The organism is Shewanella sp. MF05913, from assembly GCF_059758095.1.
The window spans coordinates 230,050-287,720 of sequence record NZ_JCAYNT010000004.1 but is presented as its reverse complement, the minus strand read 5'-3'; the positions used below and the strand labels follow the sequence as shown (position 1 = coordinate 287,720).

Annotated in this window: 56 protein-coding genes, 2 pseudogenes and 1 riboswitch (2 of these 59 only partly in view); of the genes and pseudogenes, 31 read left to right on the top strand and 27 right to left on the bottom strand. The window is 43.7% G+C overall.

What is annotated here, in order from left to right; translation table 11 throughout:
* A protein-coding gene (locus AC19MV_RS08385; protein WP_498306945.1) for an alpha/beta hydrolase crosses the window boundary here: on the top strand, positions 1–301 show its 3' portion. Its footprint begins 563 nt before the window's first position; the window shows 301 of its 864 coding nt (coding positions 564–864); its start codon lies off the left edge, out of view; the stop codon is at positions 299–301.
* A gap of 79 nt (positions 302–380) precedes the next feature.
* On the opposite strand, the gene ribB is transcribed toward AC19MV_RS08385, so the two are convergent.
* Complete coding sequence (gene ribB, locus AC19MV_RS08380) at positions 381–1,037, bottom strand: 3,4-dihydroxy-2-butanone-4-phosphate synthase (protein ID WP_432402365.1); 657 nt, start codon at positions 1,035–1,037, stop codon at positions 381–383.
* 95 nt (positions 1,038–1,132) lie between these two features.
* A riboswitch (FMN riboswitch) is annotated at positions 1,133–1,301 on the bottom strand.
* 280 nt (positions 1,302–1,581) lie between these two features.
* Between ribB and AC19MV_RS08375 the strand changes: the two genes are divergently transcribed.
* Together AC19MV_RS08375 and AC19MV_RS08370 are read left to right on the top strand one after the other, a co-directional pair.
* Positions 1,582–2,112, top strand: coding sequence for a thioesterase family protein (locus tag AC19MV_RS08375; RefSeq protein ID WP_498306943.1), 531 nt, complete (start codon positions 1,582–1,584; stop codon positions 2,110–2,112).
* A gap of 89 nt (positions 2,113–2,201) precedes the next feature.
* Positions 2,202–2,888: a DNA-3-methyladenine glycosylase I gene (locus AC19MV_RS08370; RefSeq protein WP_498306941.1), complete on the top strand. Its 687-nt coding sequence runs from the start codon at positions 2,202–2,204 to the stop codon at positions 2,886–2,888.
* Between the two features lie 16 nt (positions 2,889–2,904).
* On the opposite strand, the gene AC19MV_RS08365 is transcribed toward AC19MV_RS08370, so the two are convergent.
* A complete protein-coding gene (locus AC19MV_RS08365; protein ID WP_498306939.1) occupies positions 2,905–3,513 on the bottom strand; it encodes a TetR/AcrR family transcriptional regulator in 609 nt (202 codons plus the stop codon).
* Positions 3,514–3,620: 107 nt separating this feature from the next.
* Between AC19MV_RS08365 and AC19MV_RS08360 the strand changes: the two genes are divergently transcribed.
* From AC19MV_RS08360 to AC19MV_RS08335, 6 genes and pseudogenes are all read left to right on the top strand, one after another.
* The gene (locus AC19MV_RS08360) at positions 3,621–4,757 is read left to right on the top strand and encodes an MBL fold metallo-hydrolase (RefSeq protein WP_498306937.1); all 1,137 of its coding nucleotides are present in this window, start codon (positions 3,621–3,623) and stop codon (positions 4,755–4,757) included.
* A 323-nt stretch (positions 4,758–5,080) separates the two neighbouring features.
* On the top strand, positions 5,081–6,229 hold the full coding sequence (locus AC19MV_RS08355) for an efflux RND transporter periplasmic adaptor subunit (RefSeq protein WP_498306935.1): 1,149 nt from the start codon (positions 5,081–5,083) through the stop codon (positions 6,227–6,229).
* Positions 6,230–6,238: 9 nt separating this feature from the next.
* Positions 6,239–9,394: an efflux RND transporter permease subunit gene (locus tag AC19MV_RS08350; protein WP_432402377.1), complete on the top strand. Its 3,156-nt coding sequence runs from the start codon at positions 6,239–6,241 to the stop codon at positions 9,392–9,394.
* Between the two features lie 438 nt (positions 9,395–9,832).
* Positions 9,833–10,372, top strand: coding sequence for a hypothetical protein (locus tag AC19MV_RS08345; RefSeq protein WP_432402379.1), 540 nt, complete (start codon positions 9,833–9,835; stop codon positions 10,370–10,372).
* A gap of 340 nt (positions 10,373–10,712) precedes the next feature.
* A pseudogene (locus AC19MV_RS08340) lies at positions 10,713–11,345 on the top strand (lytic transglycosylase domain-containing protein); the annotation flags it as partial.
* 90 nt (positions 11,346–11,435) lie between these two features.
* Entirely contained in the window at positions 11,436–12,803 is a 1,368-nt protein-coding gene (locus tag AC19MV_RS08335) for a M28 family peptidase (RefSeq protein ID WP_498306968.1), read from the top strand.
* Between the two features lie 381 nt (positions 12,804–13,184).
* Here the strand turns inward: AC19MV_RS08335 and AC19MV_RS08330 are convergent, their stop codons facing one another.
* Positions 13,185–14,030: a 23S rRNA (adenine(2030)-N(6))-methyltransferase RlmJ gene (locus AC19MV_RS08330; protein WP_432402381.1), complete on the bottom strand. Its 846-nt coding sequence runs from the start codon at positions 14,028–14,030 to the stop codon at positions 13,185–13,187.
* Positions 14,031–14,160: 130 nt separating this feature from the next.
* On the opposite strand from AC19MV_RS08330, the gene AC19MV_RS08325 reads away from it, so the two are divergent.
* Both AC19MV_RS08325 and AC19MV_RS08320 read left to right on the top strand, forming a co-directional pair.
* Positions 14,161–14,937: a class I SAM-dependent methyltransferase gene (locus tag AC19MV_RS08325; protein ID WP_432402383.1), complete on the top strand. Its 777-nt coding sequence runs from the start codon at positions 14,161–14,163 to the stop codon at positions 14,935–14,937.
* Positions 14,938–15,002: 65 nt separating this feature from the next.
* Complete coding sequence (locus AC19MV_RS08320; protein WP_498306933.1) at positions 15,003–16,472, top strand: ATP-binding protein; 1,470 nt, start codon at positions 15,003–15,005, stop codon at positions 16,470–16,472.
* Between the two features lie 283 nt (positions 16,473–16,755).
* Here AC19MV_RS08320 and AC19MV_RS08315 read toward each other — a convergent pair.
* Positions 16,756–17,449: pseudogene (locus AC19MV_RS08315) on the bottom strand (ISAs1 family transposase); the annotation flags it as partial.
* A 772-nt stretch (positions 17,450–18,221) separates the two neighbouring features.
* Here AC19MV_RS08315 and AC19MV_RS08310 point away from each other — a divergent pair.
* Entirely contained in the window at positions 18,222–18,809 is a 588-nt protein-coding gene (locus AC19MV_RS08310; protein ID WP_124729340.1) for a DsbA family protein, read from the top strand.
* Positions 18,810–19,241: 432 nt separating this feature from the next.
* Here the strand turns inward: AC19MV_RS08310 and AC19MV_RS08305 are convergent, their stop codons facing one another.
* Together AC19MV_RS08305 and AC19MV_RS08300 are read right to left on the bottom strand one after the other, a co-directional pair.
* Positions 19,242–19,490: a hypothetical protein gene (locus AC19MV_RS08305; protein ID WP_498306932.1), complete on the bottom strand. Its 249-nt coding sequence runs from the start codon at positions 19,488–19,490 to the stop codon at positions 19,242–19,244.
* 191 nt (positions 19,491–19,681) lie between these two features.
* Positions 19,682–20,287, bottom strand: a complete 606-nt coding sequence (locus AC19MV_RS08300) for a short chain dehydrogenase (protein WP_498306930.1) — start codon at positions 20,285–20,287, stop codon at positions 19,682–19,684.
* A gap of 148 nt (positions 20,288–20,435) precedes the next feature.
* On the opposite strand from AC19MV_RS08300, the gene AC19MV_RS08295 reads away from it, so the two are divergent.
* Entirely contained in the window at positions 20,436–21,323 is an 888-nt protein-coding gene (locus tag AC19MV_RS08295; RefSeq protein WP_498306928.1) for a LysR family transcriptional regulator, read from the top strand.
* A 149-nt stretch (positions 21,324–21,472) separates the two neighbouring features.
* Here the strand turns inward: AC19MV_RS08295 and AC19MV_RS08290 are convergent, their stop codons facing one another.
* Positions 21,473–21,880 (bottom strand): MarR family winged helix-turn-helix transcriptional regulator, encoded by a 408-nt coding sequence (locus tag AC19MV_RS08290; protein ID WP_432400751.1) that lies wholly within the window; start codon positions 21,878–21,880, stop codon positions 21,473–21,475.
* Positions 21,881–21,888: 8 nt separating this feature from the next.
* The gene (locus AC19MV_RS08285; protein WP_498306926.1) at positions 21,889–22,923 is read right to left on the bottom strand and encodes a cation diffusion facilitator family transporter; all 1,035 of its coding nucleotides are present in this window, start codon (positions 22,921–22,923) and stop codon (positions 21,889–21,891) included.
* 252 nt (positions 22,924–23,175) lie between these two features.
* Here AC19MV_RS08285 and sigZ point away from each other — a divergent pair, with 252 nt between their 5' ends.
* Positions 23,176–23,712 (top strand): RNA polymerase sigma factor SigZ, encoded by a 537-nt coding sequence (gene sigZ / locus AC19MV_RS08280; RefSeq protein ID WP_498298387.1) that lies wholly within the window; start codon positions 23,176–23,178, stop codon positions 23,710–23,712.
* A gap of 114 nt (positions 23,713–23,826) precedes the next feature.
* Here the strand turns inward: sigZ and AC19MV_RS08275 are convergent, their stop codons facing one another.
* Positions 23,827–25,266 carry a glutathione synthase gene (locus AC19MV_RS08275; protein WP_498306924.1) on the bottom strand — a complete coding sequence of 480 codons (1,440 nt, stop codon included), beginning with the start codon at positions 25,264–25,266 and terminating at the stop codon, positions 23,827–23,829.
* Positions 25,267–25,545: 279 nt separating this feature from the next.
* Between AC19MV_RS08275 and AC19MV_RS08270 the strand changes: the two genes are divergently transcribed.
* Complete coding sequence (locus tag AC19MV_RS08270; RefSeq protein ID WP_188957730.1) at positions 25,546–25,767, top strand: penicillin-binding protein; 222 nt, start codon at positions 25,546–25,548, stop codon at positions 25,765–25,767.
* A 155-nt stretch (positions 25,768–25,922) separates the two neighbouring features.
* Here AC19MV_RS08270 and AC19MV_RS08265 read toward each other — a convergent pair whose 3' ends face one another.
* Both AC19MV_RS08265 and AC19MV_RS08260 read right to left on the bottom strand, forming a co-directional pair.
* Positions 25,923–26,831 (bottom strand): haloalkane dehalogenase, encoded by a 909-nt coding sequence (locus AC19MV_RS08265; protein WP_498306922.1) that lies wholly within the window; start codon positions 26,829–26,831, stop codon positions 25,923–25,925.
* An 88-nt stretch (positions 26,832–26,919) separates the two neighbouring features.
* Positions 26,920–27,195: a hypothetical protein gene (locus AC19MV_RS08260; protein ID WP_498306920.1), complete on the bottom strand. Its 276-nt coding sequence runs from the start codon at positions 27,193–27,195 to the stop codon at positions 26,920–26,922.
* Positions 27,196–27,376: 181 nt separating this feature from the next.
* Here AC19MV_RS08260 and AC19MV_RS08255 point away from each other — a divergent pair, with 181 nt between their 5' ends.
* From AC19MV_RS08255 to AC19MV_RS08245, 3 genes are all read left to right on the top strand, one after another.
* On the top strand, positions 27,377–27,982 hold the full coding sequence (locus AC19MV_RS08255) for a TetR/AcrR family transcriptional regulator (protein WP_498306918.1): 606 nt from the start codon (positions 27,377–27,379) through the stop codon (positions 27,980–27,982).
* A gap of 202 nt (positions 27,983–28,184) precedes the next feature.
* Positions 28,185–28,616, top strand: coding sequence for a hypothetical protein (locus tag AC19MV_RS08250; RefSeq protein WP_498306916.1), 432 nt, complete (start codon positions 28,185–28,187; stop codon positions 28,614–28,616).
* Positions 28,617–28,658: 42 nt separating this feature from the next.
* Positions 28,659–29,024 carry an MmcQ/YjbR family DNA-binding protein gene (locus tag AC19MV_RS08245; RefSeq protein WP_498306915.1) on the top strand — a complete coding sequence of 122 codons (366 nt, stop codon included), beginning with the start codon at positions 28,659–28,661 and terminating at the stop codon, positions 29,022–29,024.
* A 108-nt stretch (positions 29,025–29,132) separates the two neighbouring features.
* Here AC19MV_RS08245 and AC19MV_RS08240 read toward each other — a convergent pair whose 3' ends face one another.
* Positions 29,133–30,344: an MFS transporter gene (locus tag AC19MV_RS08240; RefSeq protein WP_498306913.1), complete on the bottom strand. Its 1,212-nt coding sequence runs from the start codon at positions 30,342–30,344 to the stop codon at positions 29,133–29,135.
* Positions 30,345–30,447: 103 nt separating this feature from the next.
* Here AC19MV_RS08240 and AC19MV_RS08235 point away from each other — a divergent pair, with 103 nt between their 5' ends.
* Both AC19MV_RS08235 and AC19MV_RS08230 read left to right on the top strand, forming a co-directional pair.
* Positions 30,448–31,236 (top strand): AraC family transcriptional regulator, encoded by a 789-nt coding sequence (locus AC19MV_RS08235; RefSeq protein ID WP_498306911.1) that lies wholly within the window; start codon positions 30,448–30,450, stop codon positions 31,234–31,236.
* A 196-nt stretch (positions 31,237–31,432) separates the two neighbouring features.
* Positions 31,433–31,753, top strand: coding sequence for a hypothetical protein (locus tag AC19MV_RS08230; protein WP_498306909.1), 321 nt, complete (start codon positions 31,433–31,435; stop codon positions 31,751–31,753).
* An 80-nt stretch (positions 31,754–31,833) separates the two neighbouring features.
* Here the strand turns inward: AC19MV_RS08230 and AC19MV_RS08225 are convergent, their stop codons facing one another.
* Complete coding sequence (locus tag AC19MV_RS08225) at positions 31,834–32,589, bottom strand: substrate-binding periplasmic protein (protein WP_498306907.1); 756 nt, start codon at positions 32,587–32,589, stop codon at positions 31,834–31,836.
* Between the two features lie 461 nt (positions 32,590–33,050).
* Here AC19MV_RS08225 and AC19MV_RS08220 point away from each other — a divergent pair, with 461 nt between their 5' ends.
* The 4 genes from AC19MV_RS08220 (at position 33,051) to AC19MV_RS08205 (ending at position 36,920) form a co-directional block, all read left to right on the top strand.
* Entirely contained in the window at positions 33,051–34,100 is a 1,050-nt protein-coding gene (locus AC19MV_RS08220) for a hypothetical protein (RefSeq protein WP_498306905.1), read from the top strand.
* 24 nt (positions 34,101–34,124) lie between these two features.
* Positions 34,125–35,180 (top strand): hypothetical protein, encoded by a 1,056-nt coding sequence (locus AC19MV_RS08215; RefSeq protein WP_498306903.1) that lies wholly within the window; start codon positions 34,125–34,127, stop codon positions 35,178–35,180.
* Between the two features lie 208 nt (positions 35,181–35,388).
* Complete coding sequence (locus AC19MV_RS08210; RefSeq protein ID WP_498306901.1) at positions 35,389–35,772, top strand: DUF3302 domain-containing protein; 384 nt, start codon at positions 35,389–35,391, stop codon at positions 35,770–35,772.
* Positions 35,773–35,774: 2 nt separating this feature from the next.
* Positions 35,775–36,920 carry an HlyD family secretion protein gene (locus AC19MV_RS08205; RefSeq protein ID WP_498306899.1) on the top strand — a complete coding sequence of 382 codons (1,146 nt, stop codon included), beginning with the start codon at positions 35,775–35,777 and terminating at the stop codon, positions 36,918–36,920.
* 57 nt (positions 36,921–36,977) lie between these two features.
* Here AC19MV_RS08205 and AC19MV_RS08200 read toward each other — a convergent pair whose 3' ends face one another.
* From AC19MV_RS08200 to AC19MV_RS08185, 4 genes are all read right to left on the bottom strand, one after another.
* A complete protein-coding gene (locus AC19MV_RS08200; RefSeq protein WP_498306897.1) occupies positions 36,978–37,901 on the bottom strand; it encodes a sensor domain-containing diguanylate cyclase in 924 nt (307 codons plus the stop codon).
* A gap of 493 nt (positions 37,902–38,394) precedes the next feature.
* On the bottom strand, positions 38,395–40,698 hold the full coding sequence (locus tag AC19MV_RS08195) for a xanthine dehydrogenase family protein molybdopterin-binding subunit (protein WP_498306895.1): 2,304 nt from the start codon (positions 40,696–40,698) through the stop codon (positions 38,395–38,397).
* Positions 40,682–41,161 (bottom strand): (2Fe-2S)-binding protein, encoded by a 480-nt coding sequence (locus AC19MV_RS08190; RefSeq protein ID WP_432400729.1) that lies wholly within the window; start codon positions 41,159–41,161, stop codon positions 40,682–40,684. Before AC19MV_RS08190 ends, AC19MV_RS08195 begins: the two co-directional genes overlap by 17 nt.
* A 19-nt stretch (positions 41,162–41,180) precedes the next feature.
* Positions 41,181–42,482, bottom strand: coding sequence for a cytochrome c (locus tag AC19MV_RS08185; protein WP_498306893.1), 1,302 nt, complete (start codon positions 42,480–42,482; stop codon positions 41,181–41,183).
* Positions 42,483–42,951: 469 nt separating this feature from the next.
* Here AC19MV_RS08185 and AC19MV_RS08180 point away from each other — a divergent pair, with 469 nt between their 5' ends.
* The 3 genes from AC19MV_RS08180 to AC19MV_RS08170 are packed head-to-tail and all read left to right on the top strand — an operon-like array spanning position 42,952 to position 45,161.
* Positions 42,952–43,269 (top strand): hypothetical protein, encoded by a 318-nt coding sequence (locus AC19MV_RS08180; RefSeq protein ID WP_160052058.1) that lies wholly within the window; start codon positions 42,952–42,954, stop codon positions 43,267–43,269.
* A 33-nt stretch (positions 43,270–43,302) separates the two neighbouring features.
* Entirely contained in the window at positions 43,303–43,563 is a 261-nt protein-coding gene (locus AC19MV_RS08175; protein ID WP_498306891.1) for a hypothetical protein, read from the top strand.
* 11 nt (positions 43,564–43,574) lie between these two features.
* Positions 43,575–45,161, top strand: coding sequence for a PepSY-associated TM helix domain-containing protein (locus AC19MV_RS08170; protein WP_498306889.1), 1,587 nt, complete (start codon positions 43,575–43,577; stop codon positions 45,159–45,161).
* A gap of 59 nt (positions 45,162–45,220) precedes the next feature.
* On the opposite strand, the gene AC19MV_RS08165 is transcribed toward AC19MV_RS08170, so the two are convergent.
* Both AC19MV_RS08165 and AC19MV_RS08160 read right to left on the bottom strand, forming a co-directional pair.
* The gene (locus AC19MV_RS08165) at positions 45,221–45,916 is read right to left on the bottom strand and encodes a pirin family protein (protein ID WP_498306887.1); all 696 of its coding nucleotides are present in this window, start codon (positions 45,914–45,916) and stop codon (positions 45,221–45,223) included.
* 44 nt (positions 45,917–45,960) lie between these two features.
* Complete coding sequence (locus AC19MV_RS08160; RefSeq protein ID WP_498306886.1) at positions 45,961–46,407, bottom strand: DoxX family protein; 447 nt, start codon at positions 46,405–46,407, stop codon at positions 45,961–45,963.
* 158 nt (positions 46,408–46,565) lie between these two features.
* On the opposite strand from AC19MV_RS08160, the gene AC19MV_RS08155 reads away from it, so the two are divergent.
* A complete protein-coding gene (locus AC19MV_RS08155) occupies positions 46,566–47,462 on the top strand; it encodes a LysR family transcriptional regulator (protein ID WP_498298360.1) in 897 nt (298 codons plus the stop codon).
* A 94-nt stretch (positions 47,463–47,556) separates the two neighbouring features.
* On the opposite strand, the gene AC19MV_RS08150 is transcribed toward AC19MV_RS08155, so the two are convergent.
* Positions 47,557–48,747, bottom strand: a complete 1,191-nt coding sequence (locus AC19MV_RS08150; RefSeq protein WP_498306884.1) for an MFS transporter — start codon at positions 48,745–48,747, stop codon at positions 47,557–47,559.
* A 146-nt stretch (positions 48,748–48,893) separates the two neighbouring features.
* On the opposite strand from AC19MV_RS08150, the gene AC19MV_RS08145 reads away from it, so the two are divergent.
* The 3 genes from AC19MV_RS08145 (at position 48,894) to AC19MV_RS08135 (ending at position 50,903) form a co-directional block, all read left to right on the top strand.
* Entirely contained in the window at positions 48,894–49,775 is an 882-nt protein-coding gene (locus tag AC19MV_RS08145; RefSeq protein ID WP_498306882.1) for a LysR family transcriptional regulator, read from the top strand.
* Positions 49,776–49,885: 110 nt separating this feature from the next.
* On the top strand, positions 49,886–50,398 hold the full coding sequence (locus AC19MV_RS08140) for a DUF2937 family protein (RefSeq protein WP_160052050.1): 513 nt from the start codon (positions 49,886–49,888) through the stop codon (positions 50,396–50,398).
* A gap of 31 nt (positions 50,399–50,429) precedes the next feature.
* Positions 50,430–50,903, top strand: a complete 474-nt coding sequence (locus tag AC19MV_RS08135; protein WP_498306881.1) for a peroxiredoxin — start codon at positions 50,430–50,432, stop codon at positions 50,901–50,903.
* Positions 50,904–50,991: 88 nt separating this feature from the next.
* On the opposite strand, the gene envZ is transcribed toward AC19MV_RS08135, so the two are convergent.
* The 7 genes from envZ to cyoB all read right to left on the bottom strand — a co-directional run.
* A complete protein-coding gene (envZ, locus tag AC19MV_RS08130) occupies positions 50,992–52,326 on the bottom strand; it encodes a two-component system sensor histidine kinase EnvZ (protein ID WP_498306879.1) in 1,335 nt (444 codons plus the stop codon).
* Between the two features lie 3 nt (positions 52,327–52,329).
* On the bottom strand, positions 52,330–53,055 hold the full coding sequence (ompR, locus tag AC19MV_RS08125; RefSeq protein ID WP_432400709.1) for an osmolarity response regulator transcription factor OmpR: 726 nt from the start codon (positions 53,053–53,055) through the stop codon (positions 52,330–52,332).
* A 117-nt stretch (positions 53,056–53,172) separates the two neighbouring features.
* Positions 53,173–53,970: a hypothetical protein gene (locus AC19MV_RS08120; RefSeq protein ID WP_498306877.1), complete on the bottom strand. Its 798-nt coding sequence runs from the start codon at positions 53,968–53,970 to the stop codon at positions 53,173–53,175.
* A gap of 430 nt (positions 53,971–54,400) precedes the next feature.
* Complete coding sequence (cyoE, locus tag AC19MV_RS08115; RefSeq protein WP_432400705.1) at positions 54,401–55,333, bottom strand: heme o synthase; 933 nt, start codon at positions 55,331–55,333, stop codon at positions 54,401–54,403.
* 13 nt (positions 55,334–55,346) lie between these two features.
* Positions 55,347–55,676, bottom strand: a complete 330-nt coding sequence (gene cyoD, locus AC19MV_RS08110; protein ID WP_498298345.1) for a cytochrome o ubiquinol oxidase subunit IV — start codon at positions 55,674–55,676, stop codon at positions 55,347–55,349.
* Complete coding sequence (cyoC, locus tag AC19MV_RS08105) at positions 55,676–56,311, bottom strand: cytochrome o ubiquinol oxidase subunit III (protein WP_498306876.1); 636 nt, start codon at positions 56,309–56,311, stop codon at positions 55,676–55,678. The genes cyoD and cyoC overlap by 1 nt, the downstream gene beginning before the upstream one ends.
* On the bottom strand, positions 56,311–57,671 hold the 3' portion of the coding sequence (gene cyoB, locus AC19MV_RS08100) for a cytochrome o ubiquinol oxidase subunit I (RefSeq protein WP_498306874.1). It continues 622 nt past the right edge of the window; the window shows 1,361 of its 1,983 coding nt (coding positions 623–1,983); its start codon lies beyond the right edge, outside the window; the stop codon is at positions 56,311–56,313. The genes cyoC and cyoB overlap by 1 nt, the downstream gene beginning before the upstream one ends.

Below are 57,671 nucleotides of genomic sequence, written 5' to 3'. Positions count from 1 at the left end.
CGACGATTGGGTCGATGAGAAAACGCCCTGGTACATGGCACCGTTTATGAGCCTGGAAATGCCCCAAGACTTTCGTAATATCGATAATCAAAAAGTGGTTACCAATGATTACCAAGGCCCATTATTGGTGATCGCAGGAGAGGATGATGAAGAAGTGCCGCCAGCACTTGCTGAAAAACTGTTTGCTGCGAGCAAGTCTGCTAATAAGCAGTTCATTATGGTGCCTAATATCGGCCATCAAGGCATGCTAGAAGAGGCAACTACAATGCAGCAGTATCAGGCCTTTATTACCGAGCTTTGATTGAGCGGAAAATCGATACAAAAAGAGGCGCAATGCGCCTCTTGTTTTGGATAGTCGTTGTTACGCTTTGAGTAATAACTTACGCTAACTTTAAATCATACTGGTTGCGGTACATCACCATGTCTTCGATGGTGAGAACAGGCATATTGTGCTTTAAACCAAAGGCGACGATTTCTGGCGTTTTCGCCATGCTGCCATCTTCGTTGGTAAGTTCACATAACACGCCTGCTGGCATTAAACCGGCCATTTGCATTAAATCAACCGTACCTTCAGTGTGACCGCGACGAGACATCACCCCGCCAGCGCGAGCGCGTAGCGGAAATACGTGTCCAGGATGGGCTAAGTCAGATGCTTTAGCATTACGGTTTGCCGCCGTTTTTATGGTGGTAACACGGTCTTGTGCTGAAACGCCTGTAGTCACACCCACTTTCGCTTCAATGGAGATGGTAAAAGCGGTTTGATTGGCGCTATTGTTATTAACAACCATCGGTGGCAATTCAAGCTTATTAGCATGCTCGTCGGTTAAACATAAACACACAATGCCGCTGCATTCACGGATCATCAATGCCATTTGGGCTGTGGTTAAATGCTCAACTGAATAAATAATATCGCCTTCGTTTTCGCGATCTTCATCATCGAGTAGTAATACTCCGCGGCCTTCTCTAAGCGCAGCAAGTGCATTTTCGACACGTGTAATAGGTTCGCCAAATTCGGCAAGTAGTGATAACTGATTCATGGTTGTACTCCTAAAATGACCAGAATCAGGGCTTGTAAAGAGGGATATAAATCCAAAACAAATTGCATCAAAAAGCCGTGGGCTGATTGATGTATCTCTATTCTCTCTCATCCGGACTATAACCGTCGGCTCTGGACTGTTAGACATTACCTTTAAGCAATACTAAGTCACCAGATCTGCTGACCTCGACGAATCGAGCGCTCGCGGGCTTACTTTTTCAAGTTTACCGCCGGTGGGGAATTGCGCCCCGCCCTGAGAATTATAAACAATGTTGTTTGCGTTGAGCATTTGTCGATAACGATAAATGCTGTTGTTCATCTTGTCAGTGTCTTAACAACACCATCAAGTTAACACCGCATTGCTATGGTAATCAGTTAAGCCTGAGATGAAAAGGGGGATGAGTCGCAAAAAGAGTAACAAATTACGGTACGCTGTTGAGTTTGTGTTGATGATTGAGTGTTAAATAAGTCAAAGACAGCAAAGCTCCTTGCTCGCTGGTATGACCTTTGTTAGCCTGTCGCGCTAACAATAGGAGTAGTGGTAAATGAATCTGTATTTTCGTTTTGCGTTATTGTTTTTATGGCGAATTGGCCATTGCAAACGTATTGATTTTTTAGGCACCAGTAAAATTAACTATCGGGTTTTGCCGTTAGATTGCGACATCAATATGCATTTAACCAACTCTCGCTATCCTGCTTTTATGGATTTAGCGCGTACTTATTTGATTGCTGAAATTGGTTTAATGAAGCAATTTTTAAAGAATAAATGGCTACCCATAGTCAATGCTGCAGAGTTTACTTATATTCGCGATATTAAACCGTTTGAAATGTTTACCATTGAAACCAAAATTGTCGGTTGGGATGAAAAATACTTTTATATTGAGCATCGTATCGTTACAGCGCGCGGTTTACATTGTATTGCGCATGTTCGTGGGGTGTTTGTATGCCGTGGTAAGCAAGTGCCTATCGAAACCTTAATTACGGCAGCGGGTTATACCGGTGGTACGCCTGAATTGCCGGCCGAAGTGGTAAAATGGAAACAGTTTTTACAACTCAAAAAAGAGTGTAATACATAACTATCATTGATTTTTAGTATATTTAGATCAATCAATCTGACTCTGCCGTATTAGCAGTTTTAGGTTGATAAGGTTAAAGGGGTGACACGGTGGCATTAGAGAAATTCAGTGATATTTGGGCGCGAGCTTGTGAGCGTAAAGGCGGACCTGCTGTCATTAAGTCATTGCTACCCAATACACTCGACGCTGATGAGATCAGTGAATATACCGATGCGCAGTTACTTTCAGTGATGAGTAAACGTGTTTTTCAAAGTGGTTTTGTATGGCGAGTGGTCGACAATAAATGGCCAGCTTACGAAAAAGCCTTCTTTGACTTTGAACCAATGAAAGTATTGATGTTATCGCCAGATCAAATTCAGCAGCGTGCCAGCGATCCTGCGCTTATTCGCCATCAAAAGAAAACCCAGGCCATTGTTGATAATGCCTACATGATCCAGCAGATCAATGCTGAACACAGCAGCTTTGCTGAATTTATTGCACATTGGCCAAGTGATGACATAACGGGTTTATGGCAAGTGCTTAAAAAACGTGGTACTCGTTTAGGTGGTAATACCGGCCCTTATTTTTTACGCGCAATAGGTAAAGACACCTTTTTGATGAGCCAAGATGTGCAAGCGTATTTAACCGGCCATAAGGTAGTGGATGCGGGCTTTACCTCGCAAACTGCATTGCGCCAAACCCAAGCGGCATTTAATCATTGGCAGCAAGAGTCTGGCATGAGCTTAGCTGAAATAAGCCGTGTTATTTCTTTGGGTGTGGGCGATAACCGTGTTTAGACAGACTTAATAAGTATTACGCCTGATAGCGGCACAAAAACACGTTGACGATTTCTGCCGCGTGCTGGTCTTTTTCTTCGTCAGTTAACGGCTCAATAATTTGAAAAATTAACGGCCAAAAACATTGGCCTTTAATTAAGCTTTGGACTTGGTCTTGAGCCTGTTCAATATCATCTACATTGATGCGGCCATCTTTGTTGGCCGCTTTAATCCAACGTAAAATCGCGGTTTCTTCTTTAATTATTTTTTTGATTTCTTGTTGCATTTCAGATGCATAAAACAAGTGGCCAATCACCATTCTCGACACTTCAATGTGTTCTTCTGACTGAATATGATCAATATCACAGCGTACTAACTGTTGTAATTGCGGTGCTAGCGGCTTGCCTGGATTATAAGGCTCAGAAGGTTGCGATAATGCCTGTTGCCATAACTCGGTCATTAAGATCATCACTAAGGCTTCTTTGGTGGCAAAGTGATTGTAAACCGTGCGTTTAGACACTCCAGCCACTTCTGCTAATTTGTCCATACTCGTCGCCGCAACCCCTAATGCTTTAAAGGTCGTTCTGGCGGCTTCAATAATGGCCGCACGTTTAATTTGGCTACGAGTTTGTTTTTCTTGAGTCATGATCAGCACTGTATTCAATTTTATGGAAGATATTTTACACTGAGCAGTTTACTTTTCAATGAGAGATTATTAAACTACACCGTGTAGTTTACTTTATTGGTGTTGAAATGAAAATATTAACCGGTGTTATTGTCGGGTTTGTGGTGTTAGCTGCGATTATATGGCTCACTAAAACATGGTCAGCTGCCAATAAAAGCCAGCCTTTCATTAATAGTGAAAAAGCTTATCAAGCGGGGTTAAGCAGTTTATGGCCTATCGCCAAAGCTTATTGGAATACCCAGCGTCAGGCGCCAGCGCCTCAAAATGCCGTGCCGTTAGAGGCGCTAACGCCAACTCTCCTAGCTCAATCGACAGAAGATGCTGTTTATCGCTTAGGCCACTCAACGTTACTGATGCGTATTGATGGTGAATACGTGTTAATCGACCCGGTCTTTAGCGAACGAGCATCACCTGTACAATGGGCTGGGCCGAAGCGTTTTCATCAATCGCCAATTAGTATTGCTGATTTACCGGCCATCAAAACGGTTATTATTAGCCACGATCATTATGATCATCTCGATAAAGCCGCGATTGAACAATTAATCGGCAAAGTACAACATTTTGTGACGCCGCTTAACGTCGGAAAATACTTAACATCATGGGGTGTCGACCCTATTCAAGTGACCGAGCTTGAGTGGTGGCAGTCTGTTGAGTTAAATGGTTTACATATCACCGCTACGCCAGCGCAGCATTTTTCTGGCCGTGGTTTGCTAGACCGCAATCAAACATTATGGGCCAGTTGGGTTATCCAGGGGTTACAGCACAAGGTGTTTTTTAGCGGCGACAGTGGCTATTTTAAAGGTTTTAAAGAAATTGGTGAGCGTTTGGGGCCGTTTGATCTGAGCATGATTGAAACGGGTGCCTATAATGACTTATGGAGTGATATCCATATGTTGCCAGAGCAAAGTCTACAGGCGCATATCGATGTTAACGCTAAGGCTATGATGCCAGTACATAATGGCACTTTCGATTTGGCATTACATGACTGGTTTGAACCTTTCGAGCGTATTAACACATTAGCCAAACAACATAACGTCACCTTGTTAACCCCTAAATTTGGCCAGGCAGTGATGTTGGCTAATCCACAGGCTAACCAATTATGGTGGCGCGACATTATGATAAATCCAGCGATGGATGGTACAGAACAACAGGTTAATTCAACCAAGATGGATGAATTAAATGAGGTTGTCACGGATCATAATTAATCTATGTTGATAGTAGTGCTATCTAACCCGAATGCAATTAAGTTGATATTGTCAACATGTTGCCGTAAGGTGCGCTAAAATAAGTGATTGGATCTAATTTGTTTGATTGCTCATGTGCAAGCAACAATCTATTAACAAATTAGCTATATATAACCTAAACTTATTATTTATTTACAATTTATTGTATTAGGTTGAGTTGTTTGAATTTTGTACCTATGCGATAAAGAACACAGAAAATTTAACAGTTTAATTTTAGCTATTTTCAGATGGAATACCTCAAGACTGAGGAACCATATTGAACGTAAATCGGAGTAGGAGCACACATGCATAAAGCATTGAAAATCGCCGCGGTTATATCAGCCGCATTATGGATTACCGCTTGTGGCAAGGCTGAGGATGGCCAGGCACAGCAACAGCAGCAACCTCCTTCTCCCGTAGGCGTAATGACAGTTGAAGCCGTATCTCAAACTCTTATGGTTGAGCTACCTGGTCGTAGTCGTGCATTTTTAGAAGCAGAAGTGCGTCCACAGGTTTCTGGTATTGTTACCAAGCGTGCCTTTACCGAAGGCAGCGAAGTGACTCAAGGTCAGTCACTTTATCAAATCGATTCAGCAACCTATAAAGCGGCATTAATCAGTGCCGAAGCAGACTTAGCCAGTGCCAATGCCGCATTAGGTTCTGCTAAAGCCAAAGCCGCTCGTTACGCTAAATTGGTGAAAACCAATGCAGTGAGTCAACAAGATTTTGATGAAACAGAAGCTGCATACAAAGAAGCGCAAGCCGCGGTCACAGTGGCAAAAGCGGCCATTAATACTGCTAACATTAACCTTGAGTACACCGAGGTTAAAGCGCCGATAGCTGGCCGAATTGGTAAATCATCGGTGACGGCAGGGGCATTGGTTACGGCTAATCAGGCCACAACGCTCGCGACCATTCAGCAACTTGATCCCATTAATATCGACATCGTTCAATCAAGTGTTCAACTATTACGCTTAAAAGCCAACCTACGTTCAGGCCAGTTACTGAAAAGCGACAACGCTGAAGTGACATTAATGCTTGAAGATGGCAGCATTTACGACCATCAAGGTACTCTACAATTTGCTGAGGTAAATGTAGACGAAACCACCGGTTCGGTGACATTGCGTGCAGAGTTCCCTAACCCTGAAGGTACGTTATTGCCCGGTATGTATGTGCGCGCCCAGTTAAATGCTGGTCAGGACCCTAATGCGATTTTAGTGCCGCAACGCGCTATAACTCGTAACAATAAAGGCCAAGCGGTTGCAATGGTCGTCGACAAAGATAACCACGCAGAAATGCGCGTAGTGACAACAGCTGAAGTGATTGGCAACCAATGGCGTATTGTTGAAGGTTTAGCGGTGGGCGACAAATTAATTGTCGAAGGTCTGCAAAAAATCCGCCCAGGCGCACCGGTTTCACCACAAGTATTAACGGCTGACGAATCACAAAAGTAGGGATAAATTATGGCTCGCTTTTTTATTGATCGCCCTATTTTTGCTTGGGTAATCGCAATTTTAATTATGCTTGCAGGTGTGTTGGCCATTAGAGGTTTACCGATTGCACAGTATCCGAGTATTGCACCGCCAACAGTGGTGATCAGTGCTTTTTATCCTGGTGCGTCTGCCAAAACCATGGAAGACACGGTAACACAGGTTATTGAGCAACAAATGACCGGCTTGGATCATTTACGCTATATCTCATCGACCAGTGACAGTTTTGGTAACACCAAAATCACCTTAACCTTTAATGCTGAAGCCGATCCTGATATTGCACAGGTTCAGGTGCAAAACAAATTACAGGCTGCCACACCTTTACTGCCTTCTGAAGTTCAGCAGCAGGGTGTAAAAGTGAATAAGTCGACATCAGGCTTTTTGATGGTGATGGGTTTTGTGTCACAAGATGGCTCAATGGGAAAAAGTGACATTTCAGATTATGTCGCAGCCAATGTTCAAGACCCAATGAGCCGTGTACCTGGCGTGGGTGAACTGACGCTTTTTGGTGCGCAATATGCGATGCGTATTTGGCTCGACCCACTAAAATTAACTCAATACAACTTAACCAGTATTGATGTTACTGCTGCGATTAGTGAACAAAACGCACAGATTTCTGCAGGCCAATTAGGGGGAGCCCCATCGGTAGCTGGGCAAGAGTTAAATGCGACAATATCAGCCCAAAGCCGTCTGCAAACACCAGAAGAGTTTAGACGGATTATTCTGAAGTCTGACTCATCAGGCGCAAATGTGTATCTTGAAGACGTGGCTAGAGTTGAGCTGGGGGCAGAAAGTTATGCCGTTGACTCTTATTTCAATGGCAAGCCAGCGTCTGGTTTAGCGGTTAAATTGGCTACAGGTGCCAACGCGCTCGACACCGCAGAAGGTGTTAAAGCCAAAATTAATGAGATGAAAGCGTTTTTCCCGCAAGGACTTGAAGTTGTTTACCCTTACGATACTACGCCATTTGTTGAGCAATCGATTGAAGGCGTAGTGCATACATTGATAGAGGCCATTGTATTGGTGTTCTTGATTATGTATCTGTTCCTGCAAAACTTTAGAGCCACGTTAATTCCAACGATTGCCGTACCGGTTGTATTGCTTGGTACGTTTGCCGTGCTATCGGCAGCAGGCTTTACCATCAATACCTTAACCATGTTTGCCATGGTATTGGCTATTGGTTTGCTGGTGGACGATGCAATTGTTGTGGTCGAGAACGTTGAGCGTGTGATGTCAGAAGAGGGCTTAAGTCCACTTGAGGCCACCCGTAAGTCAATGGATCAAATCACCAGTGCGTTAGTCGGTATTGGTTTGACCTTGTCTGCGGTATTTGTGCCTATGGCATTTATGTCTGGCTCTACTGGGGTTATTTATCGTCAGTTCTCGATTACGATTGTATCGGCAATGGCGTTGTCTGTGTTTGTCGCAATCGTATTAACACCGGCATTATGTGCCACCATGCTAAAACCGATTAAAAAAGGCCATACCCAAGCGGACACGGGCTTCTTTGGTTGGTTTAATCGCAAGTTTGATGCCATGACCTCGCGTTATGAGTCTAGTGTTGGCAGTATTTTAAAGCGCTCATTTAGAGTGATGCTGATTTACATTGGTTTAGTGATTGCGGTGGGTTGGATTTTCTTACGTATGCCAACCGCATTCTTGCCAGATGAAGACCAAGGTATCTTATTTACCCAAGCAATTTTGCCAACAAACTCAACCCAAGAAAGCACCGTAAAAGTGCTTAAACAGGTTAACGACTATTACCTCAATGACGAAAAAGACATTGTTCGATCTGTATTTACCGTCGCAGGCTTTAGTTTTGCCGGTTCAGGTCAAAATATGGGTATTGCGTTTGTAGGCTTAAAAGATTGGTCAACTCGCGAAGCGCCAGGTGAAGATGTTCAGTCACTTGCTGGCAGGGCAATGGGGCGCTTTATGCAAATCAAAGAAGCCTTAGTGTTCGCCTTTGTACCGCCGTCGGTCATTGAGCTGGGTACCGCCAATGGTTTTGATATGTACTTAAAAGATTTGAATGGTCAAGGCCATACCAAGTTAATTGAAGCGCGTAATCAAATGCTCGGCATGGCGGCGCAAAACCCCAACCTAGTGGGCGTCAGACCTAACGGTCAAGAAGACGCGCCTATGTATCAAATTCACGTCGATCACGCTAAATTGCGTGCATTAGATATTGATATCAATAACGTTAACAGCGTAATGGCGACGGCATTAGGTGGCTCATACGTAAATGACTTTATTGACCGCGGCCGCGTGAAAAAGGTGTATGTGCAAGGTGAGGCGAAATATCGTATGCAGCCAAGCGACTTAGACACCTGGTATGTGCGTAATAGCAATGGCGAAATGGTACCGTTCTCGGCATTTTCGACTGGGTCGTGGGAGTTTGGTTCACCTCAGTTACAGCGTTTTAACGGTGTACCCGCGGTTAACATTCAAGGTGCGACAGTACCTGGTTACAGTACTGGTGCAGCGATGGATGCACTAGAAGAAATGGCCAAACAGCTTCCACCTGGTTACGGCATAGAATGGAATGGTTTGTCATACGAAGAACGGCTGTCGGGCAACCAGGCACCAGCGTTATATGCATTATCTATCTTAATTGTGTTCTTAGTGCTTGCGGCACTATACGAGAGCTGGTCGGTGCCGTTATCGGTTATTCTTGTGGTGCCATTAGGGATTATTGGTGCATTGATAGCCATGAATGGTCGCGGTTTACCTAACGACGTATTCTTCCAGGTAGGCCTATTAACCACAGTCGGGCTGGCGACCAAAAATGCCATTTTGATTGTTGAGTTTGCCAAAGAATACTACGAAAAAGGCTCAGGCTTAATTGAGGCAACACTGCATGCAGTGAGAGTCCGTTTACGCCCAATTTTAATGACATCATTAGCCTTCGGTTTAGGCGTTGTACCATTAGCCATTAGCTCTGGCGTAGGTTCTGGTAGTCAAAACGCCATTGGTACGGCAGTACTGGGCGGGATGATGTCATCGACATTCTTAGGTATTTTCTTTGTGCCGTTATTCTTTGTGGTGGTTGAGCGCATCTTTAGTAAGCGTGAAAAACCCAGCGAAGAGGACGACGAAAAAGTCGATAACGATAGAAAATCGATTTAATCGGTAACCCTGCTGTAAAAAAGCCCAGTTTAACTGGGCTTTTTTGTGCCTGTAGCAATATGCATTTATATTTGGATTTAGCTAAAAATCGCATAGCGAGTAAAAAGAAGATTAACAGTGATTAAATGATACTTAAAATCCACTAATGGGTTTGTTTAAATAGAGTAAACTTAAAAAGTGTTTAAAAAACACCCTGGCAAATTAGGCTTTAGGTGATTGAAAAAAATGGTGATTAAAAAATTAACTGTGTAAATATCATCCAGATGTTATTCGATAATTGTGTTATGATTAAGATCGTAATCAAAACAGTTTTTTAACATCTATTTGTACAGATAAACACTTTTGTGGTTATTTTTTAGCGAAGATATCGCCGATAAAGATGAACTTTTGATTAAATAATGATTATGATAGTGAATAACAATAATAAAGGATGTCACCATGCAGGCGCTATTTATTAGCCTCACTTTAGCCGCGATTCTGGCCTATCTTTGGTATGCCAGTTTACTTAAAAAACGCACTTCAGCCATTGAAGCGCTAAAAGTCATCGACTCAAAAATTGATAGAAGACTGACACTCTTTACTGAGCTGTGTCAGGAAAAACCCTCTTACCCACGCCCGTTAACCGATGACCAGCAAGCTCAGTTGGAGCAACTAAAACAGCTACAACCCGAACATGATTGGCAGCAACCGATTGAAGAATCAAATGTAGCAGGTGGGTCGTTGTCGGTATCGATTGCAGCATGGCAGCAAATCGATCAAGGTCTAGAGTCACTATTGTCTACGGTAAATAAAGACAAACTGTGTACCGAGCAACTGGCTGAGTATTTGCAACTCGAACTCGACTTTATACATGCCGAAGATTTTTACCGTAAAGCGGTCGATGAGCTTAACAGTGGGGTTAAGATTTTCCCTGGTTCTGCCGTTGCTAAATTTGCCCGTATCGCGCCAATGCCGATATTTGATCAAGTGCAGGAGTAACTCGATGTTGTGGCGTAATGAGCTGGCGCTATTGATTATCGTATTACTCTTTTGTGCTGCGCAAGTACACGCTAAACAAGTGGTTTATCCTCAAGTAGAAGAAACCACAAAACCACAAATAAAAGCGAAATACCGTGTTGAAGAGCCTACCGAAAAAAAGCAGCTCCAGCTAAAACCGACACAGAACAATGCGCAGGGGAATAGCAGTAAACCCACTCTTGAAGCATTTAACGTGTTGACGCCAAACAGCCCTAAATCCATTAACGATCAATTATCGCTTAATGGCGGGTATGTTGGCGATAAGCCACAACCGCGAACGTTAACCAATGATTATCCGCTGAGCCAATCATCCTCTGCAACACGCAAACCCAATGTAAAAGCCCAATATTCTGAAAACGGTATTGTCAGTGATTTAGGCGTCGAAAAACGTAAAGTGTATCAATACAAGCAAGCCAACGGAATTATGGTGTTTAGCGATCAACAACCGTTAGATGCCGATTATCAAGTGCTGTTGTACGAATGTTTTGCCTGTCGCCCAGATTCAACTATCGACTGGTACAAAATTCCACTCTTTACCTCGCACTTTGCCACCGATGTAGCATTAGCGGCACACAAATATCAGTTAGATCCGGCATTAATCAGAGCCGTAATCCATGCCGAATCGGCGTTTAAACCTGGGGCAGTTTCAAAAGCCGGTGCAAAAGGGCTAATGCAATTAATGCCTGGTACCGCCAGTGACATGGGCGTAGACAACCCGTTAAATGCCCAGCAAAATATTCGTGGTGGTAGCCGCTATTTAGCGCAACTATTAGCGCAGTTTAATGGTGATCTAGACTTAGCGTGCGCCGCGTACAATGCCGGCCCGAGTACCGTCACTCAATATCGTGGCATTCCGCCATATCCTGAAACTCAAGCTTATGTGAAGCGCGTAAAAATATTATTCAAACGCTATCAAAAAGCATTAGCCAGTTAATTAAGGTCTTTATTCATGAAGCATTTAATTCATAAAGCGCAGCCAAAGCGCGTCAAACTCAGCCGTAATAGTAGCTATTGCTTAGCAGGCATGGCGGGTTTATTAATTTTTGGTGCTGTGGCCGTGCCAGCACTTGCCGCGGACAAAACCGTATTTGTAGCCCCTTCGCAAGAAGACATGCGCTTGTACGACATTGCTAATGCACCACAAGCGCAGCGCATTGAGCAAGATATTCGTACATTGGTGAATTTTGGCACTCGCCATACTATGTCGGACACGCAATCTGACACCCAAGGCATTGGCGCCGCAAGACGCTGGATAGAAGCCGAGTTTAAGCGGATTTCAAAAGAATGTGGTGGTTGCCTTGAAGTGGTAACGGTAGCAAACACCGTAGAGGGTAAGCGAATTGCGCAGCCTACCGAGGTGGTCAACGTTATTGCTATTCAACGTGGTAAAACAGACCCTAAGCGTGTAGTGATGATGAGCGGTGATATTGATTCGCGGGTCACTGACGTACTTGATGCTACCTCCATTTCGCCCGGTGCTAACGACAATGCCTCCGGTGTAGCTGGCGCGTTAGAAGCCGCTCGTGTGTTATCAAAATATCAGTTTAACGGCACCATAGTGTACGCCGCGTTGTCGGGTGAAGAGCAAGGTTTGTACGGCGGCAATATTTTAGCCGACTACGCAAAAGCGCAAGGCTGGCAAGTGCAAGCGGTGTTAAACAACGACATGATAGGCAATATTTCTGGCATTAATGGCGTAGTCAATAACAGCAGTGTACGAGTATTTTCGGAAGGTGTACGTTTTGCAGAAACGGCCGACGAGGCAAAAGAGCGTTATTTTAGTGGTGGTGAGAACGATTCAGCTTCGCGTAATTTAGCCCGTAATATAAAAACCTTGGCCGACCAATACATGACGAATCTAGACGTAATGTTAGTGTATCGCCTTGACCGATTTGGCCGTGGTGGGCATCATTTACCGTTTAACCAAGCCGGTTTGCCTGCGGTGCGCATTATGGAAACTAACGAACATTACGACCGCCAACATCAGGATATTCGGGTTGAAAATGGCATTGCTTATGGTGATGTGATTGAAGGGGTTGATTTTGGCTTTACCGCCAAGCTTACCGCATTAAATGCCTTAAGTTTAGCCGCACAAGCCTGGGCACCTGCACCGCCAACACAAGTGAAGATTGAAGGCCAGGTGTCTCCCAGTACCACATTGAATTGGGCAAAAAGCAGTGATGAAACCGTGGTAGGTTATCGAGTGTATTGGCGCTCAACTACCGCACCAGAGTGGACCCACAGCCGCTATGTGGGCAAGGTGAATACCTTTACTCTGGATAATCTTGTGATTGATAATTACCTATTTGGCGTAGCAAGCGTGGCCGCCAATGGCAATGTCAGCCCAGTGGTATTCCCAGGGGCAGCAGGCGCGTTTTTTAAGCGACCTTAATAACCAATACCAATTCCACTAATTATCTGGTCATTCAGCGGGAATTCTGTGCCTTCTAGGCAAGTAATAGGATTGAAGACATAGTTGCTCTACGTCAAAATGCTATTAAGCAGCATAGAAGGCACAGAAACCCGCCTTGCAGGAGGCACTCAGACCGTTCATTTCTTTGTTGCATCGTCTTAGAAGGGAATAACCATTATTTCAACAATGCGCCTCAAACTGAACAATCTGAGTGACTCTGATTGGTCACATAATTAATGGAATTGGTATAAACAATAGAATAGTAAAAGCCCGGCTCATATGCATGCGCCGGGCTTTTTTATTGGTATCACTATTAGCCAAACTATTAGCCAAACTATTATCTAAGTTGGGATATTTCGATTACTCGCCAACTTCCCACTTCACGGTCGTGTAACCGTCAGCACGGCCTAATAATGGCGCTAAGTAATCTAATGCTTCTTTGGCCATGACATCCATTTGCCAAGGTGGATTGATAATCCATAAACCGGCTGCTGTCATGCCAAACTCGTCACTGTCCGCACTCAAGCCTTGCTCAATACGCAGTTGTTTTTTAATGCCGCTATTTTTAAGTAATGTCAGCATGGCTTCCGTTTGTTCACGTTTTACTACCGGATACCACAGCATAAACATTCCGGTCGCAAAACGCTTATGTGCTTTAATAATCGTTTCTGCTACATCAACGTAGTCTGTTTTTATTTCGTAACTTGGGTCAATTAATATTACGCCACGACGTTCTAACGGTGGCACCGCAGCGATTAAACCCGCCAGCCCATCACCATTAATCACTTTCACTTGTTTGTCTTGAACAAAATAATCTTCAAGTAGCTCATGGTCGGTGGTGTGTAGTTCGTGTAATACCATGCGGTCTTGTGGGCGTAATTCCACATCAACAAACGCTGGTGAGCCAGGGTATACAGCTAATTCACCATCATGCTCAGCGTTAAAATGGCGCACAGACTCTACATAATCGGCTAAAGCGATAGGCAAATTATCGTGGTCCCAAAGCTTCGCTATACCTTCTAAATACTCACCCGTCTTTTGCGAAAACTCATCTGTTAACGAATACGCGCCAGCACCTGCATGGGTGTCGATATACACGTAAGGTTTTTCTTTTTTCTGCATGGCTTTTAACGCTTGAATAAGCATGGCGTGTTTAAGCACATCGGCATAATTGCCAGCATGATAACCGTGGCGATAACTGAGCATGGGCATTTCCATTAACTAAATGAGACAGCAAAAACTGTGTAATAGCACCATTATAAGTTTTCTCAAGCGTGAGGTATAGGTATTCACTGGAGATGGCTTTTGGCATAATGAGGTAGTTTCTTATATTGGCATGGTATTTATCTTGTTGCAGACACCTATCTTCTTTAATCAGCAGTACCCAACATTGGTTGATATCGCCAGCCGCTGGCAATTAGTGTGGGACAAAGACGCCGCGTTTGAATTGCGCTTTGAGCAAAACTGTTTGAGTTTGTACAAACGAGATGAACCTAAATTAGACGGTATTAACGTTGATTTTGTATCCGGCGCTGTGGCACATCGCCGCAAATTTGGTGGCGGGCGCGGTCAGTCTATCGCCAAAGCGGTCGGGTTAAAGCAAGGCGTAACGCCAACGGTAGTCGATGGTACAGCAGGGCTAGGCCGCGATGCGTTTGTATTGGCAAGCCTAGGTTGCAAAGTGATTATGGTTGAGCGCAACCCTGTTGTGGCGGCCTTATTAGAAGACGGTCTACGCCGCGCTTATGAAGATGCTGAAATCGGCCAATGGATGCAGGAGCTGATGAGCCTATTTCACGGTTCAAGTTTGACAGCATTAGCTAACGCAGCTCAATCATCGGCCACTGAAATCGATGTGGTTTACCTTGACCCCATGTACCCGCACCGTGAAAAATCAGCTTTAGTTAAAAAAGAAATGCGCGTATTTCAAACCTTAGTCGGTGCCGACTTAGACGCCGATGGATTGTTAGCCCCAGCAATGGCGCTAGCCACCAAACGCGTAGTCGTAAAACGCCCCGATTATGCTGAAGATCTCGACGGGGTAAAACCAAGCATGGTTATCGCAACGAAAAAGAATCGCTTTGATGTGTATGTGAAAGCCGCGATGAAATAGTGGTGATTGTGGTAGAAAAATTAGTGTGCCATAGTTGTGAAATTATATAGGCTAAAGGGTAAAACATGCCGACTGAGCAAAGCTTAGAGCAGTTGCAAGCGCTGCTTCGTGAATTATGCCGTTTGTCTAATGAAACTGAATGGGTAGAATTTAAACATAATAATGCTGATGCTCAAATGATTGGTGAATATATATCAGCACTAGCTAATTCTGCAGCGCTATTGGGTAAGCAGTCCGCTTATATTGTATGGGGTATTAAAGACCAAACTGTAGAAGTGATCGGAACGGAATTTAACCCCGCAAGTGCTCGACATAAACAGCAAGAGTTAGAAAGTTGGTTACTACAAAAGACCTCGCCGAAAATTCATTTTCAATTTTATTCGTTTAATAGCTGTAATGAAATCCCGGTTGTTATCTTAGAAGTGCACGCCGCTACTCATACACCAGTTCAGTTTGATGGAGTAGAGTACATTCGAGTTGGTTCGTATAAAAAGAAATTACGCGAGTTTGCTGAAAAAGAGCGCGAGCTTTGGCGAGTATTTGATAAAACACCTTTCGAGCAACAAGCCGCTACAGAAAATAGTAGCTCAGAGCAAGTGTTACAATTGCTAGATTATCCCGCTTACTTTGATTTAACTCAACAACCATTACCTGAAGGTCGTGAAGGTATATTGTCGACATTACAAGCTGATAAATTGATTTGTAAAGCCGATAATGGACTGTGGAAAATATCTAATTTGGGTGCGATTTTATTTGCAAAAAAACTGCAAAGCTTCCAGCACCTAGGACGTAAAGCTGTACGTCTTATTCAGTATAAGGGTAATAGTCGGGTCGAAACAGTGCGCGAGCTGGAAGGTAACAAGGGTTATGCCGTAGGGTTTGAGGCGCTGATTGATTATATTAAGACCTTGCTTCCTGCTAATGAAGAAATAGGTAAAGCCTTCCGTAAGGAAGTGCCGATGTATCCTGAACTCGCTATTCGTGAGCTAGTAGCGAACGCGATTATCCATCAGGATTTTTCATTAACAGGCACAGGTCCAATGATAGAGTTGTTTAATACCAGAATGGAAATTACCAACCCAGGCGTACCTCTAGTTGATGCTGATCGCTTTATAGACTCTCCACCTCAAAGCCGCAATGAGATGCTGGCTTCATTTATGCGTCGCATTAATATCTGTGAAGAGCGCGGTACTGGTATTGATAAAGTTATTTCTCAAACTGAATTTTACCAATTACCAGCCCCTATTTTTGAAGTCACTGACAGACACACTCGCACGGTTTTATTTGGGCATAGAGCTTTTGCCGAAATGGACAAAGAAGACCGAATTAGAGCCTGTTATCAGCATTGCTGCTTGCGCTATGTTAATCGTGAACACATGAATAATAGCTCACTAAGAGAGCGATTTGGCATAGAAGGAAAAAATAGCGCGATGGTAAGTCGAGTGATTAAAGATGCCATAAATGTTGGGCTTGTTAGGCCTTATGACACCGAGGCGGGAACAAAAGCAATGCGGTACGTTCCACACTGGAGTTAATTTGCTTGACCGTTGCTTGACTGAGTACTCTTAATTATTTAACGATTACACTCAAACTGCTGTTTTTTATGATTAATTTTGTTTTTTATTGTTTGATTGGTTAGGCTGATATCAATTGCTTAAAGTAAATTCAAGGCATTGCCATGCAAATAGCGCAACGAATACATACTAAGACGTTATGTGTATTGATATAAGTTTTCTGCTTTACCCTGAGTGTTTGTTTTGAATGAAAACAAACAACCCGCTAAAGGCAGGGTCACCGCATGAGTGTTTAATTTTTAACCTAACTACTAAATCCAGCCTTTAATACTGCTTCAAGCATTGATGGATTCATCATGCATCGCTTTTGTTTTCCAACAATGCTTATCTTCGTCGGCTCTGCTCGTAACATATTCAAACTCATATGACGCAGACATGACAGATTTTCCGCCCCGTGAGCGTTGTATATTTGACATGCATCCTCACTCATACTGACATCAAGCACCCAGTGCATCGATTCTATGCCCCAATGTTCTCGAACGGCTATCGCTGCTTGTTCGGCACTTAACTCCTTAGAACTAATATAATAACGATACTCAAGCTCGATTGGTTTCCCTTTCTCAAGGCGACAATTTTCAACCATAACGATATTTTTTAACCCTTTCCACTTTGAAAAGTCACCAACTAAGTTTTTACTATCAATAACGTAGCACTGGCGACACTCAGTACGTCCGTGATCGTGTTCAATTACGGATTTGTCCGTATTGTTGGCTCGCTGAAATGCGAAGGCTTTTACTATCGCTTCGCGTAGCTTTCCCTGGTTACTTTTAACGGCAAGTAGATAGTCACCACCCTGGTCCACGATGGTTTTTGGCTATCTTTGTTTGACAAGCCATCGCATCGATAGTCACTAACGCCCCTTTGATATCTAACATCTTTATCAACTCAGGAATGGCGGTTATCTCATTGCTTTTTTGTTCTGTTTTAAGCTGACCAATTTAGTCGGGTCAGAGTAAATTTTACAAAAATTAAATTTAAACAACAGCTTACGCAAAGTCTTTGTGTCCATTAATGAGTTACATCTAGCTTGAAAATGTCCAAATTCAACTCTGAACTTGAGGCCGTTGAAGAAAATGACGTGAGCTAGCCATGGATGGCGAGCTAGCTTTAGAGGGGAAGGGACGCCCCATCTGAAGCGTTAGCATTTTCGAATAAGGCCGAAGCCGATTCCAAATAGAGTTAAAAGCTGGTCTGGTGTGGGCGAAGCGCCACGACGTTAGTGGCCGCAGGCCATAAAGAACAACAAACACCTGGATCCCGGCTAAAAAGCATTGCCGGGACGACGAGCGGGTTGTTAACAGGTTTTTGTCCCAAATCAGAGTATCTATTTCTTTAAACACCTTAACTTAACTCTGAACTTGAGGTCGTTGAAAAATTTAGTTGGGTCAGTGTAAACTTTATGTCATTGCACTAAATCCGAAGCTCTAACGCACTTTTGTCCAAAAGTTTGTTAGATAGGGCATAAGCTATTTGGCTCTTCATAATAAAATTACATTCTCCTTTTAATCATTATTTTATGACCTTTCGATTTGTCAGACTATGGGTACATTTTATGTCAGAGTATGGTTATATCTTTTCGATAAGTGATTGAATGCTAGAAGCTGCCTATGTCAGACTTTGCTTCCAGCGACACGTATTTCCCTGAATTGGGGCTGTTTTGACAATATGTATCAGCCAACGTAATTAACCTTAATTAATAGTGGGAGCACTATGACAACACCAATACCTATGCGCCCAAGCGGCGTGCTTCGTGGCGATAAAGCGGCTGACATAACGATTGATGTTTTTGTTGATATTCAATGCCCCCATTCACGAGCAATGTGGCCGACGTTGCTTAGTGTGATACAACATTACAAAAGCAGATCGGTCAGCCTTAAAGTTCATTTAATGACATTAAGTAATCATCGCCAAGCGTGGGATATGAGTCTTGGGCTATTTGCGCTAGCAGATGGTGATGCAGATAAGTTTTACGATTTTGCCACTTATTTATATGAACGACAGGATGAATTTTACAATGCAGAGTTTATGCATAAAACTCACGACGATCTTCGGCAACTTATTGCAGACAAGGCCGAAGAACATTTAGGGATAAATCGTTGTCAATTTCTTAGCCGGATGGATGATGGTGATATTTACACCTTAGCCAGAACTCCGATTCGATATGCTGCGACAAAATCTGTATGGGCCACCCCAACTGTTTTTATCAATAATGGCGGTAATGTACTTGTTAATCACCTATCAACGTTGACCGATTGGCAACAAATGATTGACCCATTGTTTGGCGAAGAAACTATATAAAGGCCCTAACTAACTATATAAAGGCCCTAACTAAGGGGATAGCACATATTTATCCTAAAAGTTGCACAAAACTAACGCGTGGGATTTGGCTTTTACGGTAGAGAAAATGCTTTATTTAACGTCAAAGTTAGTGTCATTTTTATAGTCATCATGCTTGTTTGACATAATTTATGATCGGCTGAGTAGTCTCTGTTTTAGGTATGCATTTATCCGCAGATACTTCGAAGACGCGTTGTGCATTTGATTGGACACTGAGACCACTAGCAGAATCTGTTATCGATTCGCTGTTACTGTTAAAGAATGCATAGGTTAGTGACACCATTATTTCATCAATCTTCAGTATCTCTGAAGATATTCTATATAGGTTTACGATAAAATATTACGAGTCACTAAGCACCATAGACAGTTTAAAAGTGGCTTACTCAATGCTTATTAACGTGCACCCACGGGTTGGCAACGGGTGATAAAATGTTTATTTCGCTTTATCCTTTTACATACTTGTTTTGGGGCAGTGGATTGAGTTGCTAAATCATCGACACTTATATTTTGAGAATAAGTGCCTCGAGAACCTATGTTTTGACGCTCAGTATTTTTAAGCTCAAAACTTGAAGTATCAGTAGTTTGCAAATGCGCACAGCCGGATAAAAACATGATGATTGCTGCGAGGGTATAAACTTTCATTGTGTATTCCTAAATATTAATTGATAGCGTGATTACGTGCTTATCTTTATTGATTAGTTTGAGTCCGTTAGGGCTGAGTAAATTAGGCTGTGAATATGCTACTGACTCGACCTTTAGAATGGCTTGGCCTAATGCATAGACTTGCTTAATCGAAGGGAGCATTGTTGTTTTGCTCCCTCGTTTTCATGAGATTAAGCGTCTACAAAAATCACTTCACCAGTAATAAAGCCATCGACAGAACGCTCGAATGCTTTGCCAACTAATCGTCCAGGGACTGGTTCAAAACCTGCCATCATTTCGCCATACACATCCCATGCTTCAGTTAACACTGTTGGGTTGACCACATTGATGCGGGTGTTTCTTGGCATTTCATAGGCGACACACTTTACAAAGGTATCGATAGCGCCGCTGGTGGTGGCATCGGCAATTGCAAACGGAATAGGCTTAACATTTAATATGCCGCTGATTAAAGTAAATGAACCGCCATCAGCAATGTATTTTTGACCAATACGCACTAGGTTAATTTGGCCCATCATTTTACTCATGACAGTGGTCATCCATTGGGCTTCTGTCATTTCTACAAATGGCGCATATTCACAAACGCCCACGGTATTGACCACGGCATCAAAGTGACCGACTTTTGCATACAAGGCTTCAATCGATTGCTCATCGGTAATATCGACAATGTGGTCGACGTTGCCAGAGCGGCCCGCAGTGATAACCTTATGCTTACCTAAGCCAGATAACGCTGCTTGACCCATTTTGCCTAGTGCACCAATTAAAATTACTGTTTTCATTTTTGTTTCCATCTATTGAGTTAACTTGATGGGTAGACTTTAGCGAATGAGTAAAACAATTAGAAACAATCGTTAATTGTAAGTGATACAAGCTATACTTGTTAATGGTTGGCGGAGTGGGTCAGCGATGATGTATGAAGGATAAATTATGAGTAAATTAGACCGATTAGACTTAAAACAATTGAAGGTTTTTCAGGCGCTTATGCGTGAGGAGAATGCGTCTAAAGCTGCAAGTCAGCTCGGTTTGACTCAACAAGCTGTTAGTGAGCATTTGAAAAAGCTCAGAGACGTGTTTGATGACAGGTTGTTTGTTAGGAAAACAAATGGCTTTGTGCCAACGCCTTTTGCTGAGGAATTATCGGTTGGGGTTGATAAGCTGCTGATTGATTTCAACTCATTAATATCAACCAAAACCTTTATTCCACATAAGGCCAAGGGCACTTTTACTATTTCTGCGACAGATTATGCGCAGCAAATTGTTCTGCCTATGTTGATTGCCAAACTAAGAGTTCAAGCGCCCAACTTAAAGCTGATTGTGCAAGATTTTGAGATAGATAAATTGCATGAGCAAATGGAAAGCGGAAAGGTGAATTTGGCTATCGCGTTTCCTGATTATATTCCTGATAGTTATCGCGTTATTAAGCTGTTTGAAGAACGCCATGTTTGTGTTACCTCAACCCATTCAACAATATCAAAAACGACACCTTCGTTAGCTGACATTGCCCAATATCCTACCATTATTGCGTCACCGTCTCGGCCCAACTTTAAAGGTTCTATTGATGATTGGTTTGCGCAATTTGGTTTACAACGAAACATCGTTGTATCTGCGCCGTGTTTTTCGGTGGTGCCTATGTACCTTGAAACAACCGACTCAATTGCTTTTTTACCCTTACGAGCGATTAAAGGGTTAGATGTAGTCACCCTTGAACTTGAGCAATCGCCAGATAGTTTTGATGTAATTGCCGCTTGGCATCCGCGTTACCACGACGACCCTTTGCAAAAGTGGGTTGTATCGTTACTCGATATTGAGTCGTAAGTTAGTCGCTATAATAAGTTAGCCTCTATAAACAGAGGCATAGACGTTGAAGGGTAGTGATTGAGGCATACTGATTGATCAAGGAATATTCACTGAAACATAGTGGCTATGCCTCTCGCTGAGTCATCACTTATTAACGCGGAATGGTATTAAAACTCTCGGTTCATTTTTTCAAAGCAGGTTTTCAGTACATCGACAGCATGTTGATCTAGGTTGCGGGTAATGTCTTTGGTCAGCTGCATGTGCATACGATTATGATGTGAATGAAGCTCAGTACCTTCGCTGGTGAGGCCGACTAGTATTGAGCGCCTATCGTCTTCGTGTGCAGCGCGATTGACTAATCCCAAATTGACTAACTTTTCAATCTGCACCGTTAACGTGCCGGTAGTAATGCCAAGCCTGTCGGCTAATTCTTTCATTCTCATTGGCCCATGAGAGCCTAACACTTCTATTGTGTGTACCTGCGCCAGTGAATAACCGGTATCTTTGACGACAGATTGCTCCCAAGAAGACAATTTGTCGTAAAATTCGATAATTAAGTTATTCAAAGAATGCATAAACGACCTCAGCAGTGATTCACTTCAATAGTAAAGTGGCTTAGCTTATCAAACTTATGTAAAGCGTGTTTAATTGATTCCGCATTGGCCTCTGTTGAGGTACAGACTGCAATAGAAGCTGAATAGTGGTCGGCACTGATTTTCCAGATATGGATATCTGTAACTTGGGTGTGTTCATCTTCAATCGTGTTCACGATTTCTGCCTGGTATGCTTTGTCGATGTTTTCATCTAGCAAAATGGGGCTTGTTTGTTTCATTAAGCCTAATGCCCATTTAGTAATGATAACCGCACCCACTATCCCCATCATTGGGTCTAACCAATACCAGCCTAGATATTTCCCGACTAATAGCGCACAAATTGCAAGCACAGAGGTTAATGCGTCTGCTAATACGTGAAAGTAAGCCGCCTTGAGATTATGATCCTGGCCGTTATGATGATGCTCATGGTGCTCATGGTGCTCATGGTGCTCATGGTCATCGTGGTTATGAGCATGATTATTTGTGTGGTGATGTTGGTCGCTATGAGTATGTTTATTCCCATGACTATGACTATGACTGTGCCCATGACTATGAGCATGGTCGTGGCCGTGATGCTCGTGGCCTAGAATAAACATACTGGCAATGTTGACGACAAGTCCGACGATAGCCACCAAAATTGATTGATTAAACTGGATGTCAACGGGTGACAATAAGCGATGTACCGATTCGGCTAGCATGATGATTGCCACAATCCCTAATGCGATTGCGCTGGTATATCCGCCAAGCACTCCCACTTTGCCCACACCAAAAGAGAATTTGCCACTTTGCGCGTGTTTTCTGGCATAGCTATAAGTAAAGAGTGTGATACAAAAAGCTGCCGCATGCGTACCCATGTGCCAACCATCAGCGAGTAACGCCATTGAACCATATAGGGTGCCAGCGACGACCTCAACAGCCATGGTAATGACCGTAATGATCAGTACATACCAGGTACGTTTTACATTTTGCTCGTTAACGGCAGCAAAATTATGGTGATGAGTATACTGAGCAGCAATATTGTTCATAACATCTTAGTTTGATAATCAAATAATTCTCGATTCTATGTTGTTTGATAGTCAAAGTAAATACGGCTAAAACGCATCAATTGATGAATAACAAATCAGAAATTTAAAAGTAAGGTATTAAAGGGATTGGAGAAGATAATGGAATAAAACATCCTATGTTATGCATCTTTTTCACATTAATACGTCTTATTAAAATGCTACTATTATGTTTAATCGTGCGTTAATCAGTGCGTATATTATTGAGGGATTATTATGTTGGCTGAATGGCAAAACCATAAAGCGCAGCTTCGAGCCTATGTGACCAAGCGTATCGACGATGTTGATGCTGTGGATGATATTTTGCAAGATGTGTACATCAAAGCCAGCCTTAATTTACATCAGCTGAAATCTGCAGGAAGCTTAAAAGGGTGGTTATACCGTATTGCCCATAACACCATGATGGATTTTTATCGTGCTCGACAGCATTTTGATGAGTTGCCTGACAATTTAGTCGCACAAGAGCAAGATACCGGAGCGGAGGCGCGTGCAGAATTAGCCGAATGCTTACGGCCATTAATTGATGAATTACCTGAAAAATACAGCACACCGTTACGGCTGGCTGAGTTAGAGGGCATGCCACAACAGCAGATCGCTGATCAACTTGGTTTGTCACTTTCTGGCGCCAAAAGTCGTGTGCAACGTAGCCGAGTTAAATTTCGCGAACAGCTAATGGCCTGTTGTGATTTTGAAATAAATGAACAGGGTATTTCAGGCTATTCACCAAAAGATCCTACGCGACAGTGTCGATAAAACGTCTCATGATGAGGTGATTAAAGGCGCATGATCTTAATTACGCCTTATTACTTGCACCTCAGTAATCGTGTCGAATATGTCAGATATCGCTCATTGATGGGTGTGATGGTATTAATCAACTAACGCTAATGAATCTAAAATACCCTGGCCACTGTGGATGCCTCCTTCACCTTCGTCAGCAGGCTTGCTGCGGACTAAGTATCCTGCGTATCCATCCTGTGTTGTGGCAGGCGTATCATTAAACGTGACGGTAAAAAGTCCAATTTCGCTGACAAGATTATCAATATAAGTTTGTTTACTGTCTCTTACCGCAATGGTTGGCGCTTCGCGTTCCCGCGGGTATAAGCGTTGCATCAATGCCCAGGCGTCGTACTCATTAGTTGGAAGTTGCTTGAGTTTACGGCTGATGTCTTCTCCAAAAATACAATGGCCACCGCCTTCACCTTGGTTTTTTAAGACCCAATGTTGTTTATTAGCTGTGGTGTTAAACCACGCAATGGTGTCGGCATTCACGGGTTTCATCTCTGCTAATACACTTTTTACAAGCATGGCTTCTTCAGTGCTGAGCCCCCAACGCACATAGTCAGTAGCAGGCATCATTGTCAGCAGCATTTGAATGGTTTTGCTGGTGGCTAATTGCTGGCTGATGGTGGCGTTCATGGCAACATTATGTTGCTCTATAAAAAGACGTGTCTGACTTAACGTATGGCAACATTCATGTTGATCCATTTCGGGCGCGTAATAATCAGAGTACTGATATCCCGCTCGTAAATAGACCACATCAATGCCACCAACATCTTGCAATATCAGTCGTTGGTTTTCACCGGTTGAAAGTTGGGCATTGAGCTGCTCAAAAGTGCGCCTAACGGTGCGTATGCCGAGTCGTTGCAATTCAACTTCAAGTAAATGTTGGTCATACACATTATCTTCATTTTTTTGTATCACCATCATAAATGTCGGTTTACCTGAATCGCCAGCCTCATTTTTCACCTTGATTGCAGCAACCGCAATGCCAGCGGCCAGCTGGGTTAATGCTTCATTTTTTTCAGGTATTGCCGACGGGTTTTCGGTCCAAGCTTGATAAGTTTGTGGCCACTGTTGTTGAATGTATTGGTGTAATTCTGTCGCTTTTTGGCCAAATGGGGCCATGCCTGCGGCAATGCCATTGAACTCAACCACTCTTGCGCCATATTGGCTATCGTCCATATAGTCGGTGCGCATTAACAGTAGCGGCTGACGCATTACTGTCTTTCGGTTATTGATATCACCATGGGCTTGATGATGTAGTTGCATTAAATGGCCAAAAAACGGATCGGCTTTTGCGACATCACTGAGTGATGCTTGTAAATAATCATGATCTTCAGATACTCGATTAATAAGCTTGGCCATAATCGGGGTGACATTGCGCAAATGTTGGTATACATCGCGTTTCATGGTCATTGGCGCAATGCTAAATGGGCAATGTCGTGCGGTGTTATCTGCTTGACGAAATGCGACGCCATGCATAATTGCCCATTCGCAGGCATCTTCAATGACTTGTTGTGGTATCACTGTATTCTCACTATTTAAATGGCTAACCTTTACAGACAATTACCCATCTATCGATAACAGAATCACTTTCACAAAGTGATATTATATTAACGTGGCGGTAATCGTTTTTATTCGGTTGTGCGTTGTCCAATAGTATTAAGACGAGCGAGCCAGCTTAAAGACGCAAAAAGATGGGAATATTTTGTTAGATTATGTCTTTGTAGGACATGGTTTTCGTCTAAATTTGGCAGTATGGTGATATATAATTGTCGATGAAGGTTTAACATCAAGGAGTGTGACATGAGTGACAAAATGAGTGAGTCTGCATTACAGGCATTGAAAATTGCGTTTACTTATATGCCAAAAGCAATTGAAGTGACTAAGTATGAGTATGGTGATAATTACCAAAAAACATTAGATCACATTGAAACCGTGAGGGAGATGTTATTGATCAATGATATCGACCCAGAAGAAGTGTATGGCGACATTAACCCTGAAAGCACACCTAATTCAACGTATTGATTGCATGATGTTGAGCATGGCTGGTGAGCGACCTATTGTTAAATCTGATGGGTGCGTTAATTACTAGCATGTTCATGGTGTCAGCAATTGAGCTAAGAAATTGTGAAATAACCTAATGTTTCTTCACTATCACAACCGGTTGCTTAACTATCACATTACTTGATTAGTTTAAAATCTTTCAGTGCATTTTGAGCCACTTCAATACCATATTCTTGTACAAAGTGGCCCGCTTCAGCTATTTTCATTGGCTCTGGGCAGCCTTTAATCACTCCTTTTAATGCCATCATTGCCGGTTCGCCTAAAATGACGTCTTTCATACCGATGGCCATAAAACTGTCACCATCCCAAGTGTTAGACCAAAACTCGATAGCACGTAGGCCATATTTTACCGCGTCATCATTGGCATCGGTTGGGATCATCTGCGGGAAACGTCTTACGCCTGCTTTATAGCTGTTATCAGGAAAAGGCGCATCATAAGCGATAACGTCCATTACATTAACAGCGGCTCCGGCATCGCAAGCAATCAGTCCACCTACTGGAATTTCAGGTACCGCAGCAGAAAAGGCCATCCATTGTATAGCGGCTTCTGATAACGCATGGCCATTACTGATCCCCGTGTTCATTACGATGAGTTTTTTGAATCGGTCTTGCATATCCATTGGGATTGTTAGCCCTAGAAATCCGCCCCAGTCTTGACATACAAGAACGATATTTTTAAGGTCTAAACGCTCAATTAAGCGTACTAAACTGTTTCGGTGAAATTCAAAGTTGTATGTATCGTCATCAACAGGTTTGTCTGAACGGCCAAAACCAAATAAATCAGGGGCGATTACGCGATGTCCTGCTTGAGTAAATACCGGGATCATTTTGCGGTATAAATAGCTCCAGGTTGGCTCACCGTGTAAACACAAAAATGTGTATTCAGCTGATTTATCACCCTCGTCGATATAAGCCATGCGTAAAGACTCAAAGCCGTCCAAATCATCAACATAATGAGGTTTAAAAGGGAACGCGGGTAGCATAGAAAATCGTTGTTCTGGTGTTCTTAGTGCTTTAATAGTCATGTTATATCTCCAAAAGTCTGTTTGATAAATTAGGTGTTTTTTAGCCCGAAACCATTAGCTATTGCAGTTATCTCGATTTGATATTAATTCAGCGGCTTCTCCCTAAAAGCAGGGTATTAAAAGGTAATCCAGATGCCCGTATACTGCCGATGATGTAAATAAAAGCCGTAATAAGATCAATGGCCGCAATAATGACAAATGCCTTAGGTGCCATTCTCAATGACGCTGCGTAAGCGACAGCGATAAAGCCGACCATTCTTACCAATCCTCCCCAAACAACAATGGGTGCACGTGTGTTGATATCAGACACAGCCCAAAGTAATGCGGCTCCCATGAGAATTAAATAGCGCGGTAAAGTGGACATGTTTTTTAAACATGTTGCCTCTCGCTTATATTAATTTCACTTATATAAATATAATCTGTAGTGATCGATATAGAATAGATGAATTATGTATCGATCACTATGTTATGTCAATATGGTAAATTGACATTTTGTAGTAACTGCTACAAAATGATAAAAATTCGACAATATAGTGGATGGACAATTGAAAGCGGGAAGAAAGCGAGCATTTGATAGAGATATCGCGTTAGACAAAGCCATGCGCTTATTTTGGGTGAATGGTTATTCAGCGACGTCGATTGCCAGCCTCAGTGCTGAACTTGGCATTAATACGCCGAGTTTGTATGCCGCCTTTGGCAATAAAGAAACCCTGTTTAAAGAGGTGCTTGTTCATTATGTTGAGCAATATGCGGCTATAAATTATCGCTATTTAACCGAGACGTCTGACGCGACGCTTAAACAAAGGTTGCAAGCGTGTTTTTATGGTTTGATCCATCTGTTTGCCAGCAGTGACACTCCTCGTGGCTGTTTATTGGTAAAAAGCGTCAATGAGTCTGATAGTGTTTCATTCCCTAAAGACGCGCTGTTATATATGAGACAGCAGGGGCAGGAAACTAAACAGCTGTTAATGACGTTACTCCAGTCTGATATGCATCAAGCTAACAGCACTCATAACCAAGATGTTGAAACATTAGCCGATTACTTATTAGCAGTGAGCTATGGTCTGGCAGTTCAAGCCAAAGCAGGACAATCGGAAGCGGCATTGAAATCTGTGTTTGATCATGCGTTGTCAGCTATTCCTAATCACTAATATCAATGCCTGTTGTTTGCTAGGTTAGCTGAATACTGAATTGGCTTATCAGCTTGCAGTGAGTCGTAGCAAGTGTTGTAACTCAGACTTATATCACAGTTTCATTACACATTTACTGAGTACACGTTGACAATTAATAGTGATCACTACAATATATTAATTATGTAGCAGTCACTATAAATTAAACCTAAGCAGGTCACCTATGAATAATACCTTTAACGTAAAACAGTTCATTGTGGTGATGTTACTCACTAGCATTTGGATCAATATTGCTGAAGTAGCTAGAGCCATGTTGGTTGCGTTTCCAATGATGGAAGCATTCTATGCGGGTAAATTAGCCGTTGGCCCAATGGCGTTGAGTAATGCGCTGATATGGGCTGTGTGGGATACCATGCTCACCTGTACATTGGTGTTTGTTTATTGGTTATGCGCCCAAAGTTTTGGTCATAATGTTAAATCGATAGTTATATCGGCCACGGTGACGTGTATCGCAACCTTAGGTGTTTTTTGGGTCGGTTCTGTCAACTCAGGGTTAGGAACATGGCAAATGGCATATACCTTGGTGCCAATAGCATGGGTTGAAATGATTGTCGGGGCATTTTTAGCGAGTAAGCTTTACGCTCGTTATGCCTAACGTTAGCTCTTTTTTGCTAACACGATAAACGGTGATGGATTTTTGAAGCACAGTGAATTTAATCAATTTTGTGAAGATTTACCTGCATCAACTTATGTTATGCAATGGGGTGGTTCGCACGTGTGGAAAGTGGCTGGTAAGGTATTCGCCATTGGTTTTACGGCTAAAAATGGCGAGCCGGCATTCACATTTAAAACGTCACCGTTAAATTATGAGTTTTTAAAAAATAATGATGGTTATCATCCTGCGCCTTACTTTGCCAGCCGTGGGATGAAGTGGATCCAACAAATAGAAACATCAGGCAGGTTAGATGAAGAGCTCACCTATTATTTAGCGCAATCCTACCGTATTGTCGCTTCAGGTCTGAGTAAGAAAAAGCAAACTGAACTGGGCTTGCTTCTAAAGTAGACTTGCTGCTTAATTCGGCTTGCTGTTAAGCAAGCCATCTTAAAATGAGTTGCCTCAGCTCACTATGTTGATGAGTAAGCTGTTTGTTATTATCACCACCATCATCAATTACGCCACAGCAGACTTATTCAGAGTGGTATTTCTGCCGCCACCGAACCCGCATATTGCACACAATAGTGCTGCAATGATGCATAACCACAACGGTGCTTCCCAGCTGCCTGTTGAGGTATGAAGTGCTCCCGCCATCATAGGGCCTATCGCCGCCAATAAATAACCGACACTTTGTGACATACCAGAAAGCGAAGCCGCTTGATGCGGGTCATCTGTGCGCAAACTAATAAACGACAACCCCAAAATAAAACAGCCTCCAGAGCAAAATCCCAACATAATCGTCCAGAAAAAAGCAAAGCTAGGCATGTATAACAGGCCTATTGCACTGCCTGCACTGAGTAATCCTAAAATAAAGCTCAGCGCACTCTGATCTTTTAACTTAGCCAACAGGGGGATTAATACCAGGCCGGGTAGTGCGGTCGAAATTTGAAATGCGCCATGATATGCCCCAGCCTCAACTGCTGAGTGGCCAGTATCAGTTAATATGCTTGGCAGCCAAGCAAGGATGATATAGGTAAGAAATGAGTTTAAACCCAGCAGTAAGGTAACTTGCCACGCTAATAAGTAACGCCATACACTTTTTGACGATGGTGCAAATTGCGACATGCTCGCGGGTTTAGTGTGCTTACCTAATTGTGCTGTCCACACAATCAACCCCGCGACCGTTAACATTGCCGACGAGCCCAATGCCAATTGCCAACCCAAACCATTAAACTGACTCAGCGGGAATACCAACGCAGAAAAACCACCCGATGCCATGCCCATGGTGAGCACATAAGCAGAAGTCATGAGTGCTACTTTGGTGGCGAAATCTCGTTTGATTAGGCTCGGTAACAGCACATTTGCAATGGCAATACCGACACCAATAACCGCTGTGCCTACAAATAACATAATTGATGAGTCGATAAATCTCGCCAAAATACCGAATAAAATCAGTATTAATGCGGCAAACAAGGCATGTTCTAGGCCTTGTCTTCTGGCAAACATGGCTGCCATAGGGGAAATAATCGCAAAGGCGATAAGCGGTAGAGTGGTGATAAAGCCTGCCTGTGAACCACTTAGCGTAAAGTGATCAATAATTTGCGCTAACACAGGGGCAATGCCGGTAAACGGTGCGCGTAAATTAGCCGCAATCAGTAAGATACCTATCACCAGTATTACGCCAGAAAAGCGCGATTGCAGTTTGCTATTATCGGTTGGTAACGTCATTTTCTGCTTTAGGTTTCACTTAATAATGGTCGACAGTATAAAGATTTGCCTGCTGAGATAATTTAGCTATAGTGACATTAAATATCTCAAAACGGACAAGTCTATGTTTAAGCCAATAGGGTGGGATGAGATCAGCAATTATGAATCGATGCCACAACCGGTCATCGCTAAAATTGAACAAGCTTGTGCCAGCCATGAAATCCCGTTACACACTCACCCTAAAGGTCAGTTAATTTTAGCTTTGCACGGTTACGTGACCTGTGAAGTCTCGGCAAAAATGTGGATGGTGCCAACCCATAGCGCTATTTGGATCCCGGCAAATAAACTACACAGTAATCGCGCCTCAGATAACGCACAACTGTGTCATGTGTTTATTAATAGCAACATGCAAGGTATGCCGTCAAATACTTGCACCTTGGCGATTACGCCCTTAGTTAAAGAGTTAATGTGTGAGCTGGCAGCGCATAATCAACATTATGACCTAACCAGTAAAACTGCGCGTTTAGCTCAAGTGTTATTTGATCAGTTGAGTGACATGCCCATTCAGCACCTAGATGTTGTGTTGTCGAAAAATGCTGTGATTCAGGCTATGAGCCAGCAACTGATAAGCCAGCCGAGCGATAGAAAAACCTTGCCGCAATGGGCCGATGAGTTTGCATTAACAGAACGCACCCTGGCACGATTAATCAAAAAAGAAACCGGCATGACATTTGGAAAGTGGCGCACCCAAATTGATATTGTTACCGCACTGCAATCATTATCAGACAAGAAAAGTGTCCAACAAGTGTCTGAGTTATTAGGTTATGAGTCGGTTAGTGCCTTTATCACTATGTTTAAAAAAGTCATGAAACACCCACCGATGAAATACATGAGCGGGTTAAATGCTTATTAAGGCATTTTAGTTGTTTGCTAAAGGTAATATAACGTTATAAATCAGATTTTTTGGCGATGCACGCCTATGCTTGGATACGTTATTTAGGTATTGACGTTGTTAGTTATTTTTTAATGGCAGTTGGGTTCGTGGGTAACAAAATACCTTTTAAAGTCGTATCATCAGGTTTTACCTCTGTAAGGTGATGGAGATAGCTGTGCGTGTGTTCAATGTGTGTTTAAGTAGTGTGTTAATGCTGATGTCATTGTCGGTAACTGCGTCTGAATTGGCGACCCAAGATATCAGTGAGATTATTTCTAAAGAAGAGTTTTTATCTTATCAAAATGTAGCCGATTTTATTGAGCACTCGCCTAAAGTGACCGAGTTTGTGGCGCCTGAAGCTGATGACATAGAACAATACGGCAGTGATGTGATGAAGACGCTAACAGGTTCTGATTGTGATCGAGATGGTAAAATGGACAGCAACCCTGCATGTAATGCGGTTTACTATAAATTGTGGATGAAATATCAACGTTAACCTTTTGCGTATCACTCATCATAATTAAATAGTATGCGTAGACTAACTATTTCAGGCCCTAAACCAATGTCTATAAATGGTTACTTTGTTGGGGTTAATACGGCATTTTGCATAGCGTTAACATCAAATTGCGCTAAGCCTTGATTGACAATGTCGCACCACTTTTTACCCTCCTGAGTATTATTAAAAGTGATGTGCAAGGTTTTATCTTGCACGATTTTTGGGTTCACTTGTAATAGCGGGGCGACCTTCGCCACTTGTGGGTCAGACTTTAGATATTCGAATACGTTAACGTCCATAATGATGGTATCAATTCGGCCAGCGGCCAGCTTTAAAATATTTTGTTTTTCATCGATCCCAGTTTCAAATTTTTGGCTGCCATTGGCAATCATTTCATCTACTTCAACAGTATTGATATAACCTTTTAATACCCCTAATTCATATTGATTTAAATCACTGACCTTATCCCAAATAATCGGGTTACTTTTGCGTTCTATTAATACAATAGGGCTGGCACCGATGGGATCTGAAAATATTAATCCATTAGCAGGATTAAAATAGGTTGGGTAATACCCTACTGTTTGGCCTGTGGTTACACTGCGAGCGGCTCGGTTCCAGGGTAAAACGGCAATGGCAAGGGTGTGATTTTCGAAACTTAATGCTTTGCTAATGATTTGGCTAGTGATGCCTTGTTCGGGTAATTCATTGCCTGAAAAAGGCGGCCACTCGAGTGTTGAAAGCTCAAGAGTGTCGGCTAGGAGGCCACTGGCGCAACACAGTGTGACCAAGATGCAAAGACAAAATTGTTTTAGTTCCATTGGTACAGCAGTCATCATTTTTCACCCGTCCGTTGTGAAGTCAACTTTGAATAGCATTTCAGTATAGGCATAAACGTATCATAGTTTTATGCCTTTTTTACAGAATGAATAACCATATAAATCAAGTGTTAAGCTTTTAAAAGCAACTTCAAGATAAAAAAGCGCTGACGATAAAAATAGTTGGAGTAAAAGCTTAAAACGGGCGTGCCATTATCAATATTGGCTTTTATTGGCTGGTTATCACGGGTAACAAAAGCTCTTAGATGTTTCGATTTTATCGACAGTCATTAATTCAAACAAGATGCTGATTATTAGGGTTGTTCTGTGCAATTTATGGCCTTTTTTAGGCTTGCATTGTTTTTTATCTGCTCTATGTTGAGTGCTCATTTGTAACAAAATGCATGAGTTCGATAACAAAAAAACTAATAAATGATAACAGTCTGTCTATTGCTGTTGCAGATAAAAAATGAGGACAACCCATGAACAAATCGATTTTATTGCTGTTAGCTGGCTTATTTAGTGGTGCAGCGCAAGCGGCCGTTGGTGGCTATCCCGTGGTGCTAATCCACGGTTTTCAGCCTGACAACTTACAAAGTAAACCTACTGGGGCGCAGGTGACGAGTAATGGTGCCGATTATTGGGCGCAATATTGGCGCGATAGAGCAGATGAGCGTATTGATTGGCCGTCGCAAGAACGCATTGCCAATAAAATTACCAGCCAGTACGTGTGGCCTAAATTACAACAAATGTCGCGCGACGGTACGTGTTCCAATGGTTGTGTGTTTGTGACCCACTCAACGGGCGATTTAGTGACACGATATATTATCGATAACCAAGCCTTATGGTTACAAAATGCAGGTTTACAGCCGCTTAATATTGTGGCGACATTTGACTTTGCTGGCGCAGGTGGCGGTGTTGAATTAGCAGATTTAGCGGTCAATGTGGCTAACGGTTCAGGGTTAATCAATTCCGCAGTTAAACTTGCAGTGTCATTATGGCTTGGCGCGACACCGTCATCATCTAACATTGGGGTGTTAAATGATTTACGAGTGAATACCGCGCGTCAGTTAGCCTCATTTCCAGGTAGCCGCGTACCGCGATTACGTTTTGCTGGTGCTGGGTCTGACTTTTTAGGGGCTACAGGGGCTTTTTTACCGGGCGAAGATGACGGTGTAGTGGCAAGTCATTCAAGTTGTGGTGCGGCTTCAGCAACCAGTTATGACAGTTGCTCACGCGGTGTCGCATTTGACGGTAAGTTAACTTCGGTCAGCGGCCCTAGTGCGTTTATGCCTTATCATTATCCTATGTTGATGAGTGAAGGTTATAGCCATAACGACACTATTGGCAGTAGCGCTAAAGATGAAGTGACTACCGCCAACAATAGCTCTGCTTACCTAAATGGCGACAATATTAAGTTTACTACCTATGACGAAAAACGTGGCTGGTGGATTTTTAGTTCGCGTTATAGAGTGGTGAATAATTCAAGTAAAACCAGTATGTCGTCATTGGTTTATCAGGCTGCAAACTAATTAACTCTCAATACGGGCTAATCTATGAAGCATAAAAAAGTTGTCTATGTGGTCGCCTTGCTTGGTGGATGTGCTGGATATTGGTATTTCTCGTCTGAGCCAGCACCTACGCTGGCTCAGGCAGTTGTTCCAAACCAAGACTCTCAAATCGCTACTCATCAGCCCAGCGTGGTAAAGCAGATGCAGCCTAAACAAGTGATGGTAAAAGAAACCTTACCTGAGTCGGTGAGTGAGCGCTTTTCGTTGCTAGCAGAAGCGTACGCACAAGAGCTCACTCTGCCAGGGTATTCAGTGCCGCTAGGTGTTAATGATGTTCATCTATTGAACCCGAATCAGTATGTGGCGCAACCTGTGATGTTAGAAGGGGGTGCCAGTGCCAGTATTGTTATGCCTAAATATCGTTTTAGTTTTCCTGAGCCTGTGGTCATTACATTAGAGGTTGATGGTTTAACGGTCACGGGTGTCAGTGCTGCGATTCGCAGTGAATTGTCTGCTCATAAAGAAGTGTTAGCCAAGAGCGATATGGCAAACCATGATGGAAAGTGGACCGTGCAACTCGATGCAACAGAGGAGTGGGACGGCCCGATGGCCGTCAATGTGACCTTTAGCGCTAAAGGTAAAAAGCAGACTTTAACCACGGGCATTGAATATAGCTACCCAGCAGCAACGATTACCGGTGTCGGTGAGGTGCGTGCTGAAGGGAGTGATATGCTCATTCCACTCAAACTAACGGTAGAGAAAGCCGGTTATTATCGGGTAAGAGCCAATTTATATACTGCAAATCAGCAACCTGTAGCATTGTTAACTGCGTCGAAAAAATTATCTGAAGGTGCAGTTGAAATGGAGCTCAAAGCCTATAAGGGCGTGCTGCCTAAACAAGATGGTGAGTTTACGCTTGGCAGCTTTGTGCTAGAGCGTCGTCCTGCAGTACCTGGTGAGTTAACGCGTTATGGCCGCAGTAATGAGCCCAGTTATAACTTAGGTGAATTTGCTGTTGGGCAATTGTCTGACGAGCCCTGGCAGGCCGATGAGCAAGAAATGCAGCGTTTAGAATTTTTACAAAAAATGGCCGACGAATAAGTGTAATAAGACCAGACCAGTTGACCGTGCTGTAAACACAACGTGAATATCATATTTTGAAATGAAAAATTATCTTTTGTGTAAGTGTGAAGGTTGTCTGTTTTTTTACTGGAAAAAAGTGTGCTTTTTTTGAACGGACTTATACTCAATATACCGCCAAACTTATTTTTATACTCACAAGGGTTTATGGCGGAAATTGGGAGGATACATGTTCTTAGACTACTTTGCGCTAGGTGTACTGTTTTTTGTCATCATCTTTATTTTCTACGGCATTATTGCCATCCACGATATTCCCTATGAGATTGCCAAAAAGCGCAATCACCCCCAACAAGATGCCTTACATATTGCCGGCTGGGTCAGTTTATTCACCTTGCATGCAATTTGGCCATTTTTATGGATATGGGCCACCTTATATCGTGAAGACAGAGGGTGGGGGTTTAGCGATTCTCGCAAACGAGAATTAATACTAGAAGGAGAGGTAAAAGAGTTAATTCAGCATGTGAACGCGTTAAACGAACGCTTAACGGCTTTAGAACAACCCGTCGCAGTGGGCAAATCGACCCCATCAGATGATAAACCACAAGAGGCATAATCATGGACTTATTACTCATACTGACTTATGCCGCCATTTGTATCGCGATTTTTAAAATATTTAAGATCCCATTAACGAAATGGACCGTGCCGACTGCCATTCTTGGCGGTATTGTTTTAATTGGTACTTTATTGATGTTGATGAATTATAACCATCCATACACTCGTTTTGCTCGAGAGTACTTTGTCACTATCCCTATTGTGCCTGCCGTTAAAGGATTAGTGACAGAGGTGAATGTAAAAGCTAATTCGCCGATTAAAAAGGGTGATGTGCTATTTAAAATTGATCCCATACCTTACCTTGCCGTGGTTAAACAAAAGCAAGCTGCGTTAAAAGAAGCTGAGTTACAAGTGCCGCAACTTGAAGCTGCATTTAACATAGCCGCTGCAAAGATGGAGCAGGCCACAGCAGATAAAGACCGTACAGAGTCTGCATATAAACGTTATGAAGAGGGCCATAAAAAGGGTGGGCGTAACTCGCCTTTTACTGAGTTAGAACTGGATAACCGTCGTCAATTGTTTTTTTCTGCGTCAGCACAGCTTAATGCTGCAAGTGCAGAAGCGTTACGTACTCGCTTAGCTTACGAGTCAAATATTGATGGTGTAAATACTAAGGTTGCTGGGCTTCAGGCTGATTTAGCTAAAGCTGAGTATGACTTACAACAAACTGTAGTGAGGGCTCCGTCTGATGGTGTTGTGACACAACTTGCTCTGCGCGAAGGAGCGATGGCGGTACCATTACCTTTACGCCCTGCGTTGACTTTTATCCCTGCTGAAACCCGTTACTTTGCTGGCGCTTTTTGGCAAAACTCATTGTTAAGGCTAAAAGAAGGAGATGAAGCTGAAGTGATTATTGATGCAATGCCTGGGCGAGTGTTTAAAGGCAAAGTGTCTAAAGTTTTACCCGCAATGGCTGAAGGTGAGTTGCAATTTAGTGGTAATTTACAGTCGTCTAATCTGTTATTTCAACGGGGTCGAGTATTAGTGTTGATTGAGCTTGAAGATGATGCTTTAAGGGAGTCATTACCTGCTGGTGTTGCTGGCCAGGTAGCCGTTTATACCGATCACTTTAGCCATGTCGCTGTTATGCGGAAAGTCTTGTTAAGAATGCAAGGTTGGTTAAATTACCTGTTTGCCGAAGGTCATTAACGTCTGTAAAAATACATTTTGCGTTAATCGTGCGGTCGCTAAGCTGTTTCTGTGTCTTCATTGCACTTTATTGCGGCCGCCATGTTTGGCACTATATAACGCTTTATCTGCACGACAAAACAGCTCGTTCATTGAGGTGTCACCCTCGACGATCGTGCTACAACCAATTGATATGGTAATATTAATCCCCTTACAGGTTTGTGATACATAAAATAGATGTTGCGCAATGTGCGCTCGAATGCGCTCGGCAATCAGCCTGGCCTCGTCCTGAGAGGTCATCGGTAAAATCGCGGTAAATTCTTCTCCACCAATACGTGATAACGAGTCCGATAGGCGCAATAATTTATCGCATGTTTGGGCAAATTCTTTGAGTATCTTGTCGCCGCCTATGTGGCCGTAGTTGTCATTGATCGCTTTAAAATAATCGATGTCGATCACCAACAATGAGAGCGGTTGGTTAAACCGAATCGCGCGGGCACATTCTTGCTTGGCGATTTGATTGTATGCTCGACGATTGTGTACGCCGGTGAGTTGGTCGGTATTGACGAGATTTTCAATATGTTGGTGGGCGTCTTCTAATGCTTTTTGGGTATTTTTTAATTCGGTAATATCAACGCCCATAATGATGATGTTACCGCTATCTAGATTGATTCTGGTCATTTTAAACCAGCGCCCATCTAATAAGTCGGTTTCATATTGATTGAGGGTTTTTTCAGAATGCAGCTTGTGCAGGTTTGCCAACCATTGCTCAAAATTGTCGGTGTTGATAATGACGCCTTGTTTGGTTTCCCAAGCGTTGCGCAATAAATCGGCAGACTTTTTGCCCGTTGCATTTTGTACTGTAGTACCAAATATGCTGGCAAAATGTTGATTGCAATAAATAACTTCCTTGTCACTGTTGATTACGCCTAAGCAGTTTGGCGAAATTTCTATTCCCTCTAGAAGTATGGCTTCTAAATTGGCAGGTATACTTTTTGGCATAGAATACTCAAGGATGTGGCAATGCTTATTCATTATTATAAGTTAAATTCGTCACTTTTTGTTAACAATTAGTAAGTTAACCTGAGATCGGGATAATAAATGCCTTTCAAACAGTCCTTTGCCCTGCTAACTGCGTTGAATCGACTTACAATAGGCTAGCTATTGACGCGTCAATTCGCCTTCTTAGCAGAACAAATCACAAGCTTGAAAGTTAGGAGGAGTAACATGTTGATTTTAAATTGCATAAGTTCATCCCTTATCCCGATCTCAGGTTAGATTAGTATAGTGCTGCTTTGTGGTGGGTGTTTTTTGTAGCTGTTTTTATTGGTTTTTTAAAAGTCATAATATAAATAAATTATTTTCTTCGTCAGTCTTACGGTTGATAAGTTTAGTATTGCGGCTGATAAAAGAAATATTGCAGGCATAAAAAAGCCCGACTATTTCATCATAGTCGGGCTTTTTGGGTGTTACTTATTCAAGCTGCTAAACCATATTAAATGCTAGTCAGTTTGCTTTTAAGATCGTTTGGCTTCATTGGTAGCTTGCGTAAACGTACGCCAACGGCTTGATAGATTGCGTTAGCAATGGCTGGTGCAACTGGCGTCACCGCGGGTTCACCTAAGCCTGAAGGTGGCTGAGTGCTCGGGATAAACTCAATCTTTATCTCTGGCGTTTGGCCGATACGTATTGGTGTATAAGTATCAAAGTTTGAGTCTTTATACTGGCCATTAAGCAGCTCGGTGCCTTCATGAATTGCCATCGATAAGCCCCATAATGCCGCGCCCTGACACTGTGCTTCAGCACCATTAGGGTCAACAATAATCCCGGCATCAATCGCAATATACAGTTTTTGTACATCAATGCTGCCACGGGCTTTGTCTACATGCACTTGAACGGCACAAGCCACCCAGGTAGGCATATCGCGTTCTTGACCAAAGGTGGATGCAATCCCTAAACCGGTGTTTTCGGCTTGTGGTTTGCCCCATTCAATCATTTCGGCAACTTTCTTAAGCACGACTGCCTGACGAGCAGCACCGCCAGCAGCAACGGGTGTGGTACCTGCGTTACGGCCTTCGGCGATCAACATGTCTAAACGGAATTGCAACGGATCTTTACCAGCATGATGCGCGGCTTCGTCCATAAAGCTTTCAACTGCCCAGCCCGTCCAACCCGGCCCGACTGAACGTAACCAACCCGGTCTAAAAGTGGCAATGGCTAAGTCGTTAGATACTGCACGCACTTTTTGTGCCCCCACGCTGTACCAATGATCAGCACCAGCAATTGAGAACGGATCAAATGGCTGACCATTGACGCCTTTAGGCATAAAGCCTGGCGCTAATACTTGTGTTGGCCAACCAGCCGTTGCGTGATGTTCCATGGCGGTAACGGCTTTTTTATCATCGAACGCCATTTTTAATTGCTGTACTGAGGCAGACCGCGCACTGTCAAACAGCATATCTTGCGGACGCATCATCACCATTTTAACCGGTTTACCGCCTAATGCTTTAGAGGTTAATGCCGCTGGAATGGTGTAGTCGCCGTTAAGTCTGCGGCCAAAACCACCGCCTAACATGTAGCTACGGATAACGATGTTAGCTTCGTCTTCACCTAATGCAGTCGCTAACACAGGTAGGGTAAGTGATTGCCACTGACAACCTGAATGCACTTCCCAAATACCATCTGGATTTTTAAATACCAGGGCATTTAATGGCTCCATTTGCGCATGCAGTACGGTGCTGGTGATGTATTCTTCGGCGATGGTGCTTTTAGCACTGGCAAACGCTGGCTCAGTTTCAACATTACCAGTGTCTAAAATGCCGCCTTTACTGGCGTCGCTAAGTAACTTTTTGCCATGAGCAATAATATCGGCTTCAGACACATTAGCGGTTTCGCCTGCATCCCAGGTCACTTTGACTAATTTTGAGGCTTTTTGTGCGGCAAAAAAGCTGCTAGCAATAACCATTAACCAACCTGGTACACTGCCACTGGCATCGTCTAACACGATAGTTTGCTGATAACCTTTAACCGCTTTGGCGGCTGAGTCGTCAAACTTAACCACTTTTGAGCCATAACGTGTTGGCGGTAAAATTGGGTTAGCGTACACCATGCCATCAACTTTAGCATCGATACCAAATACGGTTTTACCATTGGTTTTATTGGCGATATCAAGCGAGGTGACTTGCTGGCCAACTAATTTAAGATCGGCATTGGGTTTAAGCGGCAGTTGCTTGAGTTCTTCTTCGGTAAATTGGCGGGTTAAGCCCATTTTGACCAATTCGCCAAACGACAATTCGCCTTTGCTTGATACCACTTTGCCGTTACTGGCTTTACAATCAGCAGGCGCAATGCCCCATTTTTTAGCGGCTGCTTCAATTAATGCAGTTCGACCCGCAGCACCCGCCTGGCGATACACAGGCCAGCTTTGTGAAATAGACCAGCTACCACCCGTGACCATGTAACCCCAACGTGGATCACTGTCTACGTGGATTATTTCAATATCATCCCACGAGGCTTCTAATTCGTCAGCAAGAATACGCGCAATAGCCGTACCTACATGTTGGCCCATTTCTGAACGCATAATGTTGACTTTGATTTTGCCAGCAGTGTCGATTGAGTACCATAAAGACGGTTCATAAATGTCACCTTCGGTTGGTAATACTTTGCCGTCTGGGCTAGCAGGATCCATCGCCGCCATCAAGTGGCGCGGAAAACCAAAGCTGACGCCGACCGCGGTCATGGCAATTAAAAAACCGCGGCGGGTCATGCCAGCCGATCCACGTTTAGGCAGTCTGCTCATCGTTGCTCTCCTTGATTGAGGTTGCGGCTTCATGAATGGCGCTACGGATACGCACGTAGGTCATACAGCGACATAGGTTTCCGCCCATCACAGCGTCAATATCTTTGTCTGAAGGTTCTGGAATATCTTTTAACAATGCCGCCGCTTGCATAATTTGGCCCGACTGACAGTAACCACATTGTGGTACTTGCAGTTTTTGCCAAGAAATTTGCAAAGGATGATCGCCTTTTTCAGATAGGCCTTCAATCGTGGTGATTTCAGCACCTTCTACAGACGAAATTGGGGTAATACATGAACGTGTTGCACGGCCGCCAACATGGACGGTACAGGCGCCGCATGTACCAATACCACAACCAAACTTGGTGCCGGTCATATCGAGTTCATCACGAATAACCCACAGTAGCGGGGTATCGCTTTCCACGTCGGCAGTCATCGGTTTGCCGTTTAAAATAAATTTTGCCATTGGTCACTTCTCCAGTGAATTAGTGCTCAAATCGGGGTTGATTTCGGATCTCGCCCACTTTCTGTTGTAGTGTTGGCCAGGTGTTTTCCCCAGCTGATTGACGCAAATAAGCTGCAATTGCGCTAATGTCTTCATCACTCAATGCATCGCGAAAACCAGGCATTACAATACCGCAGATCCCTTGATCTGCTCTGACGCCATCGAGTATTACGTTGATAAGGTTGGTTGGATCATCTAAATGTGTTGCAGAACCTATCGTCAGTAGTGGTCGGCCCTTAACGAGCTGGTCGCTACTGTAGTGACAGGCTTGGCAGGCTGTGTCATATAAGCGTGCTCCTTCTTCGACTTGTTGATTAGGTTGAGTATGCTGCGCCGCAATGGCAGCTTGTAAGGTGGTGCTAGTGTCTGGCTCGTCTGTATCGTTAGTGCGCGCAAGGTCGGCAAAGTAGCCACTGATTGCTTGCATGTCGCTGTCTGGCAGTGCTGATAAACCTTTGTGCATTACTGGTGCCATTGGGCCTGCGGCGCTACCGTGATATTTCGAATTACCAGTGGTGAGATATTCGTAAAAATCTTGCGAGCGCCACGGAATGGGTGAGGTGCTGGTTGAGGTTAAAGACGGTGCTATCCAACCATCGATTGGCGCGCCTTGATACATTTTTGCGTATTGCTCACCGCCTAGTGCATTACGGGGAGTATGGCATGCACCGCAGTGGGCAATACCTTCCGCAAGGTAGGCGCCGCGATTCCACTCTGCTGACTTAGCGCTATTGGGCTTAAACGAATCGGTATCGGCAAAGAGTAATTTCCAACCCGCTTGCAGCATGCTGATATTAAGTGGGAACGGAATACCATTGTCTTTTTTGACTTGGTTTACCGCCGGCACAGACGTCATGATATAGGCATAAATAGCGCTAATGTCAGCGTCGGTCATTTTATTAAAATGTTCGTACGGGAATGCTGGTAATAAATGGTGCCCATCACGGCTAACGCCCGTACGCATTGCACGAGTAAAGGCTTCTTCTGACCAACTACCTATACCTGTTTCAACATCTGGGGTGATATTGCTTGAGTAAATGGTGCCAAATTCGGTGTGCATTTCATAGTTACCCGCATAAGCGGTGCCGCCAGGTGGCGTATGACAGGTGCTGCAGTAGCCCGCGGCAGCCAAGGTTTTACCTTGTTCGATAACTTCTGGAGAATAGTTGCTGAGTGCTGGAGAGGTGACAGGATCTATCGCGGGTTGCCAAGCATAAAGAATGAATAAGCCTAGTCCTACAATTGCTGCGCCACAAACGCTGTACACGATGCGTTTTAGCATATTTTATTGCCTTATTGTTTTAAGTAAAAATGATATAAAAGAAGGGAATATCTCATCAAACATTCCCTGTATAAACCTTTGTTTAATATTTAAGCTTAGCAATGCATATCGCTTTGTCCAGCGGTAATATTAACCGTTGATTAGATAAAAATAATACAGCATATTTAACTCAGAATATATGAGATTCAATGATTGCAGCAAAGATGTTAATTCATTGTTAGTAATCGATTTTATTCGTTTTAGCGATGTTACATCAATCGCATTAATAGGCTGCGTTATCATTTAGCTGAACATTCAATCAATTTGGTTATTATCGGCATTAAAGACTTACCGCGCTATTCGATGTTGGTCTAGCCTTATAACGCTTTACGCTATGTTTACATTCGCTTTTACATTATCTACTTGTGTTTAACTGAACAATTTACGATAATGAAAACTATTATCATTTGTATTGGCGAGTTGGCTAAACATGGAACTTATTAGCGTTTCTTCTTTATGGGTAGGGTGTTTGTTTGCTTATTTAGCGTCTGATAAGCAGCAACTTATAAGCCTACCGTTTCCTAAACTACTCGCGTGGAGCCTAGGTTGTGCCGCCATGTTATTTGCTGTGTGGGGTTTTAGCCATACCTACAGTTTGCTGGTGGCTTGCTTGTTAGTTGTTATCTGTGTGATGACCATGTGGATGATGTTGGTGTTGCTAGCCGCACACTTCAAAGGTCGCAGTATGTGGGTGAGTTCGTTCGGTTTCGCCTTATTTGTCAGCATTATGTTGGTTGGCGTTAAATAACCCGTCGCTCAGGATTCAGTAAGGTTAAATCAAATGTGGTTAAAGTCGCTTGCAGCTTTTGCTTGGGGGTTATTACTGGCTGTCTGCCTGGTGCTAATAGTGTTTCGTTTGTTGCCGTTAGCGGTAGATGCAAAACTGTTTATTGGCATGCTGTTGGGCTTTTGCTTATGGGTGGCGGTGATGGCGTATTGCTACAGCCGTAATACTGCTAAAGCGGCCAGTATTGTCTGTGGTAAATGGTTTGTCGTCACTGCTGTTGCCAATGTGTTGTTGTTTTATATTCCTGTTTATTAATGAAGTCTTCAATGAATCCTCGCGCTAACGCCCCACATAAACTGATTAAAAACCTCGTCGAAGCCCACAGTTGGCTTGGACTGACCATTTCGCCATTACTGTTTATCGTATTTTGGGCCGGTGCAATCACACTGTTCCATGACGAAGTGGCACAGTGGGCTATTACGCCACATCACCCAGTGCAAAGTAGTCAGCAAGACATACCGCTTGGCAGCTTAGTTGAACAAAAACGGGCAGAATATCCGGTTGATCAACAAGGGCGTTTTCGGATCAATATGCCCACTTCATTAGTGCCTTATTATATTTTTTATATGGACGTGCTCGACGATGCCGCAGAAAGTGGCCGTCAATCTTTAGCCATTCTGGTGGCTCCTAAAACCGGTGAAACGGTTGCGGGTAAAGATGACTTCTTGTTATCGCAATTTATTTATCGGTTGCATTACAACCTTCACTTACCCGGTGGAAGCTATCTCATCGGGATGGTGACATTAGTCTTTTTGTTTGCCCTAATCTCTGGGGTGTTTATTCATGCCCGTAAACTGTTTAAGCACTTTTTTCAGTATCGGGTAGATAAGCACAGGCGCGATAATCTATTAGATTTACACACAGTGGTAGGTGTCATGACGCTGCCGTTTACCTTAATGTATGCCTTAAGCGGCCTGGTGCTAAATTTAGCCATTGTGTTTCAATTGGCGTTTGCGATGTTTATTTACCAAGGCGATCAACAAGCCTTGTTTAATGATGCAGGCTTTAAACGAGTGGTTGAGCCTCGCAGCCAAACACCGATGGCGATGGGCAATGCCTTTAAGCTAATTGAAGAGACTCGGCAGCAAGAAAATTTTGAATTACGTAATGTGATTTTTCATCATTACGGTGCCGACAATGCATTAGTGCAAATTCGTGGTAGTGATACCGCCAGTTTTGCCCAGCGTGATGAAGTGACTTACCGTATTGCTAATGGTGCCGTGGTCGATAAGGTCAATGCCGAACAATACAATGTATTCCGCCAGGGACGCGATGTGTTAGTGACACTGCATTTTGGTGATTTTGCCGGTATGGATGTGCGGATTTTATACTTCATTTTAGCCATGGCCATTAGTGCGATGATTGTGGCAGGCAATATGTTGTGGATTAATAAACGCCGCACCCAGCGTCATTCTTCGCCGCGCAGTATTGCCATTGCAAGTGCCGTCACTATAGGTGGATGTGGTGGTATTATTGTGGCCACAGCGGTTGGCTTTTTATGTGAGCGAGTGTTACCTGCCACGTTGCCAGCCCGCGGTGATTGGCTTGTTGCCTGCTTTGTACTGGCTTTGTTAGCGACCATGTTAGTGAGTATTAACATTGGCAATATTAAACGCCATATTAGCCGCTTATTATTGCTTACTAGTGCACTGTTATTAATAACATTGATAGCCGATTGGCTGATGTTTGCCGAGCAGATTATTACTCTGTGGCAAAACGGCTTTACTGCAGTGATAGGCGTGCAAGTGGCGATGGGCTTAATGGCTGCTATTGGCGTGTTTAGTGCACTAAAGCTAAGAGATGCGCAGCACGTTAATACCCGAGAAAAGCTTGGTGATCCTCTTGTTAATTAATTAGGTGAATGAAACGTTTGCCTGCGATAGCATCATCACAGGCATCACGAGTGTTGGTATTAAGGCAAATCAAATAACAATGAAGTAGACTGGTCGTCTAGCTCGTTTTTAAAGGTTATCGTTTTTTGGCCTGTTATTTTTGCACCATCACCGGCCGCGAGTCTTTCTGACTCGATTTTCAGCTCACCGACCACTTGATGTACATAGACCTGTCTGTCAGCGGCAATCGTGTAAGTCAGCTCTGAATGCGGCGCTAAAATCAATTGTGATAACGTCGCATTTTGCTTGATGTGTAAGGTGTCATTTTCACCCGTTGGCGTCGCAATGGTGGTTAATCCTATAGCCTGGCCAAAGTTTTTTTGCTGATACCCTGGCGTATTACCTAAGGTATTGGGCTGGATCCAAATCTGTAAAAACTTCAATGGCTCGGTTTTAGACGCATTGTATTCACTGTGAGTGATACCGCTGCCGGCAGACATGAGCTGGAATTCACCAGCAGGCAATACTTCAACGTTACCCTCACTGTCTTTATGGGCAATTGAACCTTCGAGCACATAGCTGATGATTTCCATGTCACGATGGCCATGAGTGGCAAATCCTGCACCGGGCGTTACGCTGTCATCGTTAATGACTCGCAAGGCTGAGAATCCCATATGCTCTGGGTCATAATAACTGCCAAATGAGAAGCTGTGTTTACTGTCTAACCAACCAAAATTGGCGGTGCCGCGCTCGCTTGCAGGACGTAAAGTGATCATGATGTTCTCCTATCGAAATTTGGGTTTGCTAATTTGCTCTGAGGTTACTTAGCTAATCGAGTGGTAAGCGCGTTATCAAGCGCTGCTTTACCCGAACCCGATAAAGCCAATGACACGCTGGCGGCTAATAAAGCCAAAGCATACTCATAACCGTTGTTAGACATAAATAAGCCGTTGCTTAGGTGAACACTGGCAATGGCAATCACCATGGTAAAGGCAAGTGCGACAGCCGCTGGGCGAGTCAGTAAACCGAGTAAAATAAATAAGCCACCAAAGAACTCAGCACTACCTGCCATAAAGGCCATTAATACGCCAGGTTCCATTCCCATTGACGCCATCCATTGCCCTGTACCTTCTAGGCCATAACCGCCAAACCAACCAAATAATTTTTGGGCGCCATGGGCCATAAATATAATCCCTACAGGCACACGCAATGCCAATGTGCTAAAACCTGCAGTAGAGTGTGTAATGCGTTTAATCAGTGCTTTCATGGTTTGTATCCTCAATATTTTTAAACTGTTATTTGGCTGGTGGTAAACGTAAATAACGCTGCCTCACCGATTGATAATGAGTATATTGAGACTTGATCGAATAAAAAATCGGAATAAACTGAGTTAATAGTTCAAATTTTTTGAATAAGGATAAATTCATGCACCATGCGATTACCATCGATGCATTGCGGGCCCTGGACGCCATTGAGCGCAAAGGGAGTTTTGCTGCTGCAGCGGCGTCGTTGTATCGAGTGCCGTCAGCATTAACCTACACCATCAAAAAACTTGAAGACGACATGGGCACGGCGTTATTTGACCGGACAAAACAAAAAGCACAGCTCACTCCAGCAGGTAAAATTGTATTAGAGCAAGGGCGTCAGATATTGCTGGCCACTAATCGACTGATTGATTCCGTGCAGCAATTAGAGTCCGGTTGGGAAAGTGAAATTAGATTGTCGCGCGATACGGTTATTCCGCAAGCGCCGTTGTTTCAGTTAATCGAGCAATTTAATCAGCTCGAACATTCGGTAGACATTAGTATCGATGTGGAAGCCGTGGGTGGTGGTTGGGATGCCTTACACAGTCGCCGTGCAGACATTGTGATTGGTGCCTCTGGCGAATTACCTCGAGGTGTATTTCAAACCCACAAAATAGGCGAGATTGAATTTGTATTTGCAGTGGCGCCTCATCATCCATTGGCGTTTGTTGATGAGGTATTAGCCGCCGACAAACTCACCGAATACGCCTCAGTTGTGGTGGCCGATACCGCGCAAGTGTTGCCGACACGCAGTAGTGGCTTATTTCAAAGCAAGCAAGTCATTAGAGTCAACACCATGGAAACCAAAATAGCAGCACAGCGACAAGGTTTAGGGATTGGGTTTTTACCGCGGCACATGGTGCAATGTTATTTCGACAGCGGTGAGTTAATTGAAAAACAATGCTCAATCCCACGTCCTAACCAGAGCTTGTATCTTGCCTGGCATAAAGAGCACCAAGGCCGCGGATTTGAGTGGTTTATTGAGCATTTACCAAAAATTGATTGGGGATTAAGTTAACCTGAGCTCAAGTTAAGTTAACTAAAGCTGAAAAGACTCAAGGGCATATAGGTATATGCCCTTGATTTAACGATCTCTAGCTCAGAAATAACTATTATGCCGCTGCCTGAGATACCGCAGTGTTATTGGTTTTATTGTCTAGCGAGCCACTGTAGCGGGTTAACGCTAATGCTAACAATACAATCACCGCGCCAACCCATGGGGTATGCATTAAGCCTGCTTGCTCAACGATTAATCCGCCGCCCCAGGCACCCAGTGCAATACCCACATTAAATGCGGCAATATTGAGGCCAGATGCCACATCAACTGCGTTAGGTGTATGCTCTTGCGCCAGTTTAACCACATAAACTTGTAAGCCTGGTACATTACCAAATGCAAATGCGCCCCACACTAAAATGGTGATAACTGCTGCAATAGGGTTAACCGCAGTAAAGTTAAATACCACTAAAATGGCGGCTAAACCGGTAAAAATGATACTCAGCGCTTTGATTTGGCCTAACTTGTCGGCCATTTTACCGCCCCAAATATTACCGATAGCCACTGACACGCCGTAAACCAACATAATCAGACCAATCGCATGAGACTCAAAGCCTGACACTTGCTCCAAAATGGGTGCTAAAAATGTAAACGCGACAAAGGTGCCGCCGTAGCCTAATGCGGTAATGGCATACACTAATAATAATCGTGGCTGAGTTAATACCTTAAGTTGAGCGGATATTTTAGTGGCCGCAGGCTGCTGTAAATTGTTTGGTACCAATAAACTGCTGCCTATCAACGCAATAAAGCCTAATATCGCTACCGCTAAAAAGGTGGCTTGCCAACCAAATGTTTGGCCAATATAGGTACCTAAGGGCACGCCTGTCACCAATGCGACGGTTAAACCGGTAAACATAATTGCAATGGCGCTGGCAGCTTTTTCTTTAGGCACTAATCCGGTTGCAATGGTTGAGCCAATAGAGAAAAACACTCCATGGGCTAGGCCAGTAATAATGCGTGCGACAATTAAGGTTTCATAGCCCGGGGCTTGCCATGCTAATACATTACCTGCCACAAACAGCGCCATAACGGTTAATAACACGTTTTTACGGTTCCATTTACCTGTAAGTGCCGTTAATACCGGTGCGCCAATCGCAACACCTAGGGCATACAAGCTGACTAACAAGCCTGTTGAGGGTAATGAAACATTAAGGTCTTGGGCCATGGTGGGCAGTAACCCCACAATGACAAATTCGGTGGTACCGATTGCAAAGGCGCTTAGCGTCAATGCGAGTAGGGCTAACGGCATAATGTGTTCCTCGGGTTTAATAAGTGAATGAGTCGATATTGCGTAATGCTGGCTATTATTCACGGTAAATGAGTTGTAAAAAACAGTGTCTTTAGCAAATCACTTTTGTGTAAAATGAAAGTAATTGACGTTAACCCGAGGTGTGTATGCTGACTCGTTCAGATGATCTGGATATTTTATTAACTGTGGTCGACAGCGGCGGCTTTTCTGCGGCGGCCGATACGTTAAATATTCAAGTGGCGCGCGTGTCGCGGGCGGTGAGTAAAATTGAGCAGCAGCTTGGGGTGACCATATTAAACCGCACCACCCGACGTATTGAGCTGACTGACGAGGGCAGGCAATTTGTCGAGTCGGTGAGAACGGGCTTACTGCAATTACAACGGGCAGAAGATGAGTTAGTTAAGCGAGGTGAGTTACCACAAGGGCGATTGCGCGTAGATGCTGCAAGCCCGTTTGTGTTTCATCAGCTGGTGCCACTAATGAATGATTTTAGGCAGGCGTATCCTGACATTATGTTAGAGCTCACTTCAAATGAGGGTTATGTCGACTTACTGGAAAAGCGCACCGATGTGGCGATTCGTATCGGTAAATTAAACGATTCTACCTTGTACGCCAGACCATTAGGCAAGAGTGCCTTACACATCGTCGCCTCACCAGCCTACATTGCCCGCCGAGGCGCACCGCAAAAAGTGGCAGACCTAAGCGGTCATGAGTTACTCGGTTTTACCGAGCCAAAAGCGCTTAACCGGTGGCCGTTAAAAGGTAGCGAGGAAATTATACCGAGCATCTGTAGCAGTAATGGCGAAACGTTGCGGCAATTGGCGTTAAGCGGTAATGGTATTGCGTGTTTGTCGGGCTTTATGATTAACGACGATTTAGCCGACGGTCGGTTAGTCGCCTTGCTTAATCAAGACAAAATTAATGTCACTGATCGCGAGCAAGTGAATGCGATGTATTACAAATCATCTACTGTGGCGCGGCGGATCTCAGCATTTATTGAATTTATTCAGCCTAGATTAACCTTGTAATTATTGGCGAAAATTAACATCCGTTTACATACCGATACAGAGGATGCGTAGTTAACTGATTGGTGATATTGTGGCGTTTGTGAATTTTCTCTATCTCAACCGATGACATCATGATTAAACATTTAATGGACTATCTTCGCTTAGTGCTGTTTGTTTGCGGCGTATTGATTGGTATTCAGGTTCCCGGTTTTGTCGATCAATATGGTCAACGTTTAGAAGCGCATCAGCTAGAAGCCAAGCAAAGTTTGGCCGAATTTCAACACGATGCCGACCGCTTTTTTGCTGGCGACATCAGTAAGCTTATTCAACACTATCGCAAAAATAACGATCCAGTTTTCAGCGCGGGTGGCGAAAGTATCGAATCGATTTATCAACGTTACGTGGCGTTAACCGATGCATTAACGCGCTTTCGTCAACACAGTTATAGCCCATACCAGCAAGTGATCCTTGCACCGCAAACAGACATTCAAGCTGAAGTATGGAAAAACTATTCGCATGTGATTTTATTAAAGCCCGAAGCCATTGCCATCGGCATGTTACTTGGGCTGTTGATCTCAATTTTATGTGAGTCAGTATTATCTATTTTGTACGTGGGATGCCGTAAAGTATTGGCGCCTAAATAACCCATTTATTCACCCTTAAGGAAATATAATTATGATCGCTACAGGACAATCTTTACCAAAAGCTACATTAAGCCAACTGACTAAAGACGGTATGGTTAATCACGATGTGACTGAGCTTTTTGCCGGTAAAAAAGTGGTGTTATTTGCCGTACCAGGTGCATTTACGCCAACCTGTTCAGAAGCTCACTTGCCAGGCTTTGTGGTACAGGCTGACGAGTTTAAAGCTAAAGGTGTTGACCTAATTGCTTGTGTATCGGTAAACGATGCATTTGTGATGAAAGCATGGGGCGAAGCGCAAAATGCCTCTGAATTAATGATGCTTGCAGACGGCGATGCCAGCTTTACTAAAGCACTAGGCCTAGAAATGGACACTGCTGGTTTTGGTGGCGTGCGTTCACAACGTTACGCGATGATTATCGACAACGGCGTAGTGACATTATTGAATGTTGAAGAAGCTAAGTCATTTGAAGTGAGCACAGCAGAAGCCGTAATGGCTGCACTGTAAGTCGCTATTCACAACTGATTGAATTTTAAATGGGCGCCCAATGTGGCGCCCATTTTTATGAGTGCGTTAACGTCGTTTCAATCAACTCTTATTGATTTTTATCCATTAATGGCAGCCAAACCTGAGCTTTGAGGCCACCTTGAGGGCGGTTAGACAGTTTCACTTTTCCATGATGACGGTCAACAATCCGCTTAATTATCGCCAGACCTAAACCTGAGCCGACACTGCCTCGGGCTGAATCACCTTGAGTAAAGGGTTGAAATAACTGCTCAACTTTAGATTCATCAATTCCTGGGCCATTATCTTCAACGCTAAAACACACCGCATTACCCTGATGGTACGAACTGATTTTTATCCAGCCATTGCCGTAACGAAACGCATTTTCTACCAGGTTGCTCAGCACACGTTTAATCGCCACGCTATTCATGGCAATGTCGGGGCAGTCTGCTAACGAAAGCTCTATGGTTTCTTCGCGGTGAGATTCCTGTTGGCTAATTTCCTGGATTAAGCGGTTAATTTGATCTGGCTCGCGCACACCTTCACGATCGTTGCGAATATAGGCAATAAATTGGTTAATAATCGCATCCATGTCTTCAATGTCGGTAACAATGCCTTCTTTTAAATATTGGTCTTCTTCGACCATCATTTCAGATGCTAAGCGAATACGAGTCAGTGGCGTGCGGAGGTCGTGGGAGATACCGGCCATGAGTAAGGCGCGGTCTTGCTCAAGCTGTTTCATGCTATGCGCCATTTGATTAAACGCATGGGTTACTTCAACAATTTCGGTAGAACCGCTTAACGGTAATGTGGGCGGAAAGTCGCCTTGAGACACCGCAACCGCGGCTTTTTGTAAGCGTTTTAATGGCCTATTTTGTCTGCGAGCAAATAACCAGCCGCCGGCGACACTGAGCGCGCCAATTACCAATAAATACAAAGTTAATGGCGATAAGTCAGATTCGTTAATGCCGGTTAATGGCACTTTAATCCACAGCGTGGGGGCTTGAGGTGGCTTAATCCACACGTCGAGATTTTCACCTTGAGAAAAACGCACCTCGGCTTCGCCGCCTAAATAAACCGACATTTGTTCAGACAAAAAGCTGTAATAAGTGGCCTGGCCGAGTCCGGCCTCCTGGGCTTGTTTTTGGTTGTAAACCGTCATGCCATCGTCACGCACTTTGGCATTCAAGGCATCAACCATGGTGAGATGTTCGCGGCCAACATCCACGCCATCAACAAATAATATGTTGATTTGGCGGGCAATCAGTTGGTTAATTTGCTCGTAACTGGGCTTGATAAAGTAAACGGCGACCGACCAATACGACACTAATTGATTGATCAGCAATAAGCTGCCAATCAACAATACCGTTTGGCTAAACGCACTTCGAGGTAAGAAGCGTTGCCACCATTTTAACTTGAGTTCCATGACTTACTTTCGCGTGGTGCCGTCGGGTACAAACACATAACCTAAACCCCAAACCGTTTGAATATAACGTGGGTTGGCGGCATCTTTTTCAATTAAACGGCGTAAGCGCGAAACCTGTACATCGATAGAGCGCTCAAGGGCAGAGTAGTCACGGCCGCGAGCAAGGTTCATTAACTTGTCGCGCGATAATGGCTCACGAGGATGGTTAACCAGTACTTTTAATACGGCAAACTCACCGCTAGTCAGGGCAATGCTTTCATCACCATGAAACATTTCACGCGTGGCTAAATTTAGCGAAAACTCACCAAACTCAATCATTTCTTCCTGCTGCGCAGGCGCACCTGGTACTTCAGTGGTTTGACGACGCATTACCGCTTTAATCCGTGCTAATAACTCACGTGGATTAAACGGTTTAGGTAAATAGTCATCAGCGCCAAGCTCTAAGCCAATAATTCGGTCTACTTCATCGCCTTTAGCGGTGAGCATCACAATAGGAATAGGGTTTTCTTGCTGGCGTAAACGGCGGCAAATCGATAAGCCATCTTCACCGGGTAGCATCAAGTCGAGTACTAAAAGGTGAAAGTTTTCGCGCTCAAGTAATCGATCCATTTGTTCAGCATTGGCTGCGCTACGTACTTGAAAGCCTTGCTCAAGCAAGTAACGTTCTAATAATGAACGTAATCTCATGTCGTCATCGACAACGAGAATCTTAGAGGTTTCTTGGCCCATGGAATATCCTTTTAACACTAAATTGATACCAGCAATGGCTCAGTATGAAGTGTAATCACTTGAATTTGAATAGCTGATTGCAGCAGAAATTGTAACTAAATAGCTGTAAATGCCGCTTTATTGTTTAAAAAGCAGCAAATGGTCTGTTATGTGGTCTTTGTCTTGGTCAAAAGATAAAGCCAGTTGTTGGCGCAAAGGGTGATAAATCATGAGAGGTAACGCGGATGTCAGTTGTGGGTGGCTATCAAAAATAGGTTCACTAAATTCTTGCTGCTCATCAAAGCGGCCCCATTGTAAATGGGTATTATGCGGATGAACGTGAGGGTCTTGATGTAAGTTAACATTCACTAAAGCGTAATAACCGCTGCTGAGCAACACAACACTACTTAATGCCGGTGTTGATAATTGATGCCAGACGCCGAAGATAGACTGGTTCTTATAGGCATAATAGTCATGTTGTTCATCGCTAATGCTGTCTGCGTTAGTGTCGATAGTGAAGACTAACTTTTTTGATTCTACGCCAAGCGCGATATGCAGCTTGGGATGGGTAATTTGATAAGCCACCAAGCCCAATAGCGGATTATTGCTATAACTGGCCATAAAGCGCACACCATTAGGTGCAATAGCGAGTCGGCCCCATTCGGCTACGCTTTTATGCGGCGTTAGGTGGTTGAGGTTAATGTATAAATAGCTTAAATCACGGTTTAATTGCAGTAAGGTGATGTGCTCTGGGGTGTCGATAATCCAATTGCCAAATAACGCGTGCTGATTGTTCGAGGTTAATGTTTGCGCTGTCGCGTTGACGGGCACCACTAACGTTAGGAACATCATCAAAGACAAAATGCATAAGCGCAATGGTTTGTTAGCGGAATTGATGAGGCCAGTCAGCAACTGGGTTGTTAACGCGGTAAACATAATATCCCTTTATGTTTTTAGAGTAGGTAAATACCCAAACAACCTGAAGATGCTCGATTTCAGCAAGAGTTTACACGCGTTTAGGCAAGGCATTGATTGCGGGTAATGGTCGTTCCCTTTCCAAAATCAGCTAAATTAACAAAAGCCGCAGCATAAACACGTGTAAAACTTGCCCTTTGGGAGTTTCACCGTGTTCCCACTACGTTGTTGCGCTAATTTATAAGGTACCTACATTACCGCATTAACGCGCCTAGTATTGAAAACACGGTGAAGCTCTGAAACACGGATCTTCAAGTTGATTGGGTATAGACCGAACTTCATGCGGTAATTTAAATGAGCTTTAACCCTAGTCAACAATGTTGAATAAGCAAATAAAAAGCCCGCAGCATAGGCTAACGGGCTTTGTGTTCAACCAAATAATGATGACCGGTTAAGGTACTAAAGTCAGTAATGGTACTTGAGCAGCAACTTGAAAATCCAATGCCATGGTCACGCTTAATGCGGTAATCGTGATAATGGAAAATCCAAATACCTGTCTAGCCCAAGACTGCAAATTGATGTCGCGACGATAGCCTTTTAATGCCATTGCTAACCACCATAAACTCGTCGCAAAGGTGACCGCCATAAAGGCAATACCTGTGTAACCAGCTAAGGGAAGCAGTGCACTCACTAGCGCAAATACCGCGATGTACAACACGATATGCAATTTAGCTTTGGTCATGCCTTGAGCTACGGGTAATACCGGAATATTGGCCGCGGCATAATCGTCAAAGCGAAAAATCGCAATCGCATATGAGTGAGGCATTTGCCATAGGCTAAACATTAGCAGCAAAATGACCGCGCCCATGTCCATTTGCCCGGTAACCGCGCAATAACCCACAACCGGTGGCACGGCTCCCGAAAAACTGCCAACTAAGGTGCCGTAAACCGAGTTGCGTTTCATGTATAGGCTGTACACGCCGACATAAACCACATAGCCAATGGCGGCAAATAACACCGCTAAACTATTAGTGAATATCGCCAGCATGGTAAAGCCGACAACACCCAGACCAATACCAAAGCTCAATACCGCTTGTACCGATATTTCACCGGTAACGGTCACTCGGTTTCGTGTGCGCTTCATTTTGGCGTCGATGTCGCGATCAATGCAATTATTGATCGCGCAACCCGACGCCACCACCAAAGACAAACCTATCATGGTGGCGAACATCAAGGTCAAATCAACATTACCTTGAGCCGCGAGTAAAAAGCCGCCCGCGACAGAAATTAAATTGCCCATGATGATGCCAGGCTTAGTGACCTGAACATATCCTCGTAAGCGTGAGGTTAATTGTGCTGACATAGATTGACCTTGATTATTCATGATAGCTGTCTAATTACATCATCAATTCGTTAGCTGCGTAGATAATCCACACAGACAAACCCACTACCATGACGATAATCAAGGCGGTGAATAAGAACGAGAATGTATTGATTCTGCCTTCTTTAGAAAAATCTAAATGGAGGAAGTATTTCAAGTGCACCACGATTTGTACTATCGCCGTTATCACCACAACCCAGAGTGTTGTCATGTGGTCAAACTGGTGTGTCATCACCGACCAAAATGGAATACCAGTTAAGACAACCGATAACACAAAGCCGACTAAATATGATTTAACGCTGGCAGAAAAGTCGCCTGCGCCGTGGCTTGCATGTGCATTGCTCATCACAAGACTCCTAACAAATAAACTACGGTAAACACACACACCCACACGATGTCTAAGAAATGCCAAAACAAACTTAAACAACTCAGGCGAGTGATGCTGCGATTAGTTAAGCCTGTTTTAAGCACTTCAACCATCATGATCAGCATCCAAATTAAGCCCGCGGTAACATGCAAACCATGCATACCGACTAGGGCAAAAAATGCGGATAAAAACGCGCTGCGATCTGGGCCATTACCGTGTTCAATTAAATGATGGAACTCGTACACTTCCATCGCGATAAACACACAACCCAACGCAAAGGTGATTAATAACCACGTTAATGTTGCTGCTTTCTTTTGGTGTCTTGCGCAAATCATGGCAAAGCCATAAGTAATACTACTGATCAGTAAGGCGGCAGTTTCGATAAGCACGAAGTCTAATTCGAAAATATCTTTGCCCGACACCCCACCATCGGTATTCATAAACAACACCGCATAAGTCGCAAACACAGAGGCGAACAAAATACAGTCGGTCATGAGATAAATCCAAAAACCGAACAAGGTGTTACCGCTAGTGTCATGATGATCATCATGGTGTTGATCATTGTGCTCAGCAGCGTGAGCTACATGTAAATCTGCTTGAATAGCAATACTCATTATCGGCCCCTTGCTACGTTATCTAAGTGTGCATTTTCAATACGTGCGACTTCATCGGGTTGCACGTAATAGTCCACGTCATTGTCGTAAGCACGCAGTAAAAACAACACAAACGTACCGCCAAACCCAACAATGGCTAACCACCAAATATGCCAAATTGCCGCAAAGCCCATGGCTGTAATACACGCAGCCATGGCAATTCCGCTGGCAGTGTTTTTAGGCATGTGAATTGGCTGATAGGTTTCACGACGTTGATAGGCGGTGCCTTTTTCTTTCATGTCGGTGAACGTATCAATGTCCGTTACAGGATCTAACTGGGCAAAGTTATAAAACTGTGGTGGTGAAGAGGTTGACCATTCAAGTGTGTGGCCATTCCATGGATCGCCTGTGGTATCGAGGTTTTGCTCACGGTCGCGGAAGCTCACATACAATTGCACAAACTGTAAAATAATCCCCACAAGAATGATAAATGCGCCGACTACGGCAAAGTAAAGCCAGAAGTTCCACGCCGGGTTATCTGTGTGGTTAATACGACGTGTCATGCCCATAAAACCAAGCACGTACAGCGGCATAAACGCCACATAGAAGCCAATTTGCCAACACCAAAATGATGCCTTACCTAAACGTTCGTTAAGCGTGAAACCCATTGCTTTAGGGAACCAGTAAGCAAAACCAGCCATATAACCAAATACCGCACCACCAATAATAGTGTTATGGAAATGGGCAATTAAAAACAAGCTGTTATGCAACACATAATCGGCACCTGGTAATGCTAACAATACCCCGGTCATGCCGCCGATGGTGAAGGTCACCATAAAACCTAAGCCCCACAATACCGGTACGGTAAAACGTAAACGGCCGCGGTAAATGGTAAATAACCAGTTAAACAGTTTTACCCCAGTCGGCACCGCGATCACCATGGTCATTACACCGAAGAAGGCGTTAACATTCGCGCTTGAACCCATGGTAAAGAAATGGTGTAACCACACAATAAAGCCAAGTACAGATATCGCACCGGTTGCCCACACCATTGAGGTGTAACCAAATAAACGCTTTGAAGTGAAGGTTGAAAACACTTCAGAGAAAATACCGAAAGCCGGTAATACCAAAATGTACACTTCAGGATGACCCCAAGCCCAAAATAGGTTGATGTACATCATGGCGTTACCGCCACCGTCGTTGGTAAAGAAATGGAAATCTAAGTAACGGTCTAAGGTCAACATGCCTAACACGGCAGTTAAAATGGGGAACGATGCAACGATTAACACGTTAGCCCAGGTACAAGCCCAAGTGAAAATAGGCATTTGCATCAGCTTCATACCAGGCGCACGCATTTTTAACACAGTGGCGATAAAGTTCA

Coding starts and splice junctions, on each gene's coding strand:
- ribB (WP_432402365.1), bottom strand. CDS start 1,037: ATGAATCAGTTATCACTACTTGCCGAATTTGGCGAACCTATTACACGT.
- AC19MV_RS08375 (WP_498306943.1), top strand. CDS start 1,582: ATGAATCTGTATTTTCGTTTTGCGTTATTGTTTTTATGGCGAATTGGC.
- AC19MV_RS08365 (WP_498306939.1), bottom strand. CDS start 3,513: ATGACTCAAGAAAAACAAACTCGTAGCCAAATTAAACGTGCGGCCATT.
- AC19MV_RS08360 (WP_498306937.1), top strand. CDS start 3,621: ATGAAAATATTAACCGGTGTTATTGTCGGGTTTGTGGTGTTAGCTGCG.
- AC19MV_RS08355 (WP_498306935.1), top strand. CDS start 5,081: ATGCATAAAGCATTGAAAATCGCCGCGGTTATATCAGCCGCATTATGG.
- AC19MV_RS08350 (WP_432402377.1), top strand. CDS start 6,239: ATGGCTCGCTTTTTTATTGATCGCCCTATTTTTGCTTGGGTAATCGCA.
- AC19MV_RS08345 (WP_432402379.1), top strand. CDS start 9,833: ATGCAGGCGCTATTTATTAGCCTCACTTTAGCCGCGATTCTGGCCTAT.
- AC19MV_RS08335 (WP_498306968.1), top strand. CDS start 11,436: ATGGCGGGTTTATTAATTTTTGGTGCTGTGGCCGTGCCAGCACTTGCC.
- AC19MV_RS08330 (WP_432402381.1), bottom strand. CDS start 14,030: ATGCTCAGTTATCGCCACGGTTATCATGCTGGCAATTATGCCGATGTG.
- AC19MV_RS08325 (WP_432402383.1), top strand. CDS start 14,161: ATGGTATTTATCTTGTTGCAGACACCTATCTTCTTTAATCAGCAGTAC.
- AC19MV_RS08320 (WP_498306933.1), top strand. CDS start 15,003: ATGCCGACTGAGCAAAGCTTAGAGCAGTTGCAAGCGCTGCTTCGTGAA.
- AC19MV_RS08310 (WP_124729340.1), top strand. CDS start 18,222: ATGACAACACCAATACCTATGCGCCCAAGCGGCGTGCTTCGTGGCGAT.
- AC19MV_RS08305 (WP_498306932.1), bottom strand. CDS start 19,490: ATGAAAGTTTATACCCTCGCAGCAATCATCATGTTTTTATCCGGCTGT.
- AC19MV_RS08300 (WP_498306930.1), bottom strand. CDS start 20,287: ATGAAAACAGTAATTTTAATTGGTGCACTAGGCAAAATGGGTCAAGCA.
- AC19MV_RS08295 (WP_498306928.1), top strand. CDS start 20,436: ATGAGTAAATTAGACCGATTAGACTTAAAACAATTGAAGGTTTTTCAG.
- AC19MV_RS08290 (WP_432400751.1), bottom strand. CDS start 21,880: ATGCATTCTTTGAATAACTTAATTATCGAATTTTACGACAAATTGTCT.
- AC19MV_RS08285 (WP_498306926.1), bottom strand. CDS start 22,923: ATGAACAATATTGCTGCTCAGTATACTCATCACCATAATTTTGCTGCC.
- sigZ (WP_498298387.1), top strand. CDS start 23,176: ATGTTGGCTGAATGGCAAAACCATAAAGCGCAGCTTCGAGCCTATGTG.
- AC19MV_RS08270 (WP_188957730.1), top strand. CDS start 25,546: ATGAGTGACAAAATGAGTGAGTCTGCATTACAGGCATTGAAAATTGCG.
- AC19MV_RS08265 (WP_498306922.1), bottom strand. CDS start 26,831: ATGACTATTAAAGCACTAAGAACACCAGAACAACGATTTTCTATGCTA.
- AC19MV_RS08260 (WP_498306920.1), bottom strand. CDS start 27,195: ATGTCCACTTTACCGCGCTATTTAATTCTCATGGGAGCCGCATTACTT.
- AC19MV_RS08250 (WP_498306916.1), top strand. CDS start 28,185: ATGAATAATACCTTTAACGTAAAACAGTTCATTGTGGTGATGTTACTC.
- AC19MV_RS08240 (WP_498306913.1), bottom strand. CDS start 30,344: ATGACGTTACCAACCGATAATAGCAAACTGCAATCGCGCTTTTCTGGC.
- AC19MV_RS08235 (WP_498306911.1), top strand. CDS start 30,448: ATGTTTAAGCCAATAGGGTGGGATGAGATCAGCAATTATGAATCGATG.
- AC19MV_RS08225 (WP_498306907.1), bottom strand. CDS start 32,589: ATGATGACTGCTGTACCAATGGAACTAAAACAATTTTGTCTTTGCATC.
- AC19MV_RS08220 (WP_498306905.1), top strand. CDS start 33,051: ATGAACAAATCGATTTTATTGCTGTTAGCTGGCTTATTTAGTGGTGCA.
- AC19MV_RS08215 (WP_498306903.1), top strand. CDS start 34,125: ATGAAGCATAAAAAAGTTGTCTATGTGGTCGCCTTGCTTGGTGGATGT.
- AC19MV_RS08210 (WP_498306901.1), top strand. CDS start 35,389: ATGTTCTTAGACTACTTTGCGCTAGGTGTACTGTTTTTTGTCATCATC.
- AC19MV_RS08205 (WP_498306899.1), top strand. CDS start 35,775: ATGGACTTATTACTCATACTGACTTATGCCGCCATTTGTATCGCGATT.
- AC19MV_RS08200 (WP_498306897.1), bottom strand. CDS start 37,901: ATGCCAAAAAGTATACCTGCCAATTTAGAAGCCATACTTCTAGAGGGA.
- AC19MV_RS08195 (WP_498306895.1), bottom strand. CDS start 40,698: ATGAGCAGACTGCCTAAACGTGGATCGGCTGGCATGACCCGCCGCGGT.
- AC19MV_RS08190 (WP_432400729.1), bottom strand. CDS start 41,161: ATGGCAAAATTTATTTTAAACGGCAAACCGATGACTGCCGACGTGGAA.
- AC19MV_RS08185 (WP_498306893.1), bottom strand. CDS start 42,482: ATGCTAAAACGCATCGTGTACAGCGTTTGTGGCGCAGCAATTGTAGGA.
- AC19MV_RS08180 (WP_160052058.1), top strand. CDS start 42,952: ATGGAACTTATTAGCGTTTCTTCTTTATGGGTAGGGTGTTTGTTTGCT.
- AC19MV_RS08175 (WP_498306891.1), top strand. CDS start 43,303: ATGTGGTTAAAGTCGCTTGCAGCTTTTGCTTGGGGGTTATTACTGGCT.
- AC19MV_RS08170 (WP_498306889.1), top strand. CDS start 43,575: ATGAATCCTCGCGCTAACGCCCCACATAAACTGATTAAAAACCTCGTC.
- AC19MV_RS08165 (WP_498306887.1), bottom strand. CDS start 45,916: ATGATCACTTTACGTCCTGCAAGCGAGCGCGGCACCGCCAATTTTGGT.
- AC19MV_RS08160 (WP_498306886.1), bottom strand. CDS start 46,407: ATGAAAGCACTGATTAAACGCATTACACACTCTACTGCAGGTTTTAGC.
- AC19MV_RS08155 (WP_498298360.1), top strand. CDS start 46,566: ATGCACCATGCGATTACCATCGATGCATTGCGGGCCCTGGACGCCATT.
- AC19MV_RS08150 (WP_498306884.1), bottom strand. CDS start 48,747: ATGCCGTTAGCCCTACTCGCATTGACGCTAAGCGCCTTTGCAATCGGT.
- AC19MV_RS08145 (WP_498306882.1), top strand. CDS start 48,894: ATGCTGACTCGTTCAGATGATCTGGATATTTTATTAACTGTGGTCGAC.
- AC19MV_RS08140 (WP_160052050.1), top strand. CDS start 49,886: ATGATTAAACATTTAATGGACTATCTTCGCTTAGTGCTGTTTGTTTGC.
- AC19MV_RS08135 (WP_498306881.1), top strand. CDS start 50,430: ATGATCGCTACAGGACAATCTTTACCAAAAGCTACATTAAGCCAACTG.
- envZ (WP_498306879.1), bottom strand. CDS start 52,326: ATGGAACTCAAGTTAAAATGGTGGCAACGCTTCTTACCTCGAAGTGCG.
- ompR (WP_432400709.1), bottom strand. CDS start 53,055: ATGGGCCAAGAAACCTCTAAGATTCTCGTTGTCGATGACGACATGAGA.
- AC19MV_RS08120 (WP_498306877.1), bottom strand. CDS start 53,970: ATGTTTACCGCGTTAACAACCCAGTTGCTGACTGGCCTCATCAATTCC.
- cyoE (WP_432400705.1), bottom strand. CDS start 55,333: ATGAATAATCAAGGTCAATCTATGTCAGCACAATTAACCTCACGCTTA.
- cyoD (WP_498298345.1), bottom strand. CDS start 55,676: ATGAGCAATGCACATGCAAGCCACGGCGCAGGCGACTTTTCTGCCAGC.
- cyoC (WP_498306876.1), bottom strand. CDS start 56,311: ATGAGTATTGCTATTCAAGCAGATTTACATGTAGCTCACGCTGCTGAG.